This is a genomic window from Nocardioides islandensis, from assembly GCF_015352455.1.
Lineage (GTDB): Bacteria > Actinomycetota > Actinomycetes > Propionibacteriales > Nocardioidaceae > Nocardioides > Nocardioides islandensis.
On record NZ_JADKPN010000020.1, the window covers coordinates 1 to 57671 of the forward strand.

Sequence of the window (57671 nt, forward strand, 5' to 3'; positions counted from 1 at the left end):
TGAGGAGTGGTTTGCGTGGTAGCTCCACACCTCACTCGGAGGTCTTCGTCATCGCCAAGCAGAAACGCCGTGCCTAACGTCCGTGGTTAGAACACCTAGCGCTCGTCGGTCGGCCTCGGCCGGTCCCGCCCCAACCCGGCGTCCCGAGCGAGGATGGCTGCCTGGGCGCGGTCGCCGACCTGCAGCTTGGTCAGGATGTTGGTGACGTTGTTGCTCACCGTCTTCGGACTGAGGCCGAGCCGGTGTGCGATGGCCGCGATGGTGTTGCTCGCCGCGAGCAGGTCCAGGATCTCGCGCTCGCGTGCGGTCAGCTCGGGAAACGGCGCCTCGGCGGTGACGGGTGAGCCGTGCAGCTGGCTGAGGACCCTGGTGGCGATACGGGGTCCGAAGATGGCCTCTCCGGCGGCGATCGCCCGCACGGCACGTGCGATCTCGTCCTGCTCGGCGCCCTTGAGCAGGTAGCCGTGGGCGCCGGCTCGCAGGGCGGCGAAGAGCGAGTCGTCGTCGTCGTACATCGTCAGCACGCAGACGCGGACGTCCGGCGCCACCCTGGCCAGCTCACGGATCGCGGTGAAGCCGTCGGTGCCCGGCATGTGCAGGTCCATGAGGGCGACGTGCGGACGGTGCAGGACGGCTTCTCGGACCGCCTCGGCCCCGTCGGCCGCGACGGCGACGACGTCGAAGCCGTCGAGGGAGGAGAGCACCCCGACCAGGCCCGACCGGACGACCGGGTGGTCGTCGGCCACGAGCACGCGGACGGCGCTCACGCGGACTCCAGGGGGACGCAGAAGCGCACCGTGCCACCTCGTGGCCCCGGTCCGGCCTCGCAGGCACCTCCCAGCTCGGCGACCCGCTCGCGCATGCCGGCGATCCCCACCCCCGGTCGCCAAGGCCCACGGGACACGCCGTCGTCGACGACCTCGCACCGCAGCGCCCCCTGCCCCACACCGAGGCGGACCTGGACGGAGCTGCCCGAGGAGTGCCGGACGACGTTCGTCAACGCCTCGGTGAGGATGCGGTACGCGGCCTGGCTCACTGCCGGCGACAGCTCGGGGAGCTCGCCGGCGTCGACCGTGACCCGCAACGGGGCACCGTCCGCGCGGCGCGTGGTCTGGGCCGCCCGGATCCGCACCGCCTCTCCCAGCCCGAGCTCGTCGAGCGCCGGGGAACCCAGCCCGTCGACGATGCGACGGACCTCGGTGATCGCCGTGCGCGTGTCGGCACGAAGGCCCGTCAGCTTCTCCCGCAACCCGGTCGGTGAGTCGTCCCCGGCGAGGTTCCATGCGGTGTCGGCCGAGAGCGCGACACCGGTGAGCAACGGACCGAGGCCGTCGTGCAGCTCGCGTCGCAGGCGCCTTCGCTCGTCCGCCTGCGCCATGACCAGTCGCTCGCGCGAGACCTGGAGCTCCGCGAGGAGCCCCGTGGCGCGCACCGCGGTCGACAACGGCCCGGACAGCAGCGCCAGCACGCGCTCGTCGGCCGGTGCGAGGCGTCGCTCGCCCGCACGGAGCCCGACGAGCAAGGTCCCGTCGGCGAGGGGCAGCTCCGCGGCGGGTCCGGTCAGCTTCCCGGCTGACGCGAGGGGTACGGCGTCGACGACGAGCCCGACGTACGGCAGCCGCAGAGCCCGCCTGACCTCCTCGAGCGTCTCGGGCAGCCCTGACCCGAGCGACCGTCCCACCAGCGAGGCGACCTTGACCGGGTTGCCGCGCTCGCCGTACAGCAGGCGGTCGACCGCCTGTTGCAGCCGGCTGCGGAGGGGGAGTGCCAGCAGCGCCACCAGGAGCGCCGACGTCACTCCGGACAGGACCACGACCAGCGCGGCGTACCCGGCGAGGACGAGGGCCGAGAGCAGCGCGTAGGCGAGCCCGCGGGCCAGCACCACCCTGATGTCCAGCAGCTGGTGTCGCAACACCCCCGTGGCGACGGCCGCCGGCAGCAGCGGCAACGTGAACAGGACGACCAAGGGCGTCCCGGAGACCAGCGCCCACGGGGTGACGGCCACGAGGATCACGGCCGCAGCGGCGACCAGCCACAGCAGCTGCCTGCGCACCACGTCGTCGCCGCGGCGGTAGCGCAGCGCCAGGCACACGAGCCCGACGACCACGGACAGCACCCAGCGGGCCTCGCTGACGGCCCACAGCCAGCCGAGCGCGTCGTAGGTGCTCGGTGGGAGCGTGAGGAACGGTCCGGGGAGTCCCGCCGGGCCGCCCGGTCCCAGTCCGACCTCGAGCACGAACAAGGGGGCGGTCCCCGCCAGCAGGAGCATCACCGGACGCCACCGCGGTGAAGGGAGCCGGCCGTCCGGGAGCAGCAGGAGCGACAGGGGGATCAGGGCGATGTTGATCGGCCACGCCCACTGGAACGCCGTCTCGGCCAGTCGGACCGACCACTCGGGTGCCGCGCGGTCGGCCAGGAGCTGGGACAGCGGGGCCGCGAAGGCGGAGAGAGCCTGGCACGCGCCGCCCCCGGCGTACATCCATCCCAGCGACGAGGACGGCCGGTGCCACGCGATGAGCGTCCCGCACAGAGCGAAGCCGACCCCGATCACCACGTTGCTGACGACGAACGCCTCGACGGCGTCCCCGAACGACCAGCCCACGGCGGCCGTCCCCAGTGCCGCCCCCACAGCCAGGAGGAGGGCACCGACGCCGCACGAGGCGGCGATCACCTTGCGCACGGGCAGCCCTCCTTCGGCCGTCCCGAGGCTACTGCCGTCGCACGGTTCGGGACCCGGGAAAGACTCCCGTCGTGTCGGGCAACGTCCCGGGCGGCCAGGGATGCCTGCTCTGCCCCTTGGGGCGGCGGCTCTCGCAGGGTGGTGGGACCACCACGCGAGAGGAGACGCCCCATGACCAACAGGAACGCGCGCCCCACGACGGAGACGCGGTCGTGACCGCCACGCTGGCACCGACGACGGTGCGAGGCACGTCGTGGACGACCTGGGCCGTCGTGCTCCTCCTGCCGGTCGGACCGGCGGCGATCGCCGTGCTGCGCCTCGTGCTGCCCTACTACACCGCGAGCGACACCTCGGCGATGGTGGCCGCCGTCGAGGCCCATCCCGCTCGACAGAGCGCGGTCATCTGGCTCACCTACATCGGCGTGCTCACGCTCGTACCAGGGGTGATCGCGGCCGCGCGCGTGTGCCAGCGCGGTGCACCCCGTCTGACGGCCTGGGCGCTGGCCCTGTCGGTGCCCGGCTACCTCTCCATGGGCACGTTCGCAGCCAGCGACCACCTCCTCTGGAGCGCGCACGACGCCGGTCTCTCCGTGTCCGACTCGGTGGCTCTCGCGCGCGCCGCCCACCCCTCGGTGGACGTCGCGCTCGGTGTCTTCGTGGTCGGTCATGTCGTCGGCACGGTGCTGCTGGGCCTGGCCCTGTGGCGCTCCCGAGGCGTCCCGGCCTGGGCGGCGTGGGCCGTCGCCGTGTCGCAGCCCCTCCACTTCACCGCGACCGTCGTCCTGGGCAGCCCGCAGGTCGACTTCGTCGCCTGGAACCTGATGGCCGTGGGCATGGTGCTGGTCGGTCGTGAGCTCCTCAGGACGGCCCCGTCCCGGTGACCCCCAGTCGGTCCAGGATCCAGGCGGCGACGTCGGCCTCGTACCTGAGGTGGTCCAGGCGACCGCTCGGGCCGACGTGGGAGCCGGTGCCGGTCTCGGCGCGGAACAGGCAGCCCAACGGCTTCCGCGCCCACTCGGGGTCGGTGTCGCGCAGCATCGCGACCCACTTGGCCGGCTCGCGGACCAGCACGCGGGTGTCGTGCACGGCGCCGGTCACGAGGAGGTCCGGGCGTACGCCGACCGGTGCCGGGTTGTCGTACGGCGAGTAGGCGAGCATCGCGTCGAAGTCGTCGCGGTCGCGGGGGTCGCCCCACTCCTCCCACTCGTTGACGGTGAGCGGGATGGTCTCGTCCGACATCGAGGTGATCACGTCGACGAACGGCACCTCGGCCACCACCGCGCACCAGCGGTCGGGGCGCTGGGTGAAGACCGCGCCCTGCAGGAGACCGCCGGCGCTCAGGCCGCGGCTGACGATGCGGGTCGGGTCGACCAGGCCGCCGGCGGCCAGCCCGTCGGCCACCGCGATGTGGTCGTCGAACGTGTGCTGCTTGGTGTGCAGCCGCCCGTCGAGCCACCAGCGCCGGCCGCCCTCGCCGCCGCCGCGGATGTGGGTGCGCACGAACACCACGCCGCGGTCGAGGAACGACGGCAGCGGTTCCTCCCACTCGCGCTCCCAGGCGTACTCGTAGGCGCCGTACCCGAACAGCAGCGCCGGCGCCGTCCCGTCCAGCGGGGTGTCGCGGTGCCGCACGATCGTGGCCGGCACCGCCGTGCCGTCGGGGGAGGGGAAGGTGCGGACCTCGGTGACGTACGCCGCGGGGTCGTGGCCCGGGGCGTCGTCACGGTGGTGGTCGGCCACGGTGCCGGCGGCGAGCTCGACAGTGGCGTGGACGAGCGGCTCGGTGAGCGACTGGTCGGTGACGGCGACCGACGTGGCGTCGTACCAGGTGTTGCGGCCCAGCCAGAGCTCGCCGCCGGGGAAGCGGGTGGTGAGCACCCGGCCGGGCCCGGCGAGGTCGCCGGCGTCCAGGATGCGCAGGGTGTTGTCCCCGGCGTGACGGTAGGACGCGACGACGTGCCCGGCGAACGCGTCGACCCGGTCCAGCCGCTCGGTCGGCTCCTCGGGACGGGCCTCGACCCACGGCTCGCCGGGCGCCGCGCAGCTCACCAGCCGGAACTCGACGGCGTCGTCGTTGGTGACCAGCAGGAAGTCGCCGTCGCGCTGGTGCTCGACCGAGTAGATGACCCCGTCGCGGCGACCGCCGAGCGAGCGGGGGACGAGGTCGGGGTCGTCCGGGTCGACGTACCAGCACTCACTGGTCTCCCGGCTCTCGCTGTGCACGACGATCGCCTGCTGGCTGCGGGTCAGCCGGACGGTGACCTCGAAGCGGCGGTCCTCCTCGACGAGGACGTCGCGGTCCTCCTCGACAGTCGTGCCGAGCCGGTGGGCCCGGATCCGCTCGCTGCGCCAGGCGTCGTCGGGCACGGTGTAGAGGAAGGTCGGTGACCCGCCGGGCCGGCGGCCGGCCCAGGCGCCGGAGTACCCGACGTTCTCCACGACGTCCGGCAGGTCCTCGCCCGTGCGCAGGTCGCGGAAGCGCAGCGTGAACCGCTCGTCGCCGGCGGTGTCGATCGTGTAGGCCAGCAGGTCCTCGTCGGGGGAGACGATCGACAGTCCGAGGTCGAGGTAGCCGGTGCCGACGTCGAGCGAGTTCACGTCCAGGACCACCTCAGCCACGGATTTCGTGGCGGATGTGGCCGGATCGTGACGACTTTCTCGCCAGATCACCGGGTAGTCCCTGTTTTTAGCGGTCTCGGTGTAGTAGGAAAAGCGCATCCGAGACCAGGTGCTCGACCGCTGCTGCTCGGGCACCCGCGCCTCCATCTCGGAGCGCAGCCGCAAGGACAGGGAGTCCAGATGAGCCGTCGACACGTCGTACCACTCGCGCTCGGCCGTCAGGTGGGCCATCAGCTCCGGGTGCTCCTCCGGGTCGGCGTCGGACATCCAGAAGTAAGGGTCGGGCCGGGCGACTCCGTGCGCGACGTGCTCGTGCGGGGTACGTCGGGCGACGGGCGGGCCGTCCGGAGCCGGGTCAGGAGTGGGCACGGGCGGCAACGTACCCGCCTCCTGGCGGCGCTGGCACTGGTCGCGACCGCGCTGCTGCCGGCGGCTGCTCTGCAGCCGGCACCCGCGAACGCGGCCGACGGGGGCACCTTCACCGTCGCGCTGACCAACGAGGTCGACTCGTTCAACCCGTTCCTGGGCATCGAGGCCACGTCGTTCGAGATGTGGGCGCTGATGTACGACTACCTCATCGGCTACTCGATGAAGGACATGTCGCCGACCCCGGCCCTGGCGACGGAGTGGGACACCTCCGACGACGGCCTCACCTGGACCTTCCACATGCGCGACGACGTCACGTGGTCCGACGGCGAGCCGCTGACCGCGAACGACGTCGCCTACACCTACAACCGCGTGCTCGACGGCGGTCCCGAGGCCGCGACCTGGTCGTCGTACCTGGTCGGCGTCCAGAAGATCGAGGCCACCGACGACACGACGGTCGTGCTGACCCTGAAGAAGCCGAACGCCGTCCTGCCGCTGCTGCCGATCCCGATCGTCCCCGAGCACGTCTGGAAGGACGTGTCGGAGAAGGCGGTCAAGAGCTACGCCAACGAGCCGAAGGACGGCACCGTCGTCGGGTCCGGGCCGTTCCGGCTGGTCGAGGGCACCGCCGGCGGCTCGACGTACCGCTTCGAGGCCAACCCCGACTACTGGAAGGGTGCGCCGCACGTCGACGAGGTCGTCTATCGCGTCTACAAGAGCGAGGACCCGGCGGTGCAGGCGCTGGTCAAGGGCGAGGTCGACTTCGTCGAGGGCATCTCGGCGCTCCAGGTCAAGTCGCTCCAGGGCAAGGAGGGCATCACCGCCCAGAACGGCGACTCGCCGGGCTTCGACGAGATCGCCTTCAACACCGGCTCGGTCGACCTCGACACCGGCAAGCCGATCGGCGACCCGAACCCGGCCGTGTTGGACCCGAAGTTCCGGTTCGCGCTGAACTTCGCGATCGACCGGGACCAGCTGATCCGCACGGTCTACCAGGGCGCGGGCCAGCCGGGGGCGACGATCATCCCGCCGGCGTACCCGGAGTACCAGTGGACCAGCGACGACCCCGACGCGTTCGCCTACAACCCCGAGAAGGCGGCCCAGCTGCTCGACGAGGCGGGGTACGTCGTGGGGTCGGACGGCAAGCGCACCATGCCGGACGGGTCGCCGATCGGCACCCTGCGACTGGCCGCGCGCAGCGACTCCGAGACGTCGCTGGACGTCATGAACTACTTCAAGGAGTGGCTGGCCGACCTCGACATCGACTCGAAGGTGGAGACCTACGAGTCCAGCAAACTGACCGACGTCATCCTCGAGGGCACGTTCGACACGTTCGAGTGGGGCTGGTACGTCGAGCCGGACCCGGACTCGATGCTGAGCTACCTGACCTGCGGGCAGCGCGGGAACTGGTCGGACTCCTGGTACTGCAACGACGCCTACGACGAGCTCTACCAGTCCCAGCACGTGGAGATGGACGACGCGAAGCGGGCCGACGACGTCAAGCAGATGCAGGCGCTGCTGTACGACGACGCGCCGTACCTGGTGACGGCGTACTCCTCCATCGGTGAGGCGTTCCGCAGCGACCGGTTCGCGTGCTTCCAGCCGCAGCCCGACCCGGGCGGCATCTGGCTGATCCAGTACGGCTCGCAGAACTACCTCAACCTGCGGCCGGCGGCGGACGCGGGCGACTGCGACGGTCTGCCGGACGCGGTGGGCGCGGTCGACAGCTCGGGCAACGGAGGTACGCCGGGGACCAAGGGCAGCGACGACGGCGGCGGGAGCGGCGCCATGATCGGCGTCGGCGTGCTCGCCGGCCTGGCCGTCGTGGTCGGCGGGATCGCGCTGGTGCGGCGACGCGCGACGGCGGACGACCGCGAGTGACGGTACTCGCCACCCAGCAGGAGGCCGCCGACCTCGGGGCGACCGGGGCCGCCCGGAGCGGGAGCATCGGCCGGTACGTCGCGGGGCGCTGCCTCGGGGCGCTCGGCAGCCTGGCGTTCATGCTGGTCGTCAGCTTCTTCCTGTTCCGCGTGCTGCCCGGCGACCCGGCCCGCACCCTGGGCCGCGGCCGGTTCAGCACCCCGGAGCAGCTCGAGGAGTTCAACCGCACCTACGGGCTGGACCAGGCGCTGCCGCAGCAGTTCGTGACGTTCCTGAAGAACACGCTGACCGGCGACTTCGGGATCTCCCTGAGGTACCGCGTCCCGGTGAGCGACCTGCTGCTCGACCGGATGTGGCCGACGCTGCTGCTGGTGGGCAGCTCGACAGTCTTCGCCATCCTGATCGGGGTCTGGCTGGGCATCCGGGGGGCCTGGAAGCGGGGCGGGGCCTTCGACAACATCTCGACCGGCACCTCCCTGACGCTGTACGCGATGCCCGAGTGGTGGCTGGGCCTGCTGCTGATCGCCGTCTTCGCGGTCGGGCTCGGGCCGATCCCCGGCTGGTTCCCCACCGGCGGCCTGCACTCCGTCGACGTCGACCCGAGCTCGGTGGCCGGCGTCTTCGACACCATCCGGCACCTGACCCTGCCGGTGGTGACGCTGACGCTGGCGTACCTGGCCGACTACTCGCTGATCATGCGGTCCTCGCTGCTCGACGAGATCGGCGAGGACTACCTGACGACCGCGCGTGCCAAGGGCCTGCGCGACTCCCAGGTGCGCGACCGCCACGCCGTACGCAACGCGCTGCTGCCGACCACGACGCTGGTGGCGCTGAACATCGGGTTCGTGGTGTCCGGGGCGATCACCGTGGAGACGGTGTTCTCGATACCCGGGCTGGGCCTGCTCGCGACCGAGGCGCTGTCGGTGCCCGACTACTGGGTGCTGCAGGGCACCTTCCTGGTCGCGTCGGCGGGCGTGATCATCGCGAACCTGGTGGCCAACCTGCTCTACGGCCTGCTCGACCCGCGGGTGCGCACATGAGCGCGACCACGGCGGCACCGGTGTCGGCACGGGCCCTGGCCCGCCGCCGGCGGCGCGAGGCCTGGCGGCGCGGATGGACGACGTTCCGATCGCACCGTGCCGGGATGATCGGCCTGACCGTCCTGACGGTCTTCGTGCTCGTCGCGCTGCTCGCCCCGCTGCTGGCGCCGGCCGAGGGCCTCGAGGTCACCAAGGCCACGGGCGGGGTGCTGGAGAAGCCGTCCGGCGAGTTCTGGCTGGGCACCGACGACAAGGGCCGCTCGGTGCTGACGCTGCTGATCTGGGGGTCGCGGATCTCGCTGTTCGTCGGCCTGATGGCCACCCTGATCTCGATGGTGATCGGGACGATCATCGGCATCACGTCGGGGTACTTCGGCGGCTGGACCGGGGCGATCCTGTTCCGGCTCACCGAGTGGTTCCTGGTGATCCCTTTCCTGCCGCTGGCGATCGTGATGGCGACCGTGCTCGGCCGGTCGCTGCTGAACATCGTCATCGTGATCGGCGTGACCTCGTGGCCGGGCACCGCGCTGCTCATCCGCAGCCAGACGCTGACGATCCGCGAGCGACCGTACCTCGAGCGGGCCCGCGTGCTCGGCGCCGGCTCGACGCACCAGATCCGGCGGCACATCCTGCCGAACGTGATGCCGATGGTGTTCGCGAACACCACGCTGACGGTGGCGATCGCGATCCTGACCGAGACGACGCTGAGCTTCCTCGGCCTCGGCGACCCGACCCGCGTCTCGTGGGGCACCATGCTCGACCAGGCGTTCGGGGTGGGCGCGATCACGACCGGCGCCTGGTGGTTCATCGTGCCGCCGGGCGTCTGCGTCGTCCTCGTCGTGCTCTGCTTCACCCTCGTCGGGCAGGCGCTCGAGGAGGTCCTCAACCCGAGGCTGGGGGAGCGCCGGTGAGCGGTCTCCTGGAGTTCGAGGACGTCTCGGTGACCTACCGCACCAGCGGGGGCGACGTACCAGCCGTCCGCGGCGTCTCGCTGTCCGTCGCCGCCGGCGAGGTGGTGGGCATCGCGGGGGAGTCGGGATGTGGCAAGTCGACGCTGGCGGCGACGATCCTGCGGCTGCAGCCGCCGTCGGCGAAGGTGACCGGCCGGGTGCTGTTCGAGGGCGAGGACGTCCAGACGATGCGCTGGGGCGACCTGCGCGCGCTGCGCTGGGCCGGCGCGTCGATGGTCTTCCAGGGCGCCCTGCACTCGCTGAACCCGGTGCAGCGCGTCGGCGCCCAGATCGCCGAGCCGATCCGGCTGCACGAGGAGTCGCTGTCCGACAGTGCGGTGGCCCGGCGGGTGGGTGAGCTGCTCGAGCAGGTCGGCCTGCCCGCGGCGCGCGCCCGGGCCTACCCGCACCAGCTCTCGGGTGGCCAGCGGCAACGGGTGATGATCGCGATGGCGCTGGCCTGCGGGCCCCGGCTGATCGTCGCCGACGAGCCGACGACGGCGCTCGACGTGATGGTGCAGGCGCAGGTGCTCGGCGTGCTGCGCGACCTGGTCCGCGAGTTCGACGTCGGGCTGGTGATGATCAGCCACGACCTGTCGGTGCTGGCCGACCTCTGCGACCGGATCGCGGTGATGTACGCCGGCCGCGTCGTCGAGCAGGGCCCCGCGGGCAAGGTCTTCACCGACCCGCTGCACCCGTACGCCGCGGCGCTGGCCGCGTCGTTCCCGCACATCGGCGACATGGCGGCGAGGTACGCGCCGTCCGGTCTCCCCGGCGACCCGCCCGACCCTGCTGACCTGCCGACGGGTTGCTCGTTCCACCCGCGCTGCCCGAAGCGGTTCGGCGCGTGCGAGACGACCGACCCGCAGCTGCGATCCGACAGTGCAGGACGCGCGGCCGCGTGCCTGCTGGTGGAGGGCCGATGACCGACACCGTGCTGGAGGCGCGCGGCCTGAGCGTGACGTTCGGGTCCCGCGGCGGTCCGCTCGCTCGTGCCGTCGACGGTGTCGACCTGTCGGTCCGCACGGGCGAGATCGTCGCGCTGGTGGGGGAGTCCGGCTCGGGGAAGACGACGCTGGCCCGAGCCCTGCTGGGGCTGGAGCGACCGTCCGCGGGCGACGTACTGCTCGACGGTGCGTCGCTCGACCGTTCGGCGAGAGGGCTGCGGGCGTTCCGGCGGCGCGTGCAGCTCGTGCTCCAGGACCCTGCCGGCGCCCTGAACCCGCGGCACACGGTGTACGAGTCGGTGGCCGAGGGCATCCGGCTGCACCGGCTCGACAGTGCCACGGGCCGGACCGAGACCGACTTGGTGGCCGAGGCGCTGTCGTCGGCCGGGCTGCGGCCGCCGGAGCGGCTGTTCCTGAGGTACCCGCACGAGCTGTCCGGGGGGCAGCGGCAGCGAGTCCTGATCGCCGGTGCCCTGGCGATGAACCCGCAGCTGCTGGTCGCCGACGAGCCGGTCTCCTCGCTGGACGCCTCGATCCGGGGCGAGATCCTCGCGCTGATCCTGCACCTGCGCGACACCCTCGGGCTCGGCGTGCTCGTCGTGACCCACGACCTCGGGCTGGCCTGGAACATCGCCGACCGGATCGCGGTGATGTACCTCGGCCGCGTCGTCGAGGCCGGCCCCACCGAGGACGTCCTGCGCGACCCGCAGCACCCGTACACGCGAGCGTTGCTGTCGGTCGTCCCCGAGATCGACCACATGGACCCGGTCGTGCTCACCGGCGAGGTGCCCGACCCGACGCGGATCCCGCACGGCTGCCGGTTCCACCCACGCTGCCCGGCGCTGGCCGACGGTTCGGCGGCCGCGGTGGCGGATGCCTGTCGGGGCACGGCGCTACCGATCCTGCCCGCGGGGGAGGGACACCACACCGCCTGCCACCTGGTGGCGGCTCGACAGGGCGCGGCCTCGTGACCGGGCTGCAGGCGGCGCTGCCGCGGGAGATGTACGTCGACGAGGCGGCGTGGGTGACCGAGCGAGAGCGGGTCCTGTTCTCCTCGTGGGCGTGCGTCGGCCGTACCGCCGACCTGGGGCTCGACAGTGCAGGACGGCTCGCGGTGGTCGACGTGGCGGGCGAGTCCGTGGTGGTCACGCGGGACGGCGACGGCCTGCACGCGGCGTACAACGTCTGCCGCCACCGCGGGTCGCAGCTGGTCCCGCGCGAGGCGGGTGCCCCGGGTGGTGACCAGCCCATCTGCTCGGCGGCGGGGGCCCTGCGCTGCCCGTACCACTCGTGGACCTACTCGCTGGCCGGCCGGCTCCTCAAGGCCCCGCACACCGACGGCGTCGATGTCGACCCCGACGACTTCTCGCTGCACCCGGTCGGGGTGGAGGAGTGGGCGGGGTACGTGTTCGTGCACCTGACCCCCTCCTCGGCGGAGCCGTTCGCGGACGGTGTCGCCAACGCTGCGACGAACCTGGCCAACTACGGCATGGGGTCGCTGGTGACCGGGCGCACGCTGTCGTACGACGTGGCGGCCAACTGGAAGGTGATCGCGGAGAACTACAACGAGTGCTACCACTGCGGGCCCGTCCATCCGGAGCTCACGCGGTTGGTTCCGGCGTTCGGTGGTGGTGGGCTCGGGCTGGAGTGGGACGACGGGATCCCGCACCGCGAGGGGGCGTGGACGTTCACGATGACCGGCACCACGAACCGCTCGCCGCTGCCCGGACTGTCGGACGCGGAGAAGGTGCGGCACAAGGGCGAGCTCGTGTACCCGAACCTGATGCTGTCGTGCTCCGCCGACCACGTGGCGGCGTTCGTCCTGCGACCGGTCGCCGTGGACCGCACGCGCATCGACTGCTCGCTGCTGTTCCACCCGTCCGCGGTGTCGGCCGCGGACTTCGACCCGTCCGACGCAGCTGACTTCTGGGACCTGGTCAACAAGCAGGACTGGGCGATCTGCGAGTCGGTGCAACGGGGGATGTCGTCGCGGGCCTACACGCACGGCTGGTTCGCGCCGATGGAGGACGACAGCGCGGACATCCGGCGCTGGCTGCTGCCCCGACTGGGGCTGTGATGGAGTCCTACGACGTCGTGGTGGTCGGCCTCGGCGCGCTCGGATCGTCGGCCGCCATGCACCTGGCACGCCGCGGGAAACGGGTGCTGGGGCTGGAGCGGTTCGAGCTCGGCCACCGGCGCGGCGCCTCCCACGACTCGAGCCGGATCCTGCGGCACAGCTACCACACCCCGGCGTACGTGCGGCTGACCCAGGAGGCGTACGCCGACTGGGCCGCGCTCGAGCGCTGGTCGGGCGAGCAGCTGGTCACCGTGACCGGCGGGCTCGACCTCTTCCCGCCCGACCCGGCGATCGCGATGGTCGACTACACCTTGTCACTGACCGACGTCGGTATCCCGTTCGAGCTGCTCGACGTGGCCGAGATCGGCCGCCGTTGGCCGCAGTTCTCGCTGCCGAGCGGGACCGTCGGGCTCTACCAGGAGCGCGGCGCCATCGTGCCCGCCGCCCGGACGACGGCGCTGATGCAGAAGCTGGCCGTCGCCGCCGGTGCCGAGCTGCGCGGGTCGACGCAGGTGCTGGCGCTGTCCGACAGTGGTGGCCGGGTCGAGGTGGAGCTGGAGGGTGCCAGGCTCACCGCCGACCGGGTGGTGGTGTGCGCGGACGCCTGGACCAACGAGGTGCTGGCCGGCATCGACGTCCGGCTGCCGCTCGAGACCACGCTGGAGCAAGCGACGTACTTCGCCCCGTCGCGGCCCGGCAGCTTCGCGCCGCACCACCTACCGCTGTGGATCTGGATGGACGACCCGTCGTTCTACGGGTTCCCCTGCTACGGCGAACCGACCGTGAAGGCCGCCCAGGACTGCGGGGGCCCGGTGATCGACACCTCCGACCCGCTCTCGCGGACGACGGATCCCGACCCCGAGATGCTCGAGCGGATGGCGTCGTTCATGCGGAGGTTGCTGCCGGAGTCGGGTGACCCGGTGCGCTCGATCCGTTGCCAGTACACCCTCACCCCCGACCGCGACCTCGTGCTCGCCAGCGTGCCCGGCCACGAGGCGGTGTCGGTCGGGCTCGGGGCGGCGCACGCGTTCAAGTTCGCTCCGACGTTCGGGCGGATCCTCGCCGACCTCGCGACATCGGGCACGTCAATCTCCGACATATCGGCGTTCCGGCTCGACAGGGCGGCGCTGACCGACCCGGCGTACCAGACGCACTGGCTGGTCTGACGCCTATCCGTTCCGAAGCGCCCGGATGAGCTGGGCGCGCTTCATCGACGACCTGCCAGGGATCTCGAGCTCGGCGGCTCGCTTGCGGAGCTGGGCGACGGACCAGTCGTCGTACGAGGCCGCCTCCCCTCCCTTGCGGCCGACCTGGCTGCGCGACGTGTTGGCCGCCGCGTTGGCGATCCGCGCGGCCTTCTCCTTGCTGGCCCCCTGGTCGCGCACCTTCTCGTACACCTCGTCGTCGCCGATGCTGGCGCCGTGGTTCTTGCGTGCGGGCATGTCCCCAGCGTCACGCGCGACCAGTGTCGTTGCTTCACCCGCAGGGGTTCTGCCGGCTTTCCACAGCTGGTCGGCACGGGGTGGCGGTCGTCGAGTTTCTGCGTATCCTCGAACGCATGTTCGACATCGCTGCCGTCTCTCGGGCCACGGCCGGGCTGGCGGCCGTGCTGCAGTCGCCGAGCGGACTGGACGACGCCGGTCGCGTGGACGCGATCCGGGCGCTGGAGGAGCTGGGCTGCGTGGTCAGTGCCGCCCAGGCGGCGCTCAGTGCCGAGCTGGACGAGTCGCAGCGAGCCGAGCAGCAGGCGGCGGGCGTGCCGGTGACCCAGCAGGGTCGCGGCGTGGCCGCGCAGGTCGCGCTCGCGCGCCGGGAGTCCCACCACCGCGGGCAGCGTCACCTCGGGCTGGCGAAGGTGGTCGCCGCCGAGCTGCCGCACACCTGGGCGGCGTGGCGAGCCGGGCGGATCACCGAGTGGAAGGCGACCCTGGTCGCGCGGGAGACCGTCTTCCTCTCCCAAGAGGACCGCCTGCAGGTCGACGAGGTCGTTGCCTCCGACCAGGACCGGCTGGAGGAGATGGGCGACCGTCAGCTGGCCGCCGCGTGCCAGAAGGCCGCCTACCTGCTCGACCCCGAGTCCTACGTCGCCCGCCGCCGCCACGCGGAGGCCGACCGACGCGTCACGATCCGACCTGCTCCCGACGCGATGGTCTGGCTGACTGCCCTCCTTCCCGTGAAGGTCGGAGTCGGCGCGTACGCCGCCTTGACCGGCTCGGCTGCATCCGCCCGGGCTGCCGGCGACCGGCGGACCAAGGGCCAGGTCATGGCCGACACGCTCGTCCGATCCGTGCTGGCCGGAGCGGCGGACCCCGAGGCGGACGAAACCCACGACGTTCCGGTGCCGGTCTCGCTCGGCCTGGTGATGACCGACCAGGCGCTCTTCGGCACCAGCGACGAGCCTGCATACGTCGAGAGCTACGGCCCGATCCCTGCCGAGCTGGCGCGCGAGATCATCGCCGGCGCGTGCACCCGTGAGGAGCGGCTCGCGGTGCGGCGGCTCTACACGAGCCCCGCCACCGGCGAGCTGGTGAGCATGGACTCGCGTTCCCGCTCCTTCGCCGGAGCCCTCGGCCGCTTCATTCGCCTGCGCGACCGGACCTGCCGCACCCCGTGGTGCGACGCACCGGTCCGGCACGCCGACCATGCCGAGGAGCACGCCCACGGCGGCCCGACGAGCGCCGTCAACGGCCAGGGACTGTGCGAGGCGTGCAACCACGCCAAGCAGGCGCCGGGCTGGCGCGCCGGGCCCTCGCCGGGACCCGGTCCGCACGAGATCGGGACCACCACGCCGACCGGGCACACCCACCAGTCCCGCGCGCCCGCGATCGTGGCCATGATCCGGGAGACGCCGATCCGGCTCGACCTGATCCTGGCGAGCTGAAGGACCGGTCCCACGGCATTGCGTCGATCACGCCGCCTGGCGGCACAACCTGGCCAACTCGGTGCATCGGCTTCGGATCGGCTCGATGGAGCCGGCGGCGAGCACATCCCAGTGGTGCTCGTGCTCGGCTGCGGTGCAATGGACCCTTAGGGCATCGACGACTCGCGGCTCGACCATGACGCTGGCGAGGTGCGGGCCGACGGCGCTGACGGCATCCGCGCCTGACACCTGTACGGCGATGAGCGCTAACTCGGCCACCATCACGCCGTTCGCGACGAAGTCGTCGAGACCAGCAGCCCGAAGCTCCAGCAGTCGGCCGGGAGGCTCGTGACCGTCCACCTCCGGCTCGCTCCGAGGGTCCATCGGCACGATGTCGCTGGAGTAGAGCGTCGGTCGACCGCACGAGAAGGCGTAAGGGAGGCGGCCGTCCTGGCACCCCTCGCTCACCGCCGGGAGCCACCTCGGCCAGTCCTTCTGCGGGCCTTCGCCGTCGGCGACGGCCTGTGCCGTCGTGAGGTCGACCAAGATCGGGCGACACTGGAACATCAGCCCCGGCTCGCACGAGATCGGCCCGAGCCGGCCGAGCACTGGCGCCCCCCGGTCGTGGTTGGTCAACGCACCGATGTTGAGGACGTCGAGCTCGTCACCGGTGTGCAGGTCCACGGTGCGCAGCCGCGGCCCGATCGCGTCCTGGATGACGTACCCACCCATCGGCTGCACCGACCAGTCGGCGATCTGGTCGCAACGTTCGATCAGGCTCTGGTCCGCCTTGACATCGAGGAAGTCCCACAGCCCGCCGTACTCGTACACGGCAAGCTCCTGGCACAGACGGTCGCCCGCCGCGATGCGGGTTCCGAGCTCGCGCAGCGCGAGTGGATCGTCTTGCCCAGCGGTGGCGGCATCCACGTGCGAGCACAGCATGAGCTGCTTCACCGCGTCATCGATCCGGGGATCCTCTTCGATCAGCATCCAGTGGTAGGCCAGGTCGAGGCACCACCGTGAGTAGGTCCAGGGCGGCGCGTCGTCGCCAAGGATCACCAGCTCGCGCAGCTGGTAGGGACGGAGGCTGCCTTCCACCTGCAAGCCCGCACAGTGGAGGTTGAGGGCGGCCAAGGCGTCACCACGGGCACCCGCGTCGAGCTCGGCGCGCATCAGCGCGTGGTCCTCGTGGGTGAGCAGGGGAGTCATGTCTTCCCCGGGACGAAGAGTCGCGACCCGGCGACGCCTGGAGTGGGACTTCTGACGGATCCTGCGCTTGCGTGACCTGGGCATGGGAAAACCGTGGCCTCTGCCGCGCCGGCGTGCGAACGGCTATCCACAGGGCTGTGATGGTGAGAGGTATGGAGTTGAATCTCGCCATGACCGACCCGAGCCCGTGGCAGGTCGAGGAGCTGGACCTCGACGCCTACCTCGCCGTGGTCGGCGTACCTGCGGCGCCGCCGTCTAGGTCAGCGCTCGACGCCCTCCATGAGGCGCACGTGCGGGCGTTCACGTTCGACAACGTCGACGTGCTCCTCGACCAGCACCCTGGCGTCGCACTGTCGGCCGTGCAGGAGAAGTTCGTCGGCCGCGGGCGGGGTGGGTACTGCTTCGAGCACGGCGCACTCTTCGCCGCTGTGCTCGAGCGACAGGGCTACGACGTCGAGCGACGGCTCGGCCGCGTCGGCGACCCGACCGTCGCGGCTCGGACGCACTGCGTCGTGCTGGTGCGCCTGGACGGCGAGGAGCTGCTGGCCGACCCCGGCTTCGGGATGAGCGTGCTGCGGCCGATCCCGCTCGTCGACGGGGCCGAGGACGGATACGGCGGGTGGGAGTACCGGCTGCGCGAGGTGCCGGTCGGCCGCGGTCGCGGCTGGGCCTTGGAGCGGTGGCGCAACGAGCACTGGGAGCTCATGCACACCCACGACGAGCTGCCTGTGACGCCCATCGACCTGGCGACCGGCCACCACTTCACCAGCACCTACCCGCCGATCCACTTCCGCAAGATGCTGATGCTCACCAGGCATCTCGACGGCCGGCACGTGTCCCTGACGCACCAGACGGTGACCGTACGGCGGCCCGGCCACCCGACCGAGCACCGCGAGCTGCGCGACGGTGAGCTGTCCGACTGGCTGGACGAGCTGGACGTGCGACTGTCGACGGACGAGCGCGCCGCCCTTCTCCTCAGGGTCGGCGAACTGCCGCCGCTGGCCTGACGTCGACATCGTTGCCGTCCGGATCGGCCAGCTGCCCGGCGCCGACCCGCGAGGCGCCCAGGCCGACCAGCCGCTCGACTTCGTCGTCGTCGGCCGCGACCTCGAGCCGCAACCTGTCGCGCTCGCCGTACTTCGGCGCGCGCGGTGGCCCGCCCCAGGCGATCTTGGTGCCGCCGTCGGGGGACTGGATCGCGGTCTCCTCGTCCTGGTCCCACACGAGCGGCCAGCCCAGCGCCTCGCTCCAGAAGACGCCGACGGCGCGCGAACCGTCGCACGCGAGCTCGCCGAGCTTCCCGGTGCCCGCGAGGAACTTGTTGTCGGGCGGGATCACGCACAGCTCGTTGCCCTCGGGGTCCGCGAGCACCACGTGGTCCTCCTCCGGCAGCTGGCCCACGTCGAGGTGCGACCCGCCGAGCGTGAGCGCCCGCTCGACGGTCGCCCGGAAGTCGGTCTCCGACGTGCTGGTCAGGTGCAGGTGGATGCGGTTCGGCCCCGCCTTCACCGCGCCCGTCGGCACGAACCGTAGTCGGGGCTGACCCGGCTCGGGCGACGGCAGCTCGTACGACGCACCGTCGGCCTCCACCTCGCGTCCGAGCATCCCGGCCCAGAACGTCGCCAACGCGCGCGCGTCGAGACTGTCGAACGTCAGGGCCCAGAGCTGTGCCGTCATCCGGCGCACGCTAGCTCGTCAGCACGACGAGCTGCTGGGTGGCACGCGTCATGGCGACGTACCGGTCCACGACGCCCTCGATCCCGGTCCCGAAGGACTCCGGGTCGATGAGCACCACCAGGTCGAACTCGAGCCCTTTCGCCAGCTCCGGGGTCAGCGAGCGCACTCGGGGCGTGTCGGCGTACGTCGGGTGGCCGATCACGCAGCCGATGCCGTCGGCGTGCTCGGCCAGCCAGGTACCGACGATCGTGTCCAGGTCGGCCAGGTCGCCATGCAGGACCGGACGGCCGGTCGAGCGGACGGAGATGGGCACGTTGGCGTCGGGAAGCACGGCGCGGATAACCGGCTCGGCCTCGACCATCACCTCCTCCGGAGTCCGGTAGTTGACCGTCAGCGACGACAAGGAGACACGGTCGAGGCCGGCGCGCGACAGTCGCTCCTCCCACGAGTCGGTGAACCCGTGCCGCGCCTGCGCCCGGTCGCCGACCACGGTGAAGCTGCGCGACGGGCAGCGCAGCAGCAGCATCTGCCACTCCGCGTCGGTCAGCTCCTGGGCCTCGTCCACGACCACGTGCGCGAACGGGCCGGCGAGCACGTCCGGGTCCACCACCGACACGGAGTCGTCCACGAGGGCGCTGCGCAGGTCGTCGCCGCGCAGCATCGCCATCACGTGCATCGCCGAGTCGTCGGTCTCGATGAGATGGTCGACGACCCGCGACATCTCCTCCCGTTCGGCAGCCAGGCGGGCGGCCTCGCGTCGCCGGCGCCGCGCCGCCTGAGGATCGCCCAGCCGCTGTCGAGCCGCATCGAGCAGCGGGAGGTCGGCGACGGTCCACGCGTCCGGCGCCCCCGTGCGCCGCAGCGCCGACACCTCCTCGGGCGTGAGCCAGGGGGCGCACATCCGCAGGTACGCCGGCACGGCCCACAGGTCGCCCACCAGGTCGGTCGCGTCGATCGTCGGCCACGCCATCCCGAACGCCGCGGTCAGCTCGTCGCTGGACGCCAGCGCCCGCCGGAACGCCTCCAGCGACACGGCCTCCTCGTCGTCGGGATCCTGCTCCAGCTTGTCGAACAGGATGCCGACCAGCTCCCGCCAGACCTGGTCGCGGGCGTCGTTGTGCGGCGTACCGGGCTCGACTGACCCGAACGCCTCGGCCCAGTCGTCGGCGCCCAGCCAGATGTCCGCCCACGGGGTCTCCACCTCGAGGCCCTCGGACGGCGGCTCCTCGTAGAGCCGCACCGCCGGCTCGATGGCCGCCACCAACCGCGCGTCCGCCTTGAGCCGGGCCGCCACGGGGTCGGACTCCTCGCCGGCGTCCGCGCCCTCGGGCACCAGGTCACGCAGCGTGCAGGTGCGCACGCCGTCCTCGCCGAGGCTGGGCAGCACGTCGGCGACGTAGGACAGGTAGGGCCGGCTCGGCCCGACGAACAGCACCCCGCCGCGTCCTTGGCCGAGCCGTGGGTCGGCGTAGAGGAGGTACGCCGCTCGGTGCAGCGCGACGACCGTCTTGCCGGTGCCGGGGCCGCCGTCGACGACGAGCGTCCCGCGCGAGCCAGCGCGGATGATGGCGTCCTGGTCCGACTGGATCGTGGCCAGCACGTCGCGCATCCGGCCCGTGCGGCCCTCGCCGAGGCTCGCGATGAACGCCGACTGGTCGTCGAGGGCGGCGTGGCCCGCCAAACTGTCGAGCGAGAACACCTCATCCCAGTAGTCGGTGACCCGCCCGCGGGTCCAGCGGTAGCGGCGACGGCTCGCCAGGCCCATGGGGTTGGCGTGGGTGGCCCCGAAGAACGGCTCGGCGGCTGGCGACCGCCAGTCGACGAGGAGGCGGCCGCCCGTCGCGTCCGACAGCCCGAGGCGGCCGACGTACACGGGCTCGCTCCCGTCGGCCGGGACCATCCTGCCCAGGCAGAGGTCGAGGCTGAACCGTCGTAGCGTGCGCAGCCGGGCGGTCAGGCGGTGCACCTCGAGGTCGCGGTTCATCGCCTCCTGGCCGGACTCGTCGCCGTGGCTCGTCTCGAGGCGGGTGGCGTCGAGGCGGTCGGACAGGTCGGCGATCGTGCGCTCGAGGCTCGCGGTCATGGCCGCGAAGTGCCGCTCGTCGGCGCCGACGAGGTCGGGGTCGGCCTTGGCGGCCAGGTGGTGGGGGAGGGCGAAGGCGGACAGCTGGTCGTGCGGTCTCACGGGGGTCAAACGTCGTCTCCAGTCTCTGCGGGCCGAAGGATCGGCATGCCGGGACCGGTGATTGTGGGCGACGAGGGGGGCCTTGCCACAAGCCCCCGGTTGGGTTATACGTTGATAGTGGAGGGGAAGTCGTTCCCCTCCTTTCTCATGCCCGGCGGTCGCGCAGGATCCGCTGGCTGGCGAAGCGGCCGGGCGACCCGATCACGCAGCCGCCCGGGTGGGTGCCGGAGCCGCACTGGTAGTAGCCCTCGATCGGGGTCGCGTACTGGCTCCAGCCCGGCGCCGGCCGGAAGAAGTACATCTGCGGGGCCAGGAACTCCCCGGCGAAGATGTTGCCCTCGCTCAGCCCCGTCTTCGCCTCGATGTCGACCGGCAGCACGACCTCGCGCTGCAGCACCAGCTTGCCGAACCCCGGGAAGTGCTCCTCGAGCACCGCCTGCGCCTTGTCGGCGAACGGCTCCCGCTCCGTCTCCCAGTCGCCACCCTTGAGCTGGTACGGCGCGTGCTGGACGAAGCACGACAGCACGTGCTTGCCGGGCGGGGCCATGTCGGGGTCGATGACCGACTGCAGGGCGCCGTCGATGAACGGCTTGTCGGAGTACCAGCCGTACTTCGCCGCGTCGTACGCCCGCTCGAGGTACTCCAGCGTCGGACCGATGTTGAGGAACCCGCCGAACGGCGCCGCCCCCTCGAGACCGGGGAAGACCGGCATGCCGTCGAGAGCGAAGTTCACCTTCGCCGACGTGCCGCGGTAGCGCGTGCGGCGGACGTTGTCGACGAGGTCGTCGGGCAGCTCGCGCGGGTCGACGAGCTCGAGGAACGTACGCCGCGCGTCCAGCGCCGAGACCACGACCGGCGCGGTCAGCTCGGTGCCGTCGGCGAGGACGACGCCGACCGCCCGGCCGTCGCGGGTCAGCACGTGGTCGACGTGGGCGTTGAGCTCGATCTCGGCGCCGAACGACTGGGCCGCGCGCGCCAGCACCTGGGTGAAGCCGCCGTTGCCGCCCTTGTGGAACGACCACGACCCGAGGTGGCCGTCGTGCTCGCCCATCTTGTGGTAGAGCAGCACTAGCCCGGAGCCGCCCGCCATCGGGCCGATCCGGTTGCCGATGCTGGCCGACGAGGCCAGGTAGCCCTTGAGCGGCTCGTACTCGAAGTAGTCGTCGAGCAGGTCGGCCGCGCTGCCGGTCAGCATCCGCACCGTGTCGTGGATCGTCTTGCGGTCGACGCTGCCGAGGTGCTTGAGCATCCAGGCGACGTCGGCCTGGTCCTCGGGATCGGTGCCGAAGATGTCGGGCGGCGGACTGTCGAACAGCGGCCGCACGGTCTGGATGACGCGGTCGAGGTCGTAGTTGTAGCGGCCGTACGCGTCGGCGTCGTGCTTGGAGTGCCGCCGGATCATCTCGACGTTCTGGTCGTCGTCGTCGCCGAACAGCAGGTAGTCGCCGTCGCCGGTCGGGTGGAAGTCGCCCGGCATCATCAGCGGCATGAAGCCGTGCTCGACGAGGTTCAGCTCGTGCACGATCTCCGGTCGCAGCAGGCTCAGGGCGTAGGAGAACGTCGTGAAGTTGAACCCTGGGCGCAGCTCCTCGGTGATCGCCGCGCCGCCCACCAGGTGCCGCTGCTCGAGGACGAGGACGCGCAGGCCGGACTTGGCGAGGTACGCCGCGTTGGTCAGGCCGTTGTGGCCGCCGCCGACCACGATGGCGTCGTACGACGTGCCGGTGCGGCCAGAAGGGTGACCTGCCTGGGGGGTCTCGGTCGTCATGACTTAGCCGTCTTCCGTGCCGGGTTGAACAGGGGCAGCGCCGCGGTGCTCACGGCCACCATGTGCGTGCTGTGGTGCATGGTCGTCTCCATGTGGAGCGTCGTCCCGGGCGTGGCCAGGTCCGGCCGCACGCGCGCGAGGCCGATGTGGCGCTGGAGGACGGGGGAGTAGCAGAAGCTGGTGACGTACCCGACCTGCTCGTCGTCCTCGTCCCGCAGCCACTGCTCCCAGCCCAGCGCCTGCTCGTCCTTGGTGGGCAGCTCGCCGGCGTCCCGGTGGAGCCGGTCCCACGCCGCCCAGTCGACGACGATCCCGGTCGTCGCCCAGCGGGACGTGCCGTCGACGAGCTCGCGGCGGATCGCCTCGCTCCCGATGAACCGCCGGCTGCCGTCGCGCACGCCCTTGAGCATCCATCCCTGGCCGAGCTCCTTGGGGGTCACCCGGTCGTGGTCGGTCCAGGCGGTGCGGCTGTCGTGCCACTCCACGCCCGTCAGCGGCAGGCCGGCCTCGATGCGCAGGGTCATCAGCGCCTCCTCGCCGAACGGCCGCATCCCGTGCGGCCGGCCGGCCTCGAGGACCGCGTCGAGGACGGTGAGCGCGTCGGCGGACGGCACGGTGAGCTCGAACCCGAGGTCGCCGGTGTAGCCGGTGCGCGACACAGTCACCGGGACGTTGGCGAGCTTGGACTCCGCGAGCCCGAAGTACGGCAGCTCGGTGACCTCGGGGACCAGTCCGGCCAGTGCGTCGCGTGAGCGCAGGCCCTGGACCGCGAGCAGCGCGTAGTCGTCGCTGACGTCCTCGAGCTCGACGCGGGCGCCGTACCGGTGTGACTCCAGCCAGCTCAGCATCGGCCGCGCCGCCGTCATCACCAGCTCGTTGTCGCTGTGCCGGAAGACGACGCCGTCCTCCATGACGAAGCCGCGGTCGTCGCACCAGAACGTGTACGCCGCGCGCCCGGGCCGCAGCGCGCCGAGGTCGCGCACCACGATGCCGGACAGGAAGTCCATCGCGTCGGGACCGGTGATCCGGTACTTGAAGAGCGGCGAGCTGTCGAAGATGCCCACCGCGTTGCGCACGGCGAAGTACTCGTGCTTCGGGGCGTGGGAGAAGCGCAGCGCGGACAGGTAGCCGGACCAGTGCGTGTAGAGCTGCTGGTCGTTGAGCTCGGTCAGGCGCGCGTGGAACGGCGTCGTCCGGATCATGGTGTGCTGATCCTGCCCCAGGCTTGACTCACTGTTCAATAGTGGACGACAACTGACTCGCGGATCAATAGGACTCGCGCCAGGCACCTCCTCAGCCTCCGACCAGCTCGGTCTCGATCGCCCCGTCGACCCAGGTGCGCAGCTGCTTGCGGCTCACCGACCGGTGGACCTCCGCGGCGACCGACAAACCGTCGAGCAGCGCCAGCAACCGTCGCACGCTGGCGCCGGGGTCCGAGCAGGTCAGCGAGCCGTCGGCGAGGCCCTCGTCGACGAGCGCCCGCAGGATGCCGCGGCTGCGGTCGTCGAGGGTGCGGAAGTGGTCGGCGATGACGGGTTCGTGCTGGGCCAGCGCCCAGCCGTCGATCCACAGCCGCCACCCGGTCGCGCTGCCGGTCGGGCCATAGGTGCGGAGCACGGCCCGGATGCGGTCCAGCACGGGACCGCGCCGGGCGGCGGCGCGCTCCATCGTGGTGAGGTCGCGCTCGACGGCGTAGGTGAACGCGTCCGCGACCAGCTCGTCCTTGGTCCGGAAGTGGTAGAAGACGAGGCCAGTGCTGATGCCGAGCGCGGTGGCGACGTCGGAGACGCGTACGGCGGCCAGGCCGACGCGCTCGACCTCCGCGAGGGCGGCGAGCAGGATCTCCTCGCGTCGTACCTCGACCTTCTGGCGGGTCCGGGTCCCCGTCATGTCCCGGTCCTCAGAGAACCGCGTCGAGGAAGGCGCGGGTCTCGGCGTGCTCGGGCGAGCCGATGATCTCGCTCGGCGGGCCCTGCTCGAGGATCCGGCCCTCGTGGAAGAACGCCATCCGGTCGGCCACCTCGCGGGCGAAGCCCATCTCGTGGGTGACGACCATCATCGTCATGTGCATCTCGGTCGCCAGGGTGCGCATCACCCCGAGCACCTCGCCGGTGAGCTCGGGGTCCAGCGCCGACGTCGGCTCGTCGAAGAGCATCACGTCCGGCTGCATGCAGAGGGCGCGGGCGATCGCGACCCGTTGCTGCTGGCCACCGGACAGTCGGATGGGGTGCTCGCCGGCCTTGTCGGCGAGGCCGACGCGGTCCAGGAGGTCCTTGGCCCGCTGGGCGATCTCGGCGTCGGAGCCGCGTTTGGCACAGCGCGCGGCGCAGGTGACGTTGTCGAGCACCGTCATGTTCGGGAACAGGTTGAACTGCTGGAACACCATCCCGACGTGCAGCCGCAGCTTCCTGATCTGGTCCCGCTTGTGGCGGGTGCGGTGCCCGCCCTCGAGCCGGATGCCGGCGACCTCGATGCTGCCGAGAGTGGGGTCCTCGATGAAGTTCACGCAGCGCAGCACCGTCGACTTGCCCGAGCCGGACCGGCCGAAGATCACCACGACCTCGCCCTTGTGCACGTCGAGGTCGACGCCCTTGACCACCTCGAGGTGGCCGAAGCTCTTGTGCAGGCCGTCGATGCGGACCACGACGTCGTTCATCCGACCAGCCCCCCGCCGCCACGCGGCTGTCCCTGGCTGGCCGCCGCCGCCATCGCGCGCGCCACGTGTGCGCGGTCGTAGCCGCGGCCGATGCGCTTCTCCAGGCGGGCCTGGAAGAACGTGAAGATCGCGGTGAGCCCCCAGTAGACGAGCGCGACCGCGACGTACGCCTCGAGGTTCTTGAAGTCGGCCTTGCCGACCAGCTGGCTGCGCCGGAAGATCTCGGCGCTCGCGGCGGTTACGCCGAGGAAGGAGACCAGGGCGGTGTCCTTCATCATCGCGATGAACTCGTTGCCGGTCGGCGGGATGATCACCCGGAACGCCTGGGGCAAGACGACCTTGCGCATCTTCTGGCCGTAGGTCATGCCCAGGGCGTCGGCCGCCTCGCCCTGGCCGCCCGCGACCGACTGGATGCCGGCGCGGAAGATCTCGGTCATGTACGCGCCGTAGTTCAGGCCCAGCGCGATGATGCCGGCCGTCGCGGCCTCGAGGATGAGCGCCTGGTCGAAGCCGTCGGGCAGCCAGGAGTACTTGGCGGCGAGGTTGCGGCCGACCGGAGGGAGTGCGAGGTACAGCAGGAACATCTGGACGATGAGCGGCGTGCCCCGGAAGAAGGAGACGTAGAAGCCGGCGACCCCGTACGCCACGGGGTTGCGCGAGATCCGGCACAGGGCGCCCAGGAGCGCCATGACGACGGCCAGGGCGATGCCGCACACCGCGATGAACAGCGTGTAGCGCAGCCCGCCGGAGATGTAGCGGATGTTGTCGCGGATCCACTGCAGGTCGAACCCGGCGGCGTTCCCGACGAACCCGAGCATCAGGAACAGCACGATCCAGACCGCGCCGACCTTCAGCCGGAACGGAACGCGGGCCGAGGCCAGCTGGACGCGCTCCCAGGTGTCGCTCACTGCTGGGTCGTCAGGTCCTGGCCGTCGTACCACTTCTCCGACAGCGCGGTGAGCGTGCCGTCGGCGTGCATGTCCTTGACGATCCCGTTCACCGCCTCGTACAGGGACTCCGACGACGGGTCCGAGCTCTTGTCGAAGCCCACCGACAGCGGCTCGTAGAAGACCGGGTCGCCGACGATCTTCACCGGGTTGCCCGCGTCGATGTACCCCTGCGCGGTCGTCGAGGACGTGATCACGGCGTCCAAGCGGCCGTTGGCCAGGTCCTGGAGGGCGGTCGTGTCGGTGTCGTAGCCGGAGATCTCGGCGTCGTCGATGACGAAGTCGAACGTGTAGCCCTTGATGGCCAGCGTCTTCTGGAGGTACTGGTCGTAGGTGCACCCGCCGCAGACGCCGATCTTCTTGCCGTCGAGGTCGGTGGTCAGGTCGGTGACCGAGTCGTCGTCCGCGGGCACCACGACGACGGCCGGCGTGTAGTTGTAGGGCTCGGTGAAGTAGAGGACCTTCTGCCGGTCGTTGGTCGGGGTCATCGAGCCGACCGTGGTGTCCCAGCGGCCGTTCCAGCTGCCCGCCGTGATCACGTCCCACGCCGGGGTCTCCCACGCGACGTCGACGCCGAGGCGCTTGGCGATCTCGGTGGCGACGTCGATGTCGAAGCCTTCGTACTCGCCGGTCTGCTCGTTGAGGCTCGACTGCGGCGGGTACGCCGGGTCCGTCGAGACGGTCAGCTTCCCGCTGTCGCAGACCTGCTTGAGGAGGTCGGTCGTCTCGCCGGCGCAGACGGTGTCGTTGCCGGCCGCCTGTGAGGTGGTCTCACCGCCACCCCCGCTGCCCGGATCGGCGGCGCTGGACCCGTCGCCGCCGCAGGCGGTGAGCGGGGCGAGCAGCGCCAGGAGTGCGACGACGGGCAGGGTTCGGATACGCATGTGTGACGCTCCCTCGGGTGACGGCTGCGTGCACTATGCCAGAGGGACGCGCGCTGATCCATGACTCAGTTACGCGGGTCGTCCGGCCGTCCCGGCGTCCGCCAGACTGTCGCGGTGACCGAGGTGATCGTCGACGTCGCCGGCTGGACCGGCATGGCCCTGCTGATCGGCGCGTACGCACTCGTCACTGCGGGCCGGCTCGCAGGTCCGAGCCTGCGGTTCCAGCTGATGAACCTCTTCGGTGGCGCCCTGCTGATGGTGAACTCGGCGTACTACGGCGCGTGGCCGAGCGCGGCGCTCAACCTCGTCTGGGTGGTCATCGGCACGGTCGGGCTGGTGCGCGCCGGGGTCAAGGGCCGGGCGGCGGCGCTACCCGAGGTCGGGCCGCAGGGGTGAACCGGCGGTCAGGCCGCCGTCGACGGTGAACAGCTGACCCGTCGCGAACGACGCCTCGTCGGACGCCAGCCAGGCGACGATGTTCGCGATGTCGCCCGGCGTGCCGAACCGGCCCACGGGGTGCCGCGCCAGCGCGTCGTGACGTGCGGCGACGGGGTCGTCGGCGATGGCGAAGCCCTCGTCGGCCATGTCCGTCTCGATCCAGCCGGGCAGCACGGCGTTGCACCGCACCCGCGGGCCGTGGTCCACCGCGATCGAGCGGGTCAGGGCGTGCACGAAGGCCTTCGACGCGTTGTAGAGGGCGGACGAGGCGTCGGCGACCACGCCCGAGATCGACCCGATGTTCACGATGACCCCGCCGTGCTCGGTCATGTCCGGCAGCACCGCACGGCAGAGGTTGAAGACGCCCCGGCAGTTCGTGCCCACCAGCCGGTCCCAGTCGTCGTCGGTGCTGTCCTCGACTGTCGAAGTGACGAGGACGCCGGCGTTGTTCACCAGCAGCGACACCGGGCCCAGCTCGGCGCTCGCCGTCGCGACGATCCGTGCCGCGTCGGCCGGGTCGGCGACGTCGGCCTGCACCCACGCGACATCGGCCGGCAGGTGGTCGGGTCGCGGCCCGCGGCCGCAGGTGAGGACCCGTGCGCCGTCGGCGTGCAGCCGCTCGACCACCGCCCGGCCGATGCCCCTGCTGCCGCCCGTGACGACGGCGACGTGCCCGGTCATGTCCGCTCCCGCCACTGTCGGTGTGAGACCTCGACGCCGTCCTGCCACGCCCACGTGTCGATCGAGACGGTCACCTCGCCGCCCTCGATCGCCACGTCCATGACGGACTCGACGCGGATGTCGACGCCCGGCCAGGAGAGCTCGTAGGTCGTGTCCGCATGCGCGTGCTGCGCGAACGTGCGCCGCTCGACGCTCACCTCGCCGCGGTAGTCCTCCAGGGCGCGGCCGCCGTACGGCGTCTCGTACTCCGACACCGACGTCGTCCGCGCCGAGGTCACCCGGCGCAGCACGTCGTCGTGGACCTCCCAGCCGACGCCGTCGAGCGACTCGGAGCTGTGGTCGGCGCCGGGCGCGAAGTCGGTCGTCGGCCAGTCACCCTCCAGCACCGGCAGCTCGACCGAGGCCCCGTGCACGGTCAGCGTGACCGGCTCCGGCGGCGCGACCGTGTTCGGCCAGTCGGCGCCGGCGACGCTCACGCGGAGGACCTGCCCGGGCGACCAGGCGTACGCGCACGCGTCGAGGTCCACGGTGACGTCGTACGGCGTCCCCGGCTCGAGCGGCTCGGGCTTCCCGTGCACCGACGAACGGAACGCGAGGTCCAGCGACCCGCGACCGACCAGCGCCGACGTGCCGTCCGCGAAGACGTCGCACAGCTTGACCGACAGGGTCGCCGCCGGCCGGTCCGCCGAGACGCGCAAGCGCAGGCGCGGATGTCCGACGACCGGGCCGCCGGGTGGCTCGAGGTCCCACACCAGCGACCGGGCGTCGTCGAGGCGCTGGTCGCCGGACAGCCCCCACGGCAGGTGGCCGGCGCAGTCGATCCAGGCGGAGGTACCGACGTCGGGCACCGTCGCGAGCGCCCGCGGGCCGTCGAGCGTCACCTCGACCACCGACGTCGGAGGTACCGACGGCAGCCGGAGCCAGTACCCCTCGTGCAGGTCGAGGTCGGGCTCGGGACGCGTCGACGTCCGCACGAAGACGTCGCAGCCGTCCTCGTGCGTCCCGGTGCCGCGCAGCCAGTGGTCGAACCAGCCGGCCAGCTCGGCGTCGAAGTCGATGCGCGGGCCGGGCATCGCCGTCGTGGGGTCGGCGTGCGCCCACGGCCCAGCGAGGAGCCGGTGCGGCGTGCCCGTGGCGGCCAGGCGGGCGATCGTGCGGAAGGTGTTGTTGCGGTACCCGTCCGCCCAGCCGGCCACGACCAGGGTCGGGATGCGGATCCGCTCGTAACCCGACGATGTCCCGCCCAGGCGCACCGAGCCGTGGTCCCAGTACGGGCCGTGCACCTTCTCGCGCAGCCAGGTCAGCACCCACGGCTCGTTGGTCGCCAGCCGCCGCAGCCACTCCTCGCGCCAGCCCTCGCCCCAGACAGCGGGGACGGGGGGCAGCACGCACATCGGCGTCATGTAGTGGTCGTAGTCGACGAGGTCGACCAGCCGCAGCGCCCCGCCGCGCCAGTGCACGTCGTCGGTCCACCGGTCGTCGGTGGCGTAGATCGCGCAGATGGCCTTCAGCGCCGGCGGCTGCTCGCAGGCCATCTGGAGCGAGTTGAACCCCGAGTACGACGTCCCCCACATGCCGACCTGCCCGTCGCACCACTCCTGGGCGGCCAGCCAGGCGATCACCTCGGCGAGGTCGCGCTGCTCGGCCGGCTGGTACTCGTCCAGGGCGTCGCCCGCCGACGACCCGGTGCCGCGCAGGTCGAGCCGGCACACGGCGTACCCGTGCTCGTCGCGCAGGCGCTGGTACGACGGTTCGTACGACGCGGTCAGGTCGTCCTTGCGGTACGGGAGCGCCTCGAGCAGGCACGGCTGGGGGACCGTCGAGTCCGGGAGGTAGAGCGTCGCGGCGAGCTCGATGCCGTCGGGCATCCGGATGCGGACCTCGGCCTCGTGTCCCCCCACGCGCCGGATTGTTGCAGCAAGATCAGCACCGTGACGGACGTGATGACGGTGCGCGGTCCGGTCCCGGCCGACGAGCTCGGCGTGACGCTGCCGCACGAGCACGTCTTCCTCGACCTGACGCGCGAGTACCGCGGCGACGGCCTGCTCAACGACCCGGACCTCGCGGCGGGCGAGCTGCAGCGGTACGCCGACGCCGGCGGCCGCACCCTGGTCGACGTGACCACCGGCGGCCTGAACGGCGACCCGGCCGGCCTGCGCGCGATGTCCGAGCGGACCGGGCTGCACATCGTCCGCGGCGCCGGCTTCTACCGTCGCGCCTACTTCCCGCCGGAGCTCGACGCACTGTCGACCGACGCCGTCGCGGACCTGATCGTGCGCGACATCGAGGAGGGCACCGACGGCGTGCGGGCCGGGATCATCGGGGAGATCGGCTGCGACCGGTACCTGTCCGCGGTCGAGGAGCGGTCGTTCCGCGCCGCGGCCCGCGCCCACCGTCGTACCGGCCTCACCATCACCACCCACGCGGCCCGCTGGCCCGTCGGCACGGCCCAGCTCGACCTGCTCGTGGAGGAGGGCGTCGACCCCGGCCGCGTGGTGATCGGCCACTGCGACATGGTCCCGGACCACGGGTACCACCTGGCGCTGGCGAAGCGCGGCGCGTGGGTCCAGTTCGACACCGTCCAGGGCGTCCACGAGTGGGACACGCGGCAACGCCTCGGCTGGCTGCGCAGTCTCGCCGACCACGGGTACCTCGGCCAGCTGCTGCTCAGCCAGGACGTCTGCCTGCGCAGCGACTACGCCGCGATGGGCGGCCCGGGGTACGCGTACGTCGTGACCGGGTTCGCCGGCCGGCTGAAGGAGATCGGCTTCGACGAGGTCGACGTCAGGCGGCTGATCGTCGACAACCCTCGCCGCATGCTGACGGGGGAGTAGCCAGGCGAGCAACGGGCGGCCCCCGATCCGTCGCCGTCTGTGTCAACCTGATCGCAGGTCGAACGACTCTCGGGCATGACGAACTCCGTGCCGGAGGAGATGCTCTCGATGGACGAGCAGCGTGCCGTCCGCCTGCGTGATTCGAACGAGCAGCTGCGGGCGGAGCGCATCGACGTGCTGTTCCGGCGCCACTACCGGGGCCTGCTCCGGCTGGCCGTCGTCATGGTGGGGGATCGCGAGGCAGCCGAGGACGCCGTGCAGGAAGCCTTCGTCTCGCTGCACCGGAACTGGCGCACGCTGCGCGACGCGAACGCGGCCGAGGCGTACCTGAGGTCCGCGGTGCTCAACCGCGGCCGTTCCTGGGTACGCCGCCAGGCCACGCAGCGCGCCAAGCGGCCCTTGCTGCTCGTCCAGGGGGCGCGACCACCGGGTCCCGAGGACTCCACCCTCGTCCAGGAGGAGGTCGGCTCGCTGGTCGCCGCCATGCGTCGACTGCCGAGGCGGCAGCGCGAGGTGCTGGCCTGCCGCTACGTCCTCGAGCTCTCGGTAAGCGAGACCGCCGAGCTGCTCGACATCACCGAGGGGTCGGTCAAGACCCACACGCACCGGGGACTGCAAGCACTTCAGCAACGGATCGAGGTGAACCGGTGAGCACTATCGAGGAGCGCCTTGCGCGGGACATCGCAGCAGTGACAGGAGGGATCACCGTGACCGATCAGGACATGCGACAAGGGCGCACGGCCGTCGCCGAGGGTGTCCGGAGCCGACGGCGGCGGGACGTCCGGGTCGTCGTCGCCGCAGCCGCGGTCGCGGCTGTCGTCGTCGGGGCGGCCGGGTGGCAGGTGCTTCGGGACGGCCAGGACGCGAACCCGGAACCGGCACCGCCCGGACCGTCGCCGACCGCGTCGGAGTCGACGGACACAGATCGGACCGCAGTCGAGGAGGCCTTCCTCGTCGGTGACGCGCCGACGTTGGAAGCGGTCGAGGGCGTGTGGCGGCTGGACAACGGCCAGCTGCTGATGGCCTTCGGTGCGGACGGTGTCGTGCGGATGGACAAGACCGGCCGGACGTTCTCGGAGCAAGCCGCGCTGGTGGGCACGTACTCCCTCGACAAGGACTCGATCACGCTCGAGGTCACCGACGGGACGTACGGCTGCGCCGGCCAGTCGATCGTGATGGCGGCGTCCGTGCCCGAGCCCGGTTCCCTGCGCCTGCTGCACACCGAGCCCGGGACCGACAACTGCACACCCGAGCAGAACGGGCAGTGGGTCATGGAGCAGCTGCTGCCGCGGACCAACCCCGGCCTCGCCGGGGTCGGCCTGAACGGAGCGAACCGACGCCCGCCCAGCGGCATGCAGGACCTGGTGGGTGACTGGTTCCAGCAAGGCGGAGGCGAGCACCTCCTCGAGGTGCTGCCGGAGGGGCGGTACCTGGTCCTGGGCGGTCTCGGTGACGCGGTGGACCAGGGTCGGTGGTCGACCAACGACTCCCTCACGCGGATGACGTTCGAGAGCGGGTCCGACTCCGCGACCTGCAGCACCGGCGACCGGCTGGTGCTGGCCTCGCTCGGATCGCTGGACAACGGAGCCACGTTCCTCAGCGGAACGCTGGTGCAGGACGACTGCGCCGGTGGTTGGGCCAGGGAGAAGTGGATCCGCCTGGCCCACCCGTGAGGCGCCCGATGGTGACCGGTCAGAGCTGAGCGGCGGGGAAGTTCCTGGCCTGGTGGTCCGCGAGGTACTCGGCCACCGTCCGGCCGCCGATCGCCTGGAACGGGATCGTCCAGGAGGTGGTCGCGCCGGTGCCCGTACGGCGCCCGTCGGCGGGGTGCTCGGCGAAGGCCGGCGCGGTCGCGACGACCGAGGCAGCCATGACGACGGTGGTGACGAAGGTCGCGGTCCGGGTGATCTGCTGGGTGTTCATGTCGTTCTCCTTGGTGGTGGTGGATCGGTGACCTCAGGCTGTTGCTGAGGTCGACCACCCCGGATCCGGAGGAACCCCTCAGATCAAGTCCCTCGACCCCTCAGATCCGCACGGGCCACACTCAGGGCATGGGACCGGCGGGACCCGTGCCGTCCGGCCGCGCGGAGGAGCGTGCACGTCCCCAACCTGCTCAGGAAGACCCAGACGGCGTCGCGGCGCGAGGTGAGCGCCCTGGCCCGGCGGGTCGGATTCGTCAGCGCGCCGGAGTAGCCGGCCGCCCGTACGTAGCGAGCGCGGCCAGCAGCAGGTCGTGCGGCAGCTCGTACGCCGCCCGGCCGCGCGACCGCATCGTCGGCGAGGCCAGGATCGCGTTGAGGATGGCCTCCTCCGTGGCCTCCACGACGGCGTCGAAGAGCGGGTTCATGGCGGCGTTCGACAGCGTCCGGACGCTGGCCACGACTGTCGGGTCGCCGTCGAGCCGGGCGAACCCGCGGTTGCCGGTCGCGAACGCCAGGAACAGGTCGCCGCTGGAGTTCTCGCCCACGCCGCCGGTCCGGGCGACGCCGAACGACGCGCGCTGGGCCAGCCGGCGGCACTGGAGCGGCAGCAGGGGAGCGTCCGTCGCGACGATGCCGATGATCGAGCCGCTGCCCGGCGGCAGCGACGCGTCGGTGCCGGGCACGACGTCGAGGCCGACCTCCAGCCCCACCGGCACGCCGTTCACGCTGAAGCGCTCGCGCCGCCCGTGGTTGGCCTGCACCAGCACCCCGACGGTGTGCTCGCCCGCCCTGCGGGACGCCGTACCGATCCCGCCCTTGAAGTCGTGGCACACCATGCCCGTGCCGCCGCCGACCGAGCCCTCGGCGACCGGGCCGGCCGAGGCCCCCTGGTACGCCGCCTTCGCGTGCTCGGCGGTGACGTGGAAGCCGTCGACGTCGTTGAGGGTGCCGTCCCACGTCTCGGCGACGACGGGCAAGGCCCACGCCTCGACGCCCTCGGGCAGCTCGGACACCTCGAGCGCGACGAGCGCGTCGCGGACGACCCCGACGCTGTGGGTGTTGGTGATGCCGACGGGGGAGTGCAGGAGGCCGACCTCCTCCAGCCACGGCAGCCCCGTCATCTCCCCGTTGCCGTTGAGACGGTGGTAGGCGGCGTACACCGGGTCGCTCCACACGTTGCCGTCGTGCGGCACGACCACGGTCACGCCGGTGCGGACGTCGTCGCCCTCGACGACCGTCGTGTGGCCGACGCGGACGCCCGGTACGTCGGTGATGGCGTCGTGCTCGCCGGGCTCGAGGGTGCCGATCACGATGCCGAGGTCGCGGGCGCGGGGCCGGTCGCTCATGACAGCAACGTCCTCGCCAGGTGCAGGTGGAACCGCACGGACGCCTCCAGGTCGTCCACGTGCACCCGCTCGTCGGCGTTGTGGTAACCCGACTCGAGCACCTCGAGCGGCGTGGTCAGGAAGGGCTGGAAGCCGTAGGCCGCCTGGCAGCCCGCGGCCCGCAGGAAGCTCGAGTCGGTGAACCCGGTGCCCAGGCTGGGCAACAGCCGGGCGTCGGGGATCTGCGCCGTCACCCACTCGTGGATCGCGGCGACCACGGGCCCGTCGGGCGGGGAGGCGCTGCCGGGGATGAGCTTGTCGGGCCAGGAGAGGTCGTAGGCGATGCCGTCGCCGATCCGCTCGCGGACCGCCGCCTCCACGTCCGCCTCGGAGGTGCCCGGGAGGATGCGGCAATCGAGCTCGACCCAGGCCCGGCTCGGCATCACGTTGAGTGCGTCGGAGGCGCCGACCCGCGTCGGCGCCAGGGTGGTGCCCGCCAGGGCCGGCAGCCAGTGCTCGAGCTCGGGGTGGAGACGGGCGGCGGATGCGAGCGCGGAGGGGAGGTCGTCGCCGGCCGCGTAGGAGTTACCGAGAAGCACCTCGAGCATCCGGGCGACCAGCGGGTGCTCGACGGGCGCCGGCAGGCCGCGCCCGATGCGGGCCAGCACCTCGCCCAGGTGCGGCACGGCGTTGTCGGCCTTGCTCGGGGTGCTGGCGTGCCCGGCCTCGCCCAGCGCCGTCACCCGAGCGGGGAAGGTGCCCTTCTCGCCGATCGCCAGTCCGACCAGGGTGCGTCCGTCGACCAGCTCGAGGCGCTCGCCCCCGCCCTCGTTGACGCTGCGGTCCGGGCGGATGTCGGGCCGGGCGTCGAGCAGCCACCTCATGCCGACGTCCGCCATCCCGTCCTCCTCGTCGGCCACGGCGAGCAGCCAGAGGTCTCCCCGCGGCCGCCACCCGGACCGGACGAGCTCCTTGATCGCGACGGCGCGGGCGGCGACGTGGCCCTTGGTGTCGATGGCGCCGCGGCCCCAGAGGTAGCCGTCGTCGTCGACGAGCGCCTCGAACGGCGGTTGGGTCCAGTCGCGGGCGTCGACCGGGACGACGTCCGTGTGACCGACGAAGGCCAGGCTGGGCGCCGTGCTCCTGTCGGTTCCTGGGACCCTGGCCACCAGGTTCGCACGGTGGTCGAAGCCCTCGCGGGCGACCAGCTCGCACTCGACACCGGCGTCCTCGAGGTAGTCGGCCAGGTGCCGCGCCACCAGCGTCTCGTTCCCCTCGTGCACGCCGAACGCGTTGCTGGTGTCCAGCCGGATGATGTCGCGGGCGAGCTCGACGACCTCGGTGTGGAGAGGATCCATGCCGGGACGCTAGCGCGCGAAAGGCCCGGCCCCCCGTGGGCCGGGCCTTTCACGAGTCGGGCTACTTCACCTCGGACCGCAGCACGCGCCAGAGGCCGAAGGCCAGCGGCAGCAGCAGCCACACGGTGCCGGTCACGGCGAGCTGAGCCCACTGCGTGGGTCCGTAGCCGCCGTCGAAGAGGCCGGTCTGGTTCCACTGGAAGTCCACCCACGGCTGCGCGTCGGCGTACCAGTCCTGAGCGCCGGCCAGCAGGGCCGAGAGGGTCGGGAGCACCATGGCGTACACGAAGTAGCCCACGATGGCCGCCGCCGAGTTGCGGAACAGCACGCCCAGGGCGAAGCCCATCAGCAGGCCGAGCCCGTTGCCGGCGAGGATGTAGAGGACCTCGCTGACGGTCATGTCCCAGGTCGTGGGCACGCCCGCCAGCTGGCTGCCGACGACGTTGCCGAGCGCGCCGACCGCGAGGGCGACCAGGATCGAGACGATCCCGACCAGCACGGTGTCGACGAGCTTGGCCGCGACCACGCGGCTGCGGCTCGGCACCATCGTGAAGGTGGTCAGCCCGGTCCGCTGGCTCCACTCGCTGGTGATCGAGAGGGCCGCGATGATCGGCAGCACGATCGTCATCGGGATGCCGATGGCGCCCGCGAAGCTGTCGTAGGTGATCTGGTCGTCCGGCGCGAACAGGATGACGGACCCGGTTGCGATGACGGCCAGGATCACGACGCTGGACATCAGCCAGAAGCCCGAGCGGGTGTCGAACATCTTGCGGAGCTCGACGCCCATGACCGTGCGCATCGGGATCGGTGCGTACGTCGGGCGCTCGGCGTGCGCGGGCCGCTCCACCGTGGAGGTGGTGACGGGGATGGTGGCGGTGCTCATGCTGCTGCTCCTTGCTGGAGGTCGTGGGTGTCGTCTCGTTGGGTGTCGGCGGTGAGGGCGAGGAACATCTCCTCGAGGCCGGCGCCGTCGGCCGGCCGCAGCTCGCGGAGGGCGATGCCGGCGGCCAGGGCGATGTCGCCCACCTCGTCGGTGGAGGCGTCGGTGCGCAGGCCCTGCTGCGACTGCTCGGCCGGGTGACCGGCCGCGACCAGCGCCGCGGCCAGACGGGCCGGGTCGGTCGCGCGGACGTAGGTACCGGCGGCCTCGAGCAGCTCGTGCTTGGTGCCCTGGGCGACCACGCGGCCCTGCCCGATCACGATGATGTCGTCGGCGATGACCTCGATCTCGTGCAGCAGGTGGCTGGACAGCAGCACGGTGCCGCCCTGGTTGGCGTACCCGCGCAGCAGGTCGCGCATCCACCGGATGCCGGCCGGGTCGAGGCCGTTGGCGGGCTCGTCGAGGATCAGCACCTCCGGGTCGCCGATGAGGGCGGCCGCGATGCCGAGGCGCTGGCGCATGCCGAGGGAGTAGTCGCGGACCCGGCGGCCGGCCTCCTCGTCGGTGAGGCTGACGAGGGCGAGCATCTCCTCGACCCGGGACTTCGGCATCCGCATGGTGCGCTGGGCCAGGGTGAGGATCTCGCGGCCGGTGCGGCCGGCGTGCTGCGCCGAGGCGTCGAGCAGCACGCCGACCTCACGCCCCGGGTTGGGCAGCTCGGAGAAGTGGCGGCCGAGGATGGTGGCCTCGCCGGAGGACGCCGGGGTGAGCCCGACCATGATGCGCATGGTGGTGGACTTGCCGGCGCCGTTGGGGCCCAGGAAGCCGGTGACCCGGCCGGGCTGGGCGCTGAACGTCACGTCGTCGACGGCGCGGAAGCCGCCGTACGTCTTGGTCAGGTGGGAGACGGTGATCATGGGCGTCAGCCTGGTTGACCGGAGGCCCCCACCGCTTCGGGGACGAGCCCTGGCGCGGACCTGACTTCGACCCTGAGTGGGGTCAGGGTCGGACCCCGAGAAGTAGGCCCGAGAGGTGTGCCCGAGGGCTACCCCTCCGGCTTGCGCTCGACGCCCACCTGGACCTCGGAGTCGGTGAACCCGACGCTCCGGTAGACGCGGATCGCGAGGTACGCGGGGTCGGCCACCATCACCAGCGTCTCGGCCTCGAGGTCGGCGAAGCCGAACCGGCTGATCTCGTGCACCAGCGTCCCGGCCAGGCCCCGGCCGCGGGCGTCCGGGTGCGTCTTGACCGTCTGGAACCTGGCCAGCCCGGGGGAGGCGCGGAACAGCCCCATCGAGGACATCAGCCGCCCGTCCTCGAACGCTCCCCACCACTGCCCGTGCCCCGCGTCGACCAGCCGGCGGAACTGTCGGGTGCGTCCCTCGCTGAACTCCAGGTCGTACCCGATCGACTCACCCACCATCGTCAGCTCGACCTGCTGAGCCCAGTCGTCGTCGGAGTCGAGCGGGCGGTACGTCGCCTCGTGGTTCGGCCTCGGCGGCGCGTGCACCGACGTCGCCGTCATCACGCTCGAGAGCTCGGAGTCCAGCCCGAGGTCGGTGAAGGACGACGAGTCGGCCGCACTGCCCGCCGTACCGTCGATCCCGAACGCGCGGTGCCTGGCCGTCGGGAACTCCGCCTCGAACGCGCCCAGCCACTGCCGGGCATCGGCCGCGTCGGCCGGCGGCCCGGCCAGCAGCAGGAAGTTGCCCCACCAGAACGTCGGGTTGTCGGGCGTCCGTACGACGAGGTGGTCGCCCCGGTCCTCGACCGTGCTGCCGGAGACCTCCAGCAGGGCGATGTCCGTCCGCCACCCGAGTCCCTGGATGTCCATGGCGGGCACCGTAGCCCGCTGGTCGAGGAGGGCGCGCCGCCGCCCGTCACGAGACCCGCGCTCGTGCGACCTCGTACCTCGTGCTCGACTGCTCGTCTCATTGACTTCGAACACGTGTTCGATCGACACTGGCGAGATGGCGTGGGGGTTCGTGCACGAGGAGCAGCGCAAGGGAGCGGGTGTGTCCCGCACGCCCGGCACCGAGGGGTTCGCGCCGGCGGGCTGGCCGGCCCAGGTGCGGCCGCCGGGGGCGCCTGGGTGGGAGGCGACCGCGGCGGAGTGGCTGCTGGACCTGTGTCCGGCCGACTGGCGGGGCTACCCCGGCCTGCGCCGGCACCTGGTGGTGCTGGCGAGGTTCGCGCTCATGCACGTCGAGGCCGGCCAGGCGGCCGCGGCGCGCGGGCTGAGCGAGACGCGCGCCGACCTGCGCGACGTGGCCGACCTCGACGTGGTCGAGGCCGCGGTGCAGACCTGGCAGCTCGAGCAGGCCCGCCTGGTCGGGCTGCGCCGGGCGGTCGGGCTGGTGGAGGAGGCAATCCGTGGCCGGCGCTACACGGCACGGCTGTAGGGGCGCTCTCTAGGGTGAACCCGTGGATGGTCGACGGCACTTCTCGGGCGTGCTGCTGGTCGACCCGAGGGGGTGGGTCCTGCTCCAGGAGCGCGACGAGCACCCGCGCATCGACCCCGACTGCTGGGGGCTGGTCGGCGGCCACGTCGACCCCGGCGAGGACGTCGAGACCGCGGCGTACCGCGAGCTCACCGAGGAGACCGAGGTCGCCGCCGTGCCCGGCAGCCTGCGCTGGTTCGGCGAGTTCGAGGTCGACCACACCGCCGCCTACGGCACGTGGGACCTGATGGCGGTGTACGCCGCGGCCACCGACCTCGAGGACGGCGACATCGTGTGCCACGAGGGCCGGCGGATCGTGTTCGTCGACCCGGGGACGGTGCCGGGGCTGCGGTTGACCAAGGGAGCCGCGGTGATCCTGCCGGCGTTCCTGCTGTCGGACCTCTACAGGGACCTCACCTCTCACTAGCCTGGACGCGTGCTGCTCGGACGTACCTCCGTCCTCGAGCGGGCCGATGCCCTGCTGGACGGGTTGCGCGACGGGCGCGGCGGGCTGTTGTGGGTGCGCGGCGACGCCGGCATCGGGAAGACCACGCTGCTGACCGAGATCGGACGGCGGGCTCGCGACCGCGGGGCCGCCGTGCTGCGCGGTGCGGCGGCCGACGAGTCGGCCGGTGCGCCCGCGTTCTGGCCCTGGACCCAGGTGCTCAGGCACGCCGCCGCGGGCGACCCGCAGTCGCTGGTCGCGCTCGGCGGCGCCCGGGCCCGGCAGGCCGCCGAGCTGGTGGCGGACGCGCACCCGGCGATGGACGACGAGCCGCGGGCCAACCGGTTCCCGCTCTTCGACGGGGTGCAGGCCGTGCTCGACGGGCTGGCGGCCGAGTTCCCGGTGGTGGTGCTCCTCGACGACCTGCACTGGGCCGACGAGGGCAGCCTGCACCTGCTGCGCTTCCTCACCTCCGGACTGGCGGACCGGCCGGTGCTGGTGGTGGGTGCGTGGCGCGACCACGAGGTCGCGCCGGGTTCGGACCGCGCGGCGCTGGCCGGGGAGATCGCCGCGGCCGGCGAGTCCTGGCCGCTGGCGGGCCTCGGTGCCGACGACGTCGTCGCCCTGGTCGCCGCGACCGGCGGGCAGCGCATCGACGCGGACGAGGCCACGACCGTCGCGTCCCGCACCGGGGGCAACCCGCTGTTCGTCTCCGAGATGGCCAGGCTCGCCGCGGCCCGCGGCGCAGCCGTCTCGGCGATGGTGCCGGACACCGCGCAGGGCACGATCCGGCGACGGGTGGCGCGGCTCCCTCAGCCGGCACAGCGCGCGCTGACCGTCGCCGCCGTGCTCGGCCCCGGGGCGGGGCTGGAGGCGATGGGCGGCCTGGCCGGCCTCTCCGGAGCGGACCTGACGGCCGCCGTCGACGCGCTGGTCGCCAGCGGGCTGGCGCGGCAGGAGGGCGACCGGCTGGTGCTGTCGCACGCGCTGGTGCGCGATGCCGTGTACGACGCCACGCCGGCCGCCAGCCGCCGCGAGCTGCACCTCGCCGCGGCCGATGCTCCCGGCCTGCTGCCGGCGGAGGTGGCCGGTCATCTCGTCAGGGCGCTGCCAGTGTCCGACCGGGACCGGGTCGTCGATGCCGTGGAGCACGCCGCGCGCGCAGCACGGGAGGCGTACGCGTGGGAGGACGCCGCGCGGCTGTACCGCCAGGCCCTGGACCTGGTGCCCGCCGGCGACCCCGGCCGGGCCCGCCTGCTGCGCGGGGCCGGCGCGGCGCTGCTCGACGCCGGCGACCTGGAGGGCGCCCGCGTGCTCTACAAGGAGGCCGCCGACCACGCACGACGGTCCTCCGACGCCGTGGCGCTCGCCGAGGCGGCGCTCGGGTTCGCGGCCGGGCTGGGCGGGTTCGAGGTGCGCCTGTTCGACCGCGAGCAGAACGACCTCCTCGCCGAGGCGCTCGCGGCGCTGGGTGACGACGAGCCCGCCCTGCGCGTCCACCTGATGGCGCGGCTGGCCGGGGGACTGGCGTTCACCGAGGAGTCGGGGCGGATCCCCGCGCTCGCCGACGAGGCCGTCGCGCTCGCGCGGGCGACCGGCGACGCGCGGGCGCTCGGTGCAGCCCTGGCGGCGCACTGCGACGCCTTCGCCGGCCCCGACCACGTCGACCTGCGCGAGGCCGAGGCGACCGAGGTCGTCGCCGTGGCCCGGCAGCTGCGCGACCCGGCGCTGGAGCTCCTGGGCCTGCGGCTGCGCGTGATCGCCCGGTGGGAGCGCGGTGCGCTGCTCGATGCCGACGCCGACGTCCGGGCCTTCGGCGCGCTGGCGGACCGTCTCGGTCAGCCGCTGTACTCCTTCTACGTCCCGCTCTGGCGTGGCCTGGCCGCCCACGTGGTCGGCGACCTGGCGACGATGGCGCGCTGTGCGGACGAGGTCGGGTCGATGGCCGGCCCCGCGGACAGCCGCAACGCCGCCGCCCTGGCGATCGTGCAGCGGGCGTGGACCCTGATCGAGCGCGGTTCGACGGTCGCGTCGATGCGGATGGTGACGGCCGCCTTCGGCGAGCACGCCGAGATCGCGCCGGACGGCGGCAACTTCGTCGCGCTGTACCACGGGCAGGACCCCGCCACGCGCGCTCGCGCCCTGCCGCACGTCCCGCGGCTGCTGGCCGAGCTCCCGCGGGACAAGGAGTGGCTGCCGAACCTCTTCGGCGTGACCGAGGGACTGCTCGAGGGCGACGTCCGCGGCGAGCCGGCGCGGCTGGTCTACGACGAGCTGGCGCCGTACGGCCACCTCTTCCTCGTCGACGGCATCGGCGCCGGGTTCATGGGGTCGGTCGAACGACCGCTCGGGGTGCTGGCCATGCTCGCCGGTGACCACGACGCCGCCGAGGCGCACTTCGAGCGGGCGCTCGTGGCGAACGCCGGTGTCGGTGCGCCACTGGCGCTGGCCAACACGCGGCGCCAGTACGCCGAGCTGCTGCGGCGCCGCGACGCACCGGGCGACGCCGTGCGCCGCGACGAGCAGGCCCGGCTGGCCGAGGCCTTCTACCGCGACGCCGGGATCCTCGAGCGGCTGGCGGGCGGCGAGGCGAGCACCGCGCCGTCGCAGACGGCCGCCACCTGGCGGCGTACGGGGGCGGGCTGGTCGGTCACGTACCTGGCCAGGACCGCCGACGTCCCTCCCGTGAAGGGCATGGCGGACCTCGCCAGGCTGCTGTCCCGGCCGGGGGAGGAGGTCCACGTGCTGGACCTGGTGGGGCCCGCGGCCGGCGCGGCACCCGTGCAGGGCGACCTCGGCGAGGTGCTCGACGACCGGGCCAGGGCGGCGTACCGCCAGCGCCTCACCGACCTGGACGAGCGCATCGCCGACGCGGAGGCGGACCGGGACGACGACGCGCTGGCCCGGGCCACCGAGGAGCGGGACTTCCTGGTCGCCGAGCTGACCGGCGCGTACGGCCTCGGCGGCCGGCCCCGCAAGGCCGGCGACCCCGCCGAGCGGGCCCGGACGACCGTCACCTCGCGCATCCGGGACGCCGTGAGCCGTGTCGAGCGGGTGCACCCGGACCTCGGCCGGCACCTGCGCGCGTCGGTGCGCACCGGGACCTTCTGCTCGTACTCGCCCGAGCGCCCCCAGGCGTGGGAGGTCGTGTCCGACGCCGGACCCACATCGTGAGGCCGGATCCCACGCCTGCGGGGTGAGAGACACCCCACCAGAGAGGAACGGCCATGGGCTTCCTGCAGGTCATCACGTTCAGCACCGATCGCATCGACGAGTTCATCCAGCGCGAGCACCAGTGGGTCGTCGACTCCACGGGCAAGCGGACCAGTGTCGGCGGCCAGCTCTGGGGCGACCGCGACCACCCGGGTCAGTACGTCGCCCTCGACTGGTTCGACTCCTACGAGTCGGCGATGGTCAACTCCCACCTCCCGGAGACCGACGCCTTCGCCCAGGACGCGATGGCCCTGGCGACCGGCGAGGTCGTCTTCCACAACCTCGAGCCGGTACTGCCCGAGTGGAACAGCGGCGAGGACGCCCTGCGCACCGCGCTGGAGACGTCCACCGCCGTGCCCGGCCTCTTCGCCGACGACGTCGACCTCGACATCCTCGTCCCGCACGGCCGGGTGCGCTCGACCGGCGCCGCCGCCCTGGAGGAGGCGCTGCGCGCCGAGGCGCCCGGACGCGACATCGAGCTGTGGCGCTCGCACGCGACGTTCGACGGGTTCGTGGTCGAGTACGCCTACCGCACCCACGGCACCCCGTCCCTCGCGGCCGGCGTCATGCTGGTCACCCTGGAGGACGGGAGGATCCAGCGGCTGGCCATCACCTGTGCCGGCAACTGGAGCGCCGAGACCGAGGCGCGCGTCCTCGAGGAGACCGGCGCGCTGGGCCCGCGGGTCGAGGAGACGGTCCGATGACCGCCGTCGACGAGAGCACCCAGGAGGTCACCGGCGCCGTCACCGGCGCCGTCACCGGCCGGGTCTTCGAGAGCCTGCTCGGCGCCCTCGAGCTGGCGACCGTGTACCTCGGCGTCCGGCTCGGGCTGTACGCCGCCCTCGCCGCGCCGCGCACCGCGGCTGGGCTCGCGGAGGCGACCGGGACCGACGAGCGGTACGCCCGGGAGTGGCTGGAGCAGCAGGCCATCGCCGGCCTCGTCACGGTCGTCGACGACGGCGACGCCGCCGGTCGGGTCTACGGGCTCGACGCCGAGCAGTCGGCGACGTTCGGCGACGACGAGTCACCGCTGTACGCCGGCGCCATGGCCCTCCTCGTCGGCGGCCTCGCCGAGGTGATGACCCGGCTGCCGGACACCTACCGCACCGGCCAGGGCATCCCGTTCGGCGCCTACGGCGACGACGTCCGGATCGGGCAGGCGCTCTTCAACCGAGCGGGCTGGCGCGACCAGCTGGCCCAGGAGTGGGTGCCCGCGCTGCCCGGCGTCGGCGAGCTGCTGTCGCGCGCCGGCGCCCGCGCCGTCGACCTCGGCTGCGGCACCGGCTTCTCGTCGGTGGCCCTCGCCACGGCGTACCCCGACCTCCAGGTCCTCGGCGTCGACAGCGACGACGCCTCGGTGATGGACGCCCGGGAGAACGCCGAGGCGGCGGGCGTCGCGGACCGCGTCCGGTTCGAGGTGGCCGACGCCGACACCCCGCTGGACTGGTCATCTGATGGGGGGAGCTACGACGTGGCCTTCTACCTCGAGGCGCTGCACGACATGGCCCACCCGGTCGAGTCGCTGGCCGCCGTCCGTGCGGCGCTGCGGCCCGGCGGGGTGGTCGTGGTGGTGGACGAGCGCGCCGAGGAGGAGTTCGCCGCCGGCGGCAGCGACGTCGAGCGGCTGCTGGCCGCCTCCAGCGTCCTGCACTGCCTGCCGGTCGGCCGCTCGCAGGAGGGCTCGGCCGCCACCGGCGCGCTGTTCCGGCCGTCGACCATGCGCGAGTACGCCGCCCGGGCGGGGTACGCCGAGGTCGAGATCGCCCCCATCGAGCACGACGTCTTCCGGTTCTTCGTGCTCAGGCCGTAGCCGCTGGTCGAGCCCTTCGAGACGCCTCGTTCCTCGGCTCCTCAGGAACCACCGCGAGGCCGGCCACGGCCGAGCGCGTCGAGACCCCCGTTCGTGTTCCGGGGTCTCGACTCGGGCTCGCCCAGGGGCTCGCCCGGCTCGACCACCATCGGCTCGTTACAGTGATCGGGTGCGTCTGGAGCAGCTGGAGTCCCCCCGCGACCTGCGCGGACTGACCCCCTCCGAGCTGGACGGGCTGGCCGCCGAGATCCGCGACTTCCTCGTCAGGACCTGTGCGCGGACCGGCGGCCACCTCGGCCCGAACCTCGGCGTCGTCGAGCTGACGATGGCCATCCACCGGACCTTCGACTCCCCGCGCGACCGCGTCGTCTTCGACACCGGGCACCAGGCCTACGTGCACAAGCTGCTCACCGGCCGGATGCCCGGGTTCGAGAAGCTGCGCCAGGAGGGCGGCGTCAGCGGGTACCCGAGCCAGTCGGAGTCCGAGCACGACGTCGTCGAGAACTCCCATGCCTCCACGGCCCTCTCGTACGCCGACGGGCTGGCCAAGGCCTACGCCATCCGCGGCGAGGACCGGCACGTCGTCGCGGTCATCGGCGACGGCGCCCTGACCGGGGGCATGGCCTGGGAGGCGCTCAACAACATCGCCGTGTCGCCGCAGAGCCGGCTGGTCATCGTCGTCAACGACAACGGCCGCTCGTACACGCCCACGATCGGCGGGCTGACCAACGCGCTGACCCGGCTGCGCACGAACCCCCGCTACGAGCCGCTGCTGGACCAGGTCAAGAAGCGCCTCAACGCCGTCCCGGGCGTCGGCCCCGCGGCGTACGATGCGCTCCACGCCATGAAGAAGGGGCTCAAGGACGCGCTCGCCCCGCAGGGCCTCTTCGAGGACCTCGGCCTCAAGTACGTCGGCCCGGTCGACGGCCACGACCGCGCGGCGCTCGAGCAGTCCCTGGCCAGCGCCAAGCGCTTCAACGGACCGGTGATCGTGCACGCGATCACGCGCAAGGGTTTCGGGTACGACGCGGCGGAGCTGCACGAGGCCGACCAGTTCCACTCGCCCGGGCCGTTCGACGTCGACAGCGGGGTCGAGACCCCTCGTGAGCGGATCTGGACCGACGTCTTCGCCGACGAGATGGTGCGCCTCGGCGAACGGCGCAAGGACGTCGTGGCCATCACCGCCGCGATGATGCACCCGGTCGGGCTGCACCACTTCCAGGCGCGGTTCCCCGAGCGCACCTTCGACGTCGGCATCGCCGAGCAGCACGCGACCACCGCGGCCGCGGGGCTCGCGATGGGCGGGCTGCACCCGGTCGTCGCGCTCTACGCGACGTTCCTCAACCGCGCCTTCGACCAGGTCCTGATGGACGTCGCGCTGCACAAGTGCGGCGTGACCTTCGTGCTCGACCGCGCCGGCGTCACCGGCGACGACGGCGCCAGCCACAACGGGATGTGGGACATGTCGATCCTGCAGGTCGTGCCCGGCCTCCGGCTGGCCGCGCCGCGCGACCCGGCCCGCCTGCGCGAGCTGCTCGACGAGGCGGTCGAGGTCGCCGACGCCCCGACGGTCGTCCGGTTCCCCAAGGGTGTGCCGCCCGCCGACATCGAGGCGGTCGGCAAGCGCGGCGGCTGCGACGTGCTCGTCCGCAACGGCACCCGCGAGGTGCTGATCGTCTCCCACGGTGCGATGGCCGCGACGGCCGTCGACGTGGCCGAGCGTCTCGTCGCCCAGGGCATCGGCGTCACCGTCGTCGACCCGCGCTGGGTCAAGCCGGTCGACCCCGCGCTGGTGGAGCTCGCCCGCGAGCACCGCCTCCTCGTCAGCCTCGAGGACAACGGCCGCGTCGGCGGCTGCGGCGCGATGCTGCTGACGGCCCTGAACGACGCGGGGGTGACCACGCCCTTCCGGCTGCACGGCATTCCCCAGGAGTTCCTGGGCCACGCGAAGCGGGCCGTCATCCTCGAGCGCATCGGGCTCGCGCCGCAGGCGCTGGCCCGGGGGATCGTCGAGGACATGGCTGCCCTGTCGGGTCAGCCGGCGGAGAGCTCGTCCCCCAGCACCTCGTCCAGCCTCTCGTAGCCCACGCCGAGGCCCTCCGTCATCCCGGAGGCGACCCAGCCGTCCCGGATCTCGCGGGTCGGGTAGACGACCGTCAGCGTCATCGCGGTCCGGTCGTCGCCGGCGGGGGAGAGGAGCAGCGTGTTGGTGCTCGGCCCGGGGAAGTCGTCGAACTGCTCGATGGTCACCAGCCGGGAGTGCGGCTCGACCTCGTCGAAGGTGCCCGAGACGCCCATGGTCCGCTCGCCGGAACCGAACACCCAGCGGTAGCGGCCGCCGACGCGGACGTCCATCTCGCAGGTCGTGAGCGGGAAGTCGGGGTCGCCGAGCCACTGCTTCATGTGGACGGGCTCGGTCATCGCGCGCCAGACGCGCGCGGGAGGAGCGCCGAACTCGCGGCGCACCAGGATCGAGGTGTCGTCGGGCGTGGCCACCGTGAAGGTGGCCGGCCAGGGGAGCGTCACTCGTCCTCCTCGTCGGTCATGGTGGCCAGGTAGTCGTCGAGCCGGTCGAAGCGCTGCTCCCAGAACACGCGGAACTCCTCGGCCCAGGCGGCCACCTGCTCCAGGGGCGCGGCCTCCAGCGTGGCCGGCCGCGACTGGGCGACCTTCGACCGGCTGATCAGGCCGGCCCTCTCCAGCACGCGCAGGTGCTTGGAGACGGCCGGCCCGGACATCGAGAACGGCTCGCCGAGCTCGCCGACCGAGGCCGGCCCACGTGTGAGGCGGGCCAGGATCGCGCGCCTCGTCGGGTCGGCCAGCGCGGCGAACACCAGGCTGAGCGGGTCGCGGGCCGGCGCAGCCATCGCGATGGTGGTCATGAGTAGTCGTGGGTCCCTCCGTGCGGCCACTGCTGCAGGAGCCACATGTTGCCGTCCGGGTCCTCGAACCCGGAGTAGAGCACGCCGCCGAGGTCCTGGATCTCGCCCATCTCGACCCCGTTGCCGACCAGCCGGTCGCGGGCGGCCGTCACGTCGGGCACCACCAGGTGGATGCCCTTCTGCGACCCGGGAGCCATGTCGGTGATCCCCGGGATGTTGCGGCCGAGCAGGATGCCGCAGTGCGAGCCGGGCGGCACGATCTGCACGATCCGCATGTCCTCCATCTGGACGTGGTCGGTGACCAGCACCCAGCCGCACTGCTGGACGTAGAAGTCACGCGCCCGGTCGACGTCGGTGACGGGGATGTGCACGAGCTCGAGCCGCATCTCGCCGGCGTTCAGAGGGGTGGGTGTGGTGGTCATGGGATCTCCTTTGGAAACCAAGTAGTTAGATAACTAGTTGGTTTCTAACAGGGGGAGACGTGCGTGTCAAGGACTGCTAGAAACAGCCATGACCCAGCGAGTCGACCGGTACGTCACCGACGGAGGCCTCGAGACCGACCTGATCTTCCATCACGGCGCGGACCTCCCGGAGTTCGCGTCGTTCCCGCTCGTCGAGGACGATCGCGGCCGCGAGCTGCTCACGCAGTACTACGACGGGTACGCCGCGGTGGCGGCGAAGGCCGGCACCGGGCTGATGCTCGAGGCGCCGACCTGGCGGGCGAACCCCGACTGGGGCGCGGTCGTCGGGTACGACGCCGTCGCGCTCGACCGGGTCAACCGGGCCGCCGTCGAGCTGCTGCACGGACTGCGGGACCGCTACCGCTCCGAGCTCGGACTCGCCGATGTGAAGGTCGGGGGGCTGCACGGTCCCCGCGGCGACGGCTACGTCGCGGGCGAGGACGCCGACCCCGACGAGGCCGCGGAGTACCACGCGGCGCAGGCCCGCTCCGCCGCCGCCGCGGGCGCCGACCTGGCCACGGTGCTGACCCTCACCGGCGCCGGCGAGGCGATCGGCTTCGTGCGCGCGGTCCGCGACGCCGGGCTGCCCGCCGCCGTCGGGTTCACCGTCGAGACCGACGGCCGGCTGCCGGACGGCACGCCGCTGCGCGACGCGATCGAGCGCGTGGACGCCGAGGCGCGCCCCGACTACTTCGTCGTCAACTGCGCCCACCCGACCCACGTCGCCCCGGGCCTCGAGGGTGATGGCGCCTGGCTCTCCCGGATCGAGGGCCTCCGGCCCAACGCCAGCCGGATGTCCCACCACGAGCTCGACGAGGCTCCCGAGCTCGACGAGGGCGACCCCGCCGAGCTGCGCGTCTCGACCGACGCCCTGCGCGACCGGCTGCCGAACCTGCGCATCGTCGGCGGCTGCTGCGGCACCGACAGCCGCCACGTCGCCGCGCTGTGGGGCGTGGGCTGACGTACCTGACGACGCGTGCCTCCCACCGGGAGACACGCCGTTGCTCACCCCTTCCAGCACAGCCACAATCGCCGTGTCATGACTTCCGCGCAGGGCACGGTCGGACGCGACATGGAGCTCGCGTCGATCCGTGCGTTCCTGGACTCGGCCGGCGGACGGCTGACCGCGCTGCTCATCGAGGGAGAGGTCGGCATCGGCAAGTCCTCGCTGTGGCGCGAGACCGTGCGTGCGGCCGAGGAGCGTGGGCATCGCGTGCTCGCCTGCCAACCCACCGAGAACGAGGCCGGAATCGGCTTCGCGGGCCTGATCGATCTGCTGGGCTCGTGGGTGGACGAGAGCGCGGCCGAGCTGCCGGAGCCCCAGCGTCGGGCGCTCGATGCCGCCCTGATGCGCACGTCGTCCGACGCAGCCGTTCGCCAGGGGGCCGTTGCCGTCGCGGTGTTGGGCGTCCTTCGCACGCTCGCTCGCTCGGCGCCGACCACGGTCGCCATCGACGATCCTCAGTGGCTCGACATGCCGACCAGGCAGGCACTCGGGTTCGCGCTGCGACGCCTCGACGCCGAACCGGTCGCGGTTGTCGTCACCCGGCGTCGGGACCGGCTGGCTGACGAGCTCATCGAGGGCCTTCCGGTGACGCGGCTCGCGGTCCCGCCGATGTCGCTGGGCGCGACCTACCAGCTCGTGCACGCTCGGCTCGGCGTCACGCTCGCGCGGCCGGCCCTCGTGCGGGTGTACGAGACGTCGGGGGGCAACCCGTTCTTCAGCCTCGAGCTCGCGCGAGCGTGGATCGATCGCGGCGGGGTTGCCGACGTCGGGCACCTGCCGGTTCCGGAGCGCCTCGGTGACCTGCTCCGCAGACGCCTGGAAGACCTGCCCGACGGCACTCGGCGGGTGCTGCTTATCGCGGCCGCGATGGCGGCACCGAGCGTGCAGGAGCTGCAGGAGGCGTGCGACCGGCCGGTCGAGCGCGACCTCGCCCGGGCGGAGACCGCCGGCGTCGTCGACTCCAGCGACGGGATCGTGAGGTTCAGCCATCCGCTGATGGCGGCCACGGTGTACGGCGCGGCGACGGCGGCGGAGCGGCGGATGCTGCATCGAGAGCTCGCCGGTGCCGTCCGGGATCCCGAGGAGCGGGCCCGGCACCTCGCACTCACGTCACCCGAGCCCGACGAGGCGCTGGCCGAGGCGCTCGAGGACGCGGCCACCCGCGTGGCTCGGAGGGGTGCCACGGACGTGGCGGCGACCTACGCGCAGCGGGCCCTGGACTTCACTCCTCCGGGCGATCGCGGCGCGTCCTTCCGGCGCGCTACCGCGGCCGGCGTGCACGCGATGGCCGCCGGTGACCGCGCCCGTGCGCGGGCCCTCTTCGAACGCGCCGTCGCCGATGCGCCCGCGGGCCCGGGACGAGCCGAGGCGCTGCGGTGGCTGGCGGAGCTCTCCACGCCGCTCGGCCAAGGCATCGCGCTGTGCGACCGAGCGCTCCAGGACGCCGGCACCGATCAGGCTGTCGCCAGCCGGATCCACCGGACCAGAGGCGCGATCTCCTACTTCCTGGGCGACGTTCCGGCGGCCGAGCACCACGCCGGGCTCGGCGTCGAGCTCGCGGAGGGCAGCGGCGACGACCAGGCACTGGGCATGGCTCTCGCCGAGCTGGCCCACTGGACCTACTGCGGCGGCGGAGGCGTACGTCGCGATCTCTTCGAGCGCGCGATCGCACTCGACGGCTCGGCCGGGGCATCCTCCCCGCGCAGTCACCTGGCCAAGGTCGTGATGGACAACGACGAGCACGACGAGGCCCGGTCGCTGCTCACACTCCTGCTCGACGAGACCATGGAGACCGGCGACCTCTACTCGGCATCGACGCACCGGTTCCATCTGGCCGAGCTCGACGTGTGGGCCGGGGACTGGATCGCCGCGATCGAACACGCCGAGGAGAGCCTCCAGCTGCGACAGCACCTCGACCGACCGGGCGCACCTCTGTACGTCGAGGCGATGGCGCGCGCGTGCCTCGGCGACGTCGACGAGGCCCGGAACCTGGCTGAGGCGGGTCTGGTGGAGGCGCTGCGCGCGGAGGACGTGGTCTTCCGGATGCAGAATCTCCATGTCCTCGGGTTCGTCGAGCTGTCGCTCGGCAACCACGAAGCCGCCCGAGCCTTCCTGGGCGAGGCGACCGACCTGATGCGGCCGCGCTGGAACCGGGAGTTCGGTGACTGTCACATGGTGCCCGACGAGATCGAGGCCCTCGTCGCACTGGGGGACCTGGCGCGCGCCGAGGACCTCGCAGGGTGGATGGACGAGGTCGCCCGAGCGACCCACCGACCCTGGACGGTGGCCACCGGTGCCCGGTCCCGCGCGCTGGTCCAGGCGGCGAGGAACGACCTCGACGAGGCGGACGCGACCCTCGAACGGGCGCTGGCCGCACATGAGCGGCTGCCCATGGCGCTCGAGCTCGGTCGGACGCTGCTGACCCGCGGCATCGTCCAGCGCAGGATGAGACGGCGGGCGGTCGCCCGCGAGACGCTCGAGCAGGCCCTCGCACTCTTCGAGGGTCGCGGCGCGACCCTGTGGGCCGAGCGGGCGCGCTCGGAGATCGCGCGCATCGGGGTGCGCTCGGCGGCCCAGGTCGACCTGACCCCGGTCGAGCGGCGGATGGCGGCGCTGGTCGCGCAGGGATGCACCAACCAGGAGATCGCCGCCTCGCTGTCCGTGAGCAGGAAGACGGTCGAGGCGAACCTCTCGCGCTCCTACCGGAAGCTCGGCGTCCGCTCCCGCGCGGAGCTGGTGGCGAGGTTGTCGGTCCAGCGTGAGCCGACCTCCACCTCGAGCGCCCCGAACGGCTGACCATCGAGGGAGTTCCCCGATTACGGCGTTCCTTCGCCTCCCTACCGTCGTCACGTGGAGCCCGCACTGCAGGAGACCTTCCTGATGGAGCGTTACTGGCCTGGTGCCGGGCGGGCGGACGTCGCGACGGCGGAGGAGCACCTCTGTCGCGCCGCAGGAGAGCTCTCGCGCGACGGGATCCCGATCCGGATCGTGAGCTCGACCTGGGTCCCGGCCGACGAGGTCGTGCTCACGCTGTTCGAGGCCGGCGAGGAGGACGACGTACTCGAGGTCAGCCGGCGCGGCGGGTACCCGTTCGACCGCATGCAGCGCGTCGAAGTTGTCACAGAAGCGAGCCGGAGGTGGCGTGGATATGACGAGCATGTCCGATACCAAGCGAGGTGACGGGGCCGACGTCCGGGGGCTGCGCGAAGCCATGCGCGGCCAGGTGCTGGTGCCCGGTGAGACGGGGTACGACGAGGCGCGGAGGGTGTGGAACGGGACGGTCGACCGGCGGCCGGCACTGATCGCCCGCTGCCTCGACGTGGCCGACGTGCAGCGAGCCCTGGGCTTCGCGGTGGGTCACGACCTCCCCGTCGCGGTGCGCGGAGGCGGGCACAGCGTCGCCGGCTTCTCGACGTGCAGCGATGGTGTGCTCATCGATCTCGGCCTGATGCGCACGGTGAGCGTCGATGCGCAGGCACGTGTCGCGCGGGCCGAGCCAGGGGTGACGGGGGCCGAGTTCGACCGCGCGACCCAGGAGCATGGTCTCGCCACCACGCTCGGGGTCGTGAGCACGACCGGGATCGCCGGGTTGACGCTGGGCGGTGGGATCGGATGGCTGATGCGCAAGCACGGGCTCGCCTGCGACAACCTGCTCTCTGTCGATCTGGTCACCGCCGACGGCCGCCTCGTCACCGCGAGCGCGGACGAGAACCCGGATCTCTTCTGGGCCCTCAAGGGCGGCGGGGGCAACTTCGGCATCGTCACCTCGTTCGAGTACCGACTGCATCCGGTCGGTCCGACGGTGTACGGCGGGGGCGTGATGTTCGCTCGCGAGCACCGGCGTGCCGTCCTGGAGGCATTCCGGGAGCTGACCCGCAGGGCTCCGGACGAGCTGACGGCGTACGCGGCCGCGACCGCGGCTCCAGACGGCTCGCCCGTGGCCGCGGTCGCCGCCTGTTACGCCGGCGATCCGGCCGAGGGCGCACGCCTCCTCGACCCCGTCAAGGCCGCGGTGGGCGAGCCGCTGCTCGATGCGTTGGGACCCCTGCCCTACACCGAGCAGCAGAGCAGAGTGGACGCGGGATACCCGCGCGGTGAGTACCACTACTGGCGATCGTGCTTCCTCGACGACCTGACCGACGCGGTCATCGACGTGTTGGTCGACCGGGCCAGCGACTTCTGGGCGCCGCCCGCCCTCGAGCTCATCGTGGAGCACATGGGGGGCGCGATCGCGGCAGGTGACGGAGCCTTCGCACATCGCGACGCGAGCTACGACGTCCTCATCGCAGCCAACTGGACCGACCCCGCCGACCAGGACCGCTGCGTTGCCTGGGCACGCGACACCGCGGCCGCACTCGAGCCGCACTCGCGCGGGGGCTACGTCAACTACGAGCCCGACGCGGACGGTGCCCACGTGCCGGGTGCGTTCGGCGACCGCCTTGCCCGGCTCCGCGCACTGAAGGCCCGCTACGACCCGCACAATGTCTTCAGCCTGAACCAGAATGTCACACCTGCACCGTGACGTTGGTGCTCACCCAGAAGCAGAGGAGGCCTCGTGGGCGAGGTGGTCATGTACGCCTCGGTGTCGGTGGACGGCTTCATCGCGGACGAGGACGACCATCGACCACGTGGTCGTCGTGACCCACCGGCCAGCCACCACGGGGCGGAGACGCCGCCGAGGAGGGAGGCGAGCTCGTCGAGGGCGATCCGGTCCCACGACCCCAGGTCGGTCACGCCGAGTAGCCAACCACGCGAGACGACCCTGGACAGGCCGGCCCCGCGTCCCACTAGGGTCCCGGGATGGACGTCCTCCGCACCAAGAGCATCGAGCAGTCCCTCAAGGACACCGAGGATCCCGAGTTCCGGCTCAAGCGGCGGCTGACGGCCCTCGACCTGACCGTCTTCGGCGTCGGCGTCATCATCGGGGCCGGCATCTTCACGCTGACCGGGCGCGTGGCCCAGGCCAACGCCGGGCCGGGCGTGGTGTTCTCGTTCGTGCTGGCGGCGGTCTGCTGCGGTCTCGCGGCGCTCTGCTACGCGGAGTTCGCCTCGACCGTGCCGGTGTCCGGGTCGGCGTACACGTTCTCCTACGCCACCCTCGGCGAGATGATCGCCTGGATCATCGGCTGGGACCTGCTGCTCGAGCTGATGCTGGGCGCGTCGGTGGTCGCGCAGGGCTGGGCGTCGTACTTCGAGACGTTCCTCGACCAGATCGGCGTCTCGTGGCCGTCCGGGCTCGGCTACGGCGACACCTTCAACCTGCCGGCGTTCGTGCTGGTGCTGGTCCTGACCGCGTTGGTGTCCTACGGGATCAAGGAGTCGCTGCGCGTCAACCTGGTGCTGGTCGCCGTGAAGCTGTTCATCGTCCTGTTCGTCATCGTGGCCGGCATCGGCTTCATCGACACCGACAACTACCACCCGTTCGTCCCGCCGTCCGAGCCGGTCGAGGGCGGCACGCACTGGCTGACCACGCCGGTCCTGCAGCTGGTCACGGGCTCACCCGCGGCGTACGGCGTCGGTGGCGTGCTGTTCGCGGCCTCGCTGGTGTTCTTCGCCTACATCGGCTTCGACGTGGTGGCGACCACCGCGGAGGAAGCCGCCCACCCGCAGCGGGACCTGCCTCGCGGCATCATCGGGTCGCTGGTGATCTGCACGATCCTGTACGTCGCGGTCGCGCTGGTGATCACGGGCATGGTCAAGTACGACGAGATCAACCCCGACGCCGCGCTCGCCCAGGCGTTCATCGACCAGGGCAAGGACGGCTACGCCACCCTGATCTCGGCGGGTGCGGTCGCGGGCCTGACCACCGTCGTGATGACGCTCATCATCGGCGCCGTCCGGGTGACGTTCGCGATGGCCCGCGACAACCTGCTCCCTCAGGTCGTCGGCCACGTCTCGCAGCGGACCGGGACGCCGGTGCGGCTCACGATCGCGATCGGCGTCGTCGTGTCCATCGTCGCCTCGCTGACCCCGGTCGGAAAGCTCGAGGAGATGGTCAACATCGGCACGCTGACGGCCTTCTTCCTGGTGTCGATCGCGATCCCGATCCTGCGCAGCAAGCGCCCGGACCTGCCGCGCTCGTTCAAGGTCCCGGCCTCGCCGTTCCTGCCCTGGCTGTCGGCGGCGATCTGCCTGTTCCTGATGGTCAACCTGACCACCGAGACCTGGATCCGCTTCCTGGTGTGGATGCTGATCGGCTTCGTCATCTACTTCACCTACGGCTACAAGAACAGCCGCGTCGGCCAGGGCCAGGGCGAGCCCGCGCCCGACTACTCCCGGTAGCCGGTGCGCGCTCTCCTCACCTTCGTCGGCGGGTCCGGCCACCTCGACCCGCTGCTGCCGGTGGCTCGTGCGCTGGCGGCGGCCGGGCACGAGGTGGCAGTCGCCGGGTCCGGTGGCCCGGTGGCGCGCGTCGCGGCGGAGGGCCTTACGGCGCTGCCGACCAGCGCACCGAGACCGCCGGCGGCGCCGACCACGGGGCCGACCACGGGGCCGACCACGGAGCGGATCCCCGTCGTGCCGGTGGACCGGCACGCCACGGAGGTGGAGTTCGCCGAGAACTTCGCGGGCAAGGCCACCCGGCGGCACGTCGTCGCGGTGGCCGAGCACCTCCGGGCCTGGCGGCCCGACGTCGTCGTCCGCGACGAGACGGACTTCGGCACCGCGATGGCCGCCGAGGCCGCCGGCGTGCCCTGCGCGACCCACCTCGTGCTGGCCGCGGGCACGCTGCCCCGCCCCGAGCTGGTCGTCCCGGTGCTGGAGGCGATCCGCGACGAGCAGGGCCTCCCGCCGGATCCCTCCCTGGCGACCCTCGGGCGGGACCTCGTCCTCTCGCCCTTCCCGCCGTCGTTCCGCCACCCGTCGGCACCGCTGCCGGACACCGCCCTCCCGTACCGCCCGCGTCCGGTGGTCCCGGAGGCGAACGGTCGCTCGGTGTACGTCACGCTGGGGACGATCTTCAACGGCGAGTCGATCGACCTCTTCGACCGCCTGCTGGCCGGGCTGGCCGACGTCCCCGCCGACGTGCTCGTCACCGTGGGACGCGAGCTCGATCCGGCGGTACTCGGGCCTCAGCCCGGTCACGTCCGGGTCGAGCGGTACGTCCCGCAGGTCGACGTGCTGCCCGGCTGCGCGCTGGTCGTCTCGCACGGCGGCTCCGGCAGCCTCATGGGCGCGCTCGAGCACGGGCTGCCGTCGGTGCTCACCCCGCTCGGTGCCGACCAGCCCCACAACGCCGCGCGCGCCGCCGAGCTCGGCCTGGCTCGCGTCCTGGACGCCGCGACGGTCACGCCGGCGGAGGTGACCGCGGCCGTGACGGCTGCCCTGCAGGACGAGCACGCCCGCGAGCGGGCGCGGACCGTCCGGGCGGAGATCGACGCCCTGCCGGGCCTCGACGCCGTCGTCCCCCGACTGGAGGCACTCGCCGGTCACTAGGGTGGGGTTTCGACGCGCCGGTGGCGACCTCGCAAGCTCGGTCGCCCGGCTTGCTCTACCTGGCTCCCACCTATCCGCGCACTCCTCCGTCGTGCGCGGATAGGGTCGCACACATGTCACAGCGGCTGGTCCACATCGTCGACGAGGTCCCCGAGCTCGACGACTCCGACCTCGCCGCGCTGACCATGGTGCTGGTGCTCGACGGGTTCCTGGACGCCGGCAGCGCGGCCGCCCGCGCGGCCCGGCACCTCGTCGACCTGTCCGACGGTCCGGTCGTGGCGACGTTCGACGTCGACGAGCTGCACGACTACCGCGCGCGCCGGCCGGCAATGTCCTTCGTGCGCGACCACTACGAGTCCTACGACGCGCCGCGGCTGGTCGTCCGGGTGCTCCGCGACACCGGCGGCACGCCGTACCTCTTGCTGCACGGCCCGGAGCCCGACGTGCGCTGGGAGGGGTTCGCGGTCGGCGTGCGCGAGGTGGTGGAGCGCTTCGGCGTCACGCGTGTGGTCAGCATGGGCGCCGTGCCGATGGCCGTGCCGCACACGCGGCCGATCGCGATCACCCAGCACGCCAACAACGTCGAGCTGATCACCGGCGACAGCCGGTGGCGCGGCGAGCTGCGCATCCCGTCCAGCGCCCAGGCGCTGCTCGAGGTCCGGCTGGGGGAGTGGGGCCACGACGCGCTCGGGTTCGTCGCGCACATCCCGCACTACCTCGCCCAGCTGGAGTACCCGCGGGCGTCCGCCGCCCTGCTCGAGCACGTCGAGCGGGCCGGCCGCCTCACCATCGACCTCTCCGTCCTGCGCGAGGAGGCCGAGGAGCGGGAGGCCGAGATCACCCGGTACCTCGCCGCCAACGAGGAGGTCGGCGAGGTCGTCACCGCGCTGGAGCAGCAGTACGACGCGTTCACCCGCGCCGAGGAGAGCGGCAGCAGCCTGCTGGCCGGCGACCAGCCGCTGCCCACCGGCGAGGAGATCGGCCAGCAGTTCGAGCAGTTCCTGGCGGGGTTGGACCGACCGGACAACCCGAACGACAACTGACGGGAGCCCCATGCCCGCCTCGTCCGACGAGCTCGTCGAGCTGCTCGACCTGGAGAGCCTCGACGTCGACCTGTTCCGCGGCCGCCAGCCCGACACCGAGCGCCAGCGCGTCTTCGGCGGTCAGGTGGCGGCGCAGGCCCTGATCGCCGGGATCCGCACCACCGACGACGACCTGCACGTGCACTCGCTGCACTCCTACTTCCTGCGGCCCGGTGACACGGCGGTGCCGATCATCTACGACGTCGAGCGGCTGCGCGACGGTCGCTCGTTCTCCACACGGCGCATCGTCGCGCGTCAGCACGGCCACCCGATCTACTTCATGACCGCGAACTTCCAGCGGCTCGAGGAGGGGTTCGAGCACCAGGACGCCATGCCCGCGGTCTCGGGAGGTCCGGACGCGGGCATCGAGTTCGCCACGCTCGCCGCCGGACGCGGCGGGACCTCGGAGAGCTTCGCCCGCGAGTGGGCCGCCCTCGACGTGAGGTACCTGGCCAACTCCGACCACAACCTCACCGACGACCCGTCCCGCCCTGCACGCGCCCAGCTGTGGATCCGCGTCAACGGGCGGCTGTCGGACGACCCCGCCGAGCACCTGGCCACGTTCACCTACGCCAGCGACATGACGCTGCTCGGCGCCACCCTGGTCGGACACGGCGTCACCATCGGCGACCCCCGCCTCCAGCCGGCGTCGCTGGACCACTCGATCTGGTTCCACCGGCCCTTCCGGGCCGACGAGTGGTGGCTCTACGACC

Annotated in this window: 52 protein-coding genes (1 of these 52 running past the window's edge); 28 read left to right on the forward strand and 24 right to left on the reverse strand. The window is 72.3% G+C overall.

The annotated features are described in order from the left end of the window. Nucleotides 1-95: 95 nt before the first annotated feature. Together ISU07_RS24325 and ISU07_RS24985 are read right to left on the reverse strand one after the other, a co-directional pair. Nucleotides 96-767, reverse strand: coding sequence for a response regulator transcription factor (locus ISU07_RS24325; RefSeq protein ID WP_323742763.1), 672 nt, complete (start codon nt 765-767; stop codon nt 96-98). Next, nucleotides 764-2680, reverse strand: a complete 1917-nt coding sequence (locus ISU07_RS24985) for a sensor histidine kinase (protein ID WP_323742764.1) — start codon at nt 2678-2680, stop codon at nt 764-766. The genes ISU07_RS24325 and ISU07_RS24985 overlap by 4 nt, the downstream gene beginning before the upstream one ends. A 212-nt stretch (nt 2681-2892) precedes the next feature. Between ISU07_RS24985 and ISU07_RS22380 the strand changes: the two genes are divergently transcribed. Further along, nucleotides 2893-3561, forward strand: a complete 669-nt coding sequence (locus ISU07_RS22380; RefSeq protein ID WP_194709077.1) for a hypothetical protein — start codon at nt 2893-2895, stop codon at nt 3559-3561. On the opposite strand, the gene ISU07_RS22385 is transcribed toward ISU07_RS22380, so the two are convergent. Next, nucleotides 3539-5668, reverse strand: a complete 2130-nt coding sequence (locus tag ISU07_RS22385; RefSeq protein WP_194709078.1) for a prolyl oligopeptidase family serine peptidase — start codon at nt 5666-5668, stop codon at nt 3539-3541. The two genes, ISU07_RS22380 and ISU07_RS22385, sit on opposite strands and share 23 nt — an antisense overlap. On the opposite strand from ISU07_RS22385, the gene ISU07_RS22390 reads away from it, so the two are divergent. Genes ISU07_RS22390 through solA form a run of 7 tightly spaced genes read left to right on the forward strand, consistent with a single transcriptional unit; the run spans nt 5597 to nt 13726 of the window. After that, complete coding sequence (locus ISU07_RS22390) at nt 5597-7546, forward strand: ABC transporter substrate-binding protein (protein ID WP_194709079.1); 1950 nt, start codon at nt 5597-5599, stop codon at nt 7544-7546. The two genes, ISU07_RS22385 and ISU07_RS22390, sit on opposite strands and share 72 nt — an antisense overlap. Further along, entirely contained in the window at nt 7543-8586 is a 1044-nt protein-coding gene (locus ISU07_RS22395) for an ABC transporter permease (RefSeq protein WP_323742765.1), read from the forward strand. The genes ISU07_RS22390 and ISU07_RS22395 overlap by 4 nt, the downstream gene beginning before the upstream one ends. Beyond that, the gene (locus ISU07_RS24335) at nt 8583-9497 is read left to right on the forward strand and encodes an ABC transporter permease (RefSeq protein WP_228522431.1); all 915 of its coding nucleotides are present in this window, start codon (nt 8583-8585) and stop codon (nt 9495-9497) included. Before ISU07_RS22395 ends, ISU07_RS24335 begins: the two co-directional genes overlap by 4 nt. Next, nucleotides 9494-10462, forward strand: coding sequence for an ABC transporter ATP-binding protein (locus tag ISU07_RS24340; RefSeq protein ID WP_323742766.1), 969 nt, complete (start codon nt 9494-9496; stop codon nt 10460-10462). Before ISU07_RS24335 ends, ISU07_RS24340 begins: the two co-directional genes overlap by 4 nt. Continuing rightward, nucleotides 10459-11454, forward strand: a complete 996-nt coding sequence (locus tag ISU07_RS22405; RefSeq protein ID WP_194709080.1) for an ABC transporter ATP-binding protein — start codon at nt 10459-10461, stop codon at nt 11452-11454. The genes ISU07_RS24340 and ISU07_RS22405 overlap by 4 nt, the downstream gene beginning before the upstream one ends. Then, nucleotides 11451-12560, forward strand: coding sequence for an aromatic ring-hydroxylating oxygenase subunit alpha (locus ISU07_RS22410; protein WP_194709081.1), 1110 nt, complete (start codon nt 11451-11453; stop codon nt 12558-12560). Before ISU07_RS22405 ends, ISU07_RS22410 begins: the two co-directional genes overlap by 4 nt. After that, nucleotides 12560-13726, forward strand: coding sequence for an N-methyl-L-tryptophan oxidase (solA, locus tag ISU07_RS22415; protein ID WP_194709082.1), 1167 nt, complete (start codon nt 12560-12562; stop codon nt 13724-13726). Before ISU07_RS22410 ends, solA begins: the two co-directional genes overlap by 1 nt. 3 nt (nt 13727-13729) lie before the next feature. Here solA and ISU07_RS22420 read toward each other — a convergent pair whose 3' ends face one another. Next, nucleotides 13730-14002: a DUF7218 family protein gene (locus tag ISU07_RS22420; RefSeq protein ID WP_194709083.1), complete on the reverse strand. Its 273-nt coding sequence runs from the start codon at nt 14000-14002 to the stop codon at nt 13730-13732. Nucleotides 14003-14118: 116 nt separating this feature from the next. On the opposite strand from ISU07_RS22420, the gene ISU07_RS22425 reads away from it, so the two are divergent. Then, entirely contained in the window at nt 14119-15441 is a 1323-nt protein-coding gene (locus ISU07_RS22425) for an HNH endonuclease (protein WP_194709084.1), read from the forward strand. A gap of 27 nt (nt 15442-15468) precedes the next feature. Here ISU07_RS22425 and ISU07_RS22430 read toward each other — a convergent pair whose 3' ends face one another. Next, a complete protein-coding gene (locus tag ISU07_RS22430) occupies nt 15469-16629 on the reverse strand; it encodes a hypothetical protein (RefSeq protein WP_194709085.1) in 1161 nt (386 codons plus the stop codon). 170 nt (nt 16630-16799) lie between these two features. On the opposite strand from ISU07_RS22430, the gene ISU07_RS22435 reads away from it, so the two are divergent. Next, nucleotides 16800-17636, forward strand: coding sequence for an arylamine N-acetyltransferase family protein (locus tag ISU07_RS22435; RefSeq protein WP_194709086.1), 837 nt, complete (start codon nt 16800-16802; stop codon nt 17634-17636). Here the strand turns inward: ISU07_RS22435 and ISU07_RS22440 are convergent. From ISU07_RS22440 to ISU07_RS22475, 8 genes are all read right to left on the reverse strand, one after another. Beyond that, nucleotides 17605-18306, reverse strand: coding sequence for a VOC family protein (locus ISU07_RS22440; RefSeq protein ID WP_194709087.1), 702 nt, complete (start codon nt 18304-18306; stop codon nt 17605-17607). The two genes, ISU07_RS22435 and ISU07_RS22440, sit on opposite strands and share 32 nt — an antisense overlap. Before the next feature lie 10 nt (nt 18307-18316). Then, nucleotides 18317-20491, reverse strand: coding sequence for an RNA polymerase recycling motor ATPase HelR (helR, locus tag ISU07_RS22445; RefSeq protein ID WP_194709088.1), 2175 nt, complete (start codon nt 20489-20491; stop codon nt 18317-18319). A gap of 145 nt (nt 20492-20636) precedes the next feature. Beyond that, nucleotides 20637-22259 carry a phytoene desaturase family protein gene (locus ISU07_RS22450; RefSeq protein WP_194709089.1) on the reverse strand — a complete coding sequence of 541 codons (1623 nt, stop codon included), beginning with the start codon at nt 22257-22259 and terminating at the stop codon, nt 20637-20639. After that, nucleotides 22256-23461 carry an aminomethyltransferase family protein gene (locus tag ISU07_RS22455; RefSeq protein ID WP_194709090.1) on the reverse strand — a complete coding sequence of 402 codons (1206 nt, stop codon included), beginning with the start codon at nt 23459-23461 and terminating at the stop codon, nt 22256-22258. The genes ISU07_RS22450 and ISU07_RS22455 overlap by 4 nt, the downstream gene beginning before the upstream one ends. A gap of 91 nt (nt 23462-23552) precedes the next feature. Beyond that, a complete protein-coding gene (locus ISU07_RS22460; RefSeq protein WP_194709091.1) occupies nt 23553-24149 on the reverse strand; it encodes a TetR/AcrR family transcriptional regulator in 597 nt (198 codons plus the stop codon). A 10-nt stretch (nt 24150-24159) separates the two neighbouring features. After that, nucleotides 24160-24903 carry an amino acid ABC transporter ATP-binding protein gene (locus ISU07_RS22465; RefSeq protein ID WP_194709144.1) on the reverse strand — a complete coding sequence of 248 codons (744 nt, stop codon included), beginning with the start codon at nt 24901-24903 and terminating at the stop codon, nt 24160-24162. Between the two features lie 8 nt (nt 24904-24911). Beyond that, nucleotides 24912-25823 carry an amino acid ABC transporter permease gene (locus ISU07_RS22470; RefSeq protein WP_194709092.1) on the reverse strand — a complete coding sequence of 304 codons (912 nt, stop codon included), beginning with the start codon at nt 25821-25823 and terminating at the stop codon, nt 24912-24914. After that, a complete protein-coding gene (locus ISU07_RS22475; RefSeq protein ID WP_194709093.1) occupies nt 25820-26746 on the reverse strand; it encodes a transporter substrate-binding domain-containing protein in 927 nt (308 codons plus the stop codon). Before ISU07_RS22475 ends, ISU07_RS22470 begins: the two co-directional genes overlap by 4 nt. A 114-nt stretch (nt 26747-26860) precedes the next feature. Between ISU07_RS22475 and ISU07_RS22480 the strand changes: the two genes are divergently transcribed. Next, nucleotides 26861-27142 (forward strand): CBU_0592 family membrane protein, encoded by a 282-nt coding sequence (locus ISU07_RS22480; RefSeq protein ID WP_228522433.1) that lies wholly within the window; start codon nt 26861-26863, stop codon nt 27140-27142. Here the strand turns inward: ISU07_RS22480 and ISU07_RS22485 are convergent. Both ISU07_RS22485 and ISU07_RS22490 read right to left on the reverse strand, forming a co-directional pair. Continuing rightward, complete coding sequence (locus ISU07_RS22485) at nt 27116-27865, reverse strand: SDR family NAD(P)-dependent oxidoreductase (RefSeq protein WP_194709095.1); 750 nt, start codon at nt 27863-27865, stop codon at nt 27116-27118. The genes ISU07_RS22480 and ISU07_RS22485 overlap by 27 nt on opposite strands. Beyond that, nucleotides 27862-29766 (reverse strand): CocE/NonD family hydrolase, encoded by a 1905-nt coding sequence (locus ISU07_RS22490; protein ID WP_194709096.1) that lies wholly within the window; start codon nt 29764-29766, stop codon nt 27862-27864. The genes ISU07_RS22485 and ISU07_RS22490 overlap by 4 nt, the downstream gene beginning before the upstream one ends. Before the next feature lie 30 nt (nt 29767-29796). Here ISU07_RS22490 and ISU07_RS22495 point away from each other — a divergent pair, with 30 nt between their 5' ends. From ISU07_RS22495 to ISU07_RS22505, 3 genes are all read left to right on the forward strand, one after another. Further along, nucleotides 29797-30699 carry a phosphotriesterase family protein gene (locus tag ISU07_RS22495; protein WP_194709097.1) on the forward strand — a complete coding sequence of 301 codons (903 nt, stop codon included), beginning with the start codon at nt 29797-29799 and terminating at the stop codon, nt 30697-30699. 75 nt (nt 30700-30774) lie between these two features. Next, nucleotides 30775-31350, forward strand: coding sequence for an RNA polymerase sigma factor (locus tag ISU07_RS22500; protein WP_228522434.1), 576 nt, complete (start codon nt 30775-30777; stop codon nt 31348-31350). Between the two features lie 56 nt (nt 31351-31406). After that, nucleotides 31407-32372, forward strand: coding sequence for a hypothetical protein (locus ISU07_RS22505; protein WP_194709098.1), 966 nt, complete (start codon nt 31407-31409; stop codon nt 32370-32372). Nucleotides 32373-32391: 19 nt separating this feature from the next. On the opposite strand, the gene ISU07_RS22510 is transcribed toward ISU07_RS22505, so the two are convergent. From ISU07_RS22510 to ISU07_RS22535, 6 genes are all read right to left on the reverse strand, one after another. Then, nucleotides 32392-32622: a hypothetical protein gene (locus ISU07_RS22510; RefSeq protein ID WP_194709099.1), complete on the reverse strand. Its 231-nt coding sequence runs from the start codon at nt 32620-32622 to the stop codon at nt 32392-32394. Nucleotides 32623-32875: 253 nt separating this feature from the next. Then, nucleotides 32876-33967, reverse strand: a complete 1092-nt coding sequence (locus ISU07_RS22515; protein ID WP_194709100.1) for a DmpA family aminopeptidase — start codon at nt 33965-33967, stop codon at nt 32876-32878. Then, nucleotides 33964-35304 (reverse strand): M20/M25/M40 family metallo-hydrolase, encoded by a 1341-nt coding sequence (locus tag ISU07_RS22520; RefSeq protein ID WP_194709101.1) that lies wholly within the window; start codon nt 35302-35304, stop codon nt 33964-33966. The genes ISU07_RS22515 and ISU07_RS22520 overlap by 4 nt, the downstream gene beginning before the upstream one ends. 61 nt (nt 35305-35365) lie before the next feature. Then, nucleotides 35366-36187, reverse strand: a complete 822-nt coding sequence (locus ISU07_RS22525; protein ID WP_194709102.1) for an ABC transporter permease — start codon at nt 36185-36187, stop codon at nt 35366-35368. After that, the gene (locus tag ISU07_RS22530; protein WP_194709103.1) at nt 36184-37101 is read right to left on the reverse strand and encodes an ABC transporter ATP-binding protein; all 918 of its coding nucleotides are present in this window, start codon (nt 37099-37101) and stop codon (nt 36184-36186) included. Before ISU07_RS22530 ends, ISU07_RS22525 begins: the two co-directional genes overlap by 4 nt. Nucleotides 37102-37229: 128 nt before the next feature. Then, the gene (locus tag ISU07_RS22535) at nt 37230-38018 is read right to left on the reverse strand and encodes a GNAT family N-acetyltransferase (RefSeq protein WP_194709104.1); all 789 of its coding nucleotides are present in this window, start codon (nt 38016-38018) and stop codon (nt 37230-37232) included. 136 nt (nt 38019-38154) lie between these two features. Between ISU07_RS22535 and ISU07_RS22540 the strand changes: the two genes are divergently transcribed. From ISU07_RS22540 to dxs, 6 genes are all read left to right on the forward strand, one after another. Further along, nucleotides 38155-38586, forward strand: a complete 432-nt coding sequence (locus ISU07_RS22540; RefSeq protein WP_194709105.1) for a hypothetical protein — start codon at nt 38155-38157, stop codon at nt 38584-38586. Nucleotides 38587-38608: 22 nt separating this feature from the next. Beyond that, nucleotides 38609-39052, forward strand: coding sequence for an NUDIX domain-containing protein (locus ISU07_RS22545; RefSeq protein WP_194709106.1), 444 nt, complete (start codon nt 38609-38611; stop codon nt 39050-39052). Nucleotides 39053-39061: 9 nt separating this feature from the next. Further along, a complete protein-coding gene (locus ISU07_RS22550; RefSeq protein WP_194709107.1) occupies nt 39062-42244 on the forward strand; it encodes an ATP-binding protein in 3183 nt (1060 codons plus the stop codon). A 53-nt stretch (nt 42245-42297) separates the two neighbouring features. Beyond that, entirely contained in the window at nt 42298-42987 is a 690-nt protein-coding gene (locus ISU07_RS22555) for a hypothetical protein (protein ID WP_194709108.1), read from the forward strand. Further along, nucleotides 42984-44093, forward strand: a complete 1110-nt coding sequence (locus ISU07_RS22560) for a class I SAM-dependent methyltransferase (protein ID WP_194709109.1) — start codon at nt 42984-42986, stop codon at nt 44091-44093. The genes ISU07_RS22555 and ISU07_RS22560 overlap by 4 nt, the downstream gene beginning before the upstream one ends. 169 nt (nt 44094-44262) lie before the next feature. Continuing rightward, a complete protein-coding gene (gene dxs, locus ISU07_RS22565) occupies nt 44263-46176 on the forward strand; it encodes a 1-deoxy-D-xylulose-5-phosphate synthase (RefSeq protein ID WP_194709110.1) in 1914 nt (637 codons plus the stop codon). Here dxs and ISU07_RS22570 read toward each other — a convergent pair. Genes ISU07_RS22570 through ISU07_RS22580 form a run of 3 tightly spaced genes read right to left on the reverse strand, consistent with a single transcriptional unit; the run spans nt 46128 to nt 47397 of the window. Beyond that, a complete protein-coding gene (locus ISU07_RS22570; RefSeq protein ID WP_194709111.1) occupies nt 46128-46619 on the reverse strand; it encodes an SRPBCC domain-containing protein in 492 nt (163 codons plus the stop codon). The two genes, dxs and ISU07_RS22570, sit on opposite strands and share 49 nt — an antisense overlap. After that, nucleotides 46616-46975 (reverse strand): ArsR/SmtB family transcription factor, encoded by a 360-nt coding sequence (locus tag ISU07_RS22575; RefSeq protein WP_228522435.1) that lies wholly within the window; start codon nt 46973-46975, stop codon nt 46616-46618. The genes ISU07_RS22570 and ISU07_RS22575 overlap by 4 nt, the downstream gene beginning before the upstream one ends. After that, nucleotides 46972-47397 (reverse strand): VOC family protein, encoded by a 426-nt coding sequence (locus ISU07_RS22580; protein ID WP_228522436.1) that lies wholly within the window; start codon nt 47395-47397, stop codon nt 46972-46974. The genes ISU07_RS22575 and ISU07_RS22580 overlap by 4 nt, the downstream gene beginning before the upstream one ends. A gap of 88 nt (nt 47398-47485) precedes the next feature. Between ISU07_RS22580 and ISU07_RS22585 the strand changes: the two genes are divergently transcribed. From ISU07_RS22585 to ISU07_RS22620, 8 genes are all read left to right on the forward strand, one after another. After that, nucleotides 47486-48397 carry a homocysteine S-methyltransferase family protein gene (locus tag ISU07_RS22585; protein ID WP_194709112.1) on the forward strand — a complete coding sequence of 304 codons (912 nt, stop codon included), beginning with the start codon at nt 47486-47488 and terminating at the stop codon, nt 48395-48397. 78 nt (nt 48398-48475) lie between these two features. After that, complete coding sequence (locus tag ISU07_RS22590) at nt 48476-51238, forward strand: helix-turn-helix transcriptional regulator (RefSeq protein WP_194709113.1); 2763 nt, start codon at nt 48476-48478, stop codon at nt 51236-51238. Between the two features lie 54 nt (nt 51239-51292). After that, entirely contained in the window at nt 51293-51622 is a 330-nt protein-coding gene (locus tag ISU07_RS22595) for a hypothetical protein (RefSeq protein WP_194709114.1), read from the forward strand. Next, nucleotides 51600-52964: an FAD-binding oxidoreductase gene (locus ISU07_RS22600; protein ID WP_228522437.1), complete on the forward strand. Its 1365-nt coding sequence runs from the start codon at nt 51600-51602 to the stop codon at nt 52962-52964. The genes ISU07_RS22595 and ISU07_RS22600 overlap by 23 nt, the downstream gene beginning before the upstream one ends. A 278-nt stretch (nt 52965-53242) precedes the next feature. After that, on the forward strand, nt 53243-54724 hold the full coding sequence (locus tag ISU07_RS22605) for an amino acid permease (protein WP_194709116.1): 1482 nt from the start codon (nt 53243-53245) through the stop codon (nt 54722-54724). Nucleotides 54725-54727: 3 nt separating this feature from the next. Further along, on the forward strand, nt 54728-55876 hold the full coding sequence (locus ISU07_RS22610) for a glycosyltransferase (protein ID WP_194709117.1): 1149 nt from the start codon (nt 54728-54730) through the stop codon (nt 55874-55876). Nucleotides 55877-55989: 113 nt separating this feature from the next. Beyond that, the gene (locus ISU07_RS22615) at nt 55990-56919 is read left to right on the forward strand and encodes a PAC2 family protein (protein ID WP_194709118.1); all 930 of its coding nucleotides are present in this window, start codon (nt 55990-55992) and stop codon (nt 56917-56919) included. A gap of 10 nt (nt 56920-56929) precedes the next feature. Further along, nucleotides 56930-57671, forward strand: partial view of an acyl-CoA thioesterase gene (locus ISU07_RS22620; protein WP_194709119.1) — the 5' portion only. Its footprint extends 116 nt past the window's final position; 742 of the gene's 858 nt are visible here — the first part of the coding sequence; the start codon lies at nt 56930-56932; the stop codon falls past the right edge of the window.

Coding starts and splice junctions, on each gene's coding strand:
- ISU07_RS22615 (WP_194709118.1), top strand. CDS start 55,990: ATGTCACAGCGGCTGGTCCACATCGTCGACGAGGTCCCCGAGCTCGAC.
- ISU07_RS22460 (WP_194709091.1), bottom strand. CDS start 24,149: ATGACGGGGACCCGGACCCGCCAGAAGGTCGAGGTACGACGCGAGGAG.
- ISU07_RS22555 (WP_194709108.1), top strand. CDS start 42,298: ATGGGCTTCCTGCAGGTCATCACGTTCAGCACCGATCGCATCGACGAG.
- ISU07_RS22425 (WP_194709084.1), top strand. CDS start 14,119: ATGTTCGACATCGCTGCCGTCTCTCGGGCCACGGCCGGGCTGGCGGCC.
- solA (WP_194709082.1), top strand. CDS start 12,560: ATGGAGTCCTACGACGTCGTGGTGGTCGGCCTCGGCGCGCTCGGATCG.
- ISU07_RS22485 (WP_194709095.1), bottom strand. CDS start 27,865: ATGACCGGGCACGTCGCCGTCGTCACGGGCGGCAGCAGGGGCATCGGC.
- ISU07_RS22510 (WP_194709099.1), bottom strand. CDS start 32,622: ATGAACACCCAGCAGATCACCCGGACCGCGACCTTCGTCACCACCGTC.
- ISU07_RS22525 (WP_194709102.1), bottom strand. CDS start 36,187: ATGAGCACCGCCACCATCCCCGTCACCACCTCCACGGTGGAGCGGCCC.
- ISU07_RS22605 (WP_194709116.1), top strand. CDS start 53,243: ATGGACGTCCTCCGCACCAAGAGCATCGAGCAGTCCCTCAAGGACACC.
- ISU07_RS22585 (WP_194709112.1), top strand. CDS start 47,486: ATGACCCAGCGAGTCGACCGGTACGTCACCGACGGAGGCCTCGAGACC.
- ISU07_RS22475 (WP_194709093.1), bottom strand. CDS start 26,746: ATGCGTATCCGAACCCTGCCCGTCGTCGCACTCCTGGCGCTGCTCGCC.
- ISU07_RS22560 (WP_194709109.1), top strand. CDS start 42,984: ATGACCGCCGTCGACGAGAGCACCCAGGAGGTCACCGGCGCCGTCACC.
- ISU07_RS22440 (WP_194709087.1), bottom strand. CDS start 18,306: ATGACGGCACAGCTCTGGGCCCTGACGTTCGACAGTCTCGACGCGCGC.
- ISU07_RS22450 (WP_194709089.1), bottom strand. CDS start 22,259: ATGACGACCGAGACCCCCCAGGCAGGTCACCCTTCTGGCCGCACCGGC.
- ISU07_RS22420 (WP_194709083.1), bottom strand. CDS start 14,002: ATGCCCGCACGCAAGAACCACGGCGCCAGCATCGGCGACGACGAGGTG.
- ISU07_RS22580 (WP_228522436.1), bottom strand. CDS start 47,397: ATGACCACCACACCCACCCCTCTGAACGCCGGCGAGATGCGGCTCGAG.
- ISU07_RS22405 (WP_194709080.1), top strand. CDS start 10,459: ATGACCGACACCGTGCTGGAGGCGCGCGGCCTGAGCGTGACGTTCGGG.
- ISU07_RS24335 (WP_228522431.1), top strand. CDS start 8,583: ATGAGCGCGACCACGGCGGCACCGGTGTCGGCACGGGCCCTGGCCCGC.
- ISU07_RS22455 (WP_194709090.1), bottom strand. CDS start 23,461: ATGATCCGGACGACGCCGTTCCACGCGCGCCTGACCGAGCTCAACGAC.
- ISU07_RS22535 (WP_194709104.1), bottom strand. CDS start 38,018: ATGGACATCCAGGGACTCGGGTGGCGGACGGACATCGCCCTGCTGGAG.
- ISU07_RS22590 (WP_194709113.1), top strand. CDS start 48,476: ATGACTTCCGCGCAGGGCACGGTCGGACGCGACATGGAGCTCGCGTCG.
- ISU07_RS22575 (WP_228522435.1), bottom strand. CDS start 46,975: ATGACCACCATCGCGATGGCTGCGCCGGCCCGCGACCCGCTCAGCCTG.
- ISU07_RS22540 (WP_194709105.1), top strand. CDS start 38,155: ATGGCGTGGGGGTTCGTGCACGAGGAGCAGCGCAAGGGAGCGGGTGTG.
- ISU07_RS22500 (WP_228522434.1), top strand. CDS start 30,775: ATGACGAACTCCGTGCCGGAGGAGATGCTCTCGATGGACGAGCAGCGT.
- ISU07_RS22435 (WP_194709086.1), top strand. CDS start 16,800: ATGACCGACCCGAGCCCGTGGCAGGTCGAGGAGCTGGACCTCGACGCC.
- ISU07_RS22530 (WP_194709103.1), bottom strand. CDS start 37,101: ATGATCACCGTCTCCCACCTGACCAAGACGTACGGCGGCTTCCGCGCC.
- ISU07_RS22600 (WP_228522437.1), top strand. CDS start 51,600: ATGTCCGATACCAAGCGAGGTGACGGGGCCGACGTCCGGGGGCTGCGC.
- ISU07_RS22430 (WP_194709085.1), bottom strand. CDS start 16,629: ATGACTCCCCTGCTCACCCACGAGGACCACGCGCTGATGCGCGCCGAG.
- ISU07_RS22520 (WP_194709101.1), bottom strand. CDS start 35,304: ATGGATCCTCTCCACACCGAGGTCGTCGAGCTCGCCCGCGACATCATC.
- ISU07_RS22515 (WP_194709100.1), bottom strand. CDS start 33,967: ATGAGCGACCGGCCCCGCGCCCGCGACCTCGGCATCGTGATCGGCACC.